We start from the raw sequence: 55,462 nt of genomic DNA, 5'->3' as shown, positions 1-55,462 counted from the left end.
GTTGGCGACCGCGGTGGTGAAACTCTGTACCCAGAGCACCGAGCAGAAACGCACGCTTGCTCGTAAAGAAGGCTCGGATGTAGCAGCATCCGAGCCTCAGAGCAAAAACGGCACTGCCCGCTAACGAACCGGGCTTCCGTTGGCGCTCATTTTAGCATACGAGACGCCACCCCTCAAGCTATTCCAACAATCTTCGGGTTAACGTAAAGAAGGCTCGGATGTAGCAGCATCCGAGCCTCAGAGCAAAAACGGCACTGCCCGATAACCACACCGGGCTTCCGTTGGCGCTATTCTACCAACCTCGCGCCGCGTCCGCAACATCCCTTACGCAAAAGGCGCGGAAAGCCGAAGCCTCCCGCGCCCGTGAAGTGCGAATGCGCGCGATTGCCTAGCGCTGGCTGAGAGCAGCCTGGGCGGCGGCCAGACGGGCCACCGGCACGCGGTAGGGAGAGCAGCTCACGTAGTTCAGACCGATGCGGTTGAACGTGTGGATGGACTCCGGATCGCCGCCGTGCTCGCCGCACACGCCGCAGACGATATCGGGATTGCCCTCGTGACCCAGCTCGACGCCCATCTGCACCAGCTTCGCCACACCCGGATCGATGGTGGCAAAGGGGTTGTAGGGCAGCAGGCGCTCCTCCAGGTACTGCGGCACGAACTCGCCCTCCACGTCGTCGCGGCTGAAGCCGAAGGTGGTCTGGGTGAGATCGTTGGTGCCGAAGGAGAAGAAGTCAGCCTCGGTGGCGATCTCGTTGGCGGTCACGGCCGCGCGCGGCAGCTCGATCATGGTGCCCACGGGGATAGACAGCTCCACGCCCTCGGCGGCGGCCACCTCGGCGATAACGCCCTCGGCCACGCCGCGCAGCTTCGCCAGCTCGGGCAGCACCGACACCAGCGGGATCATGATCTCGGGCTTCGGGTCCAGGCCCTCCTTCTTCAGACGGGCCGCCGCGGTGGCGATGGCGCGCACCTGCATCTCGGGCAGGATGGGATACACGATGCCCAGACGGCAGCCGCGCATGCCCAGCATCGGGTTCTGCTCGGCGAAGCCGTCGATCTTCTCCAGCAGCGCGCGCTTCTCGGCGATGACGTCGACCGAAGCACCGGTGGCCTCCAACTTCGCGATCTCCACGTCCAGCTCGCGCGGGCTCTCCAGGAACTCGTGCAGCGGCGGGTCCAGCAGGCGCACGATCACCGGCAGGCCGTCCATGGCCTTGAACATGCCGTAGAAGTCGCCCACCTGGGCCTCGTACAAGTCGGCCACGGCCTTCTCGCGGATCAGCTCATCGTCGTTTAAGATGAAGGTCTGGATGATCTGCTTGCGATCGCCCAGGAACATGTGCTCGGTACGGCAGAGCCCGATGCCCTCGGCGCCGAAGTCGCGGGACAGCTCGGCGTCCTCGGGGTTGTCGGCGTTAGCGCGCACGCCCAGGGTGCGGAACTCGTCGGCCCACTCCAGGATGGTGTCCAGGTCACCAGTCAGCTCGGGCATCACCAGGTCCACCGCGCCCAGCACCACGATGCCGGTGGTGCCGTCGATGGAGATCATGTCGCCCTCGCGGATGACGATGTCGGTTCCGGCGATGGCGGCCTCCTTCTTGGCGGCGTCGATCTTCAGCGCCTCCACACCGCACACGCACGGCGCGCCCATGCCGCGGGCGATAACGGCCGCGTGGCTGGTCTTGCCACCGTGCGAGGTGAGGATGCCCTCGGCGGCGATCATACCGGCCAGGTCATCGGGGTTGGTCTCCCAGCGCACCAGCACGCACTTGCGGCCGGCCTCGGCGGCGGCCACGGCGTCGGCAGCGGAGAACACGGCCTCGCCCACCGCGGCACCCGGGCTGGCGTTCAGGCCGCGGGCCACCACGTCGTAGGTAGCGTCCTTGTCGAACTGCGGGTGCAGCAGCTGGTCCAGCTGCTCGGGGGCCACGCGGCGCACGGCCTCCTCCTTGGTGATGAGACCCTCCTTCTCCATGGCGATGGCGATGCCCAGCGCGGCGGCGGCAGTGCGCTTGCCGGCGCGGGTCTGCAGCATCCACAGTTTGCCCTGCTCGATGGTGAACTCGATGTCGCACATGTCGCGGAAGTGGTTCTCCAGCACGCCGAAGATCTCCTCCAGCTGGGCGCCGGCCTCTTCCAGGCCCTCCACTTCCTTCAGCTCGGCGATGGGGCTCGTGTTGCGGATACCGGCCACCACGTCCTCGCCCTGGGCGTTCACCAGGTAGTCGCCGTAGAACTCCTTGGCGCCGTTGGCGGGGTTGCGCGTGAAGGCCACGCCGGTGGCGCTCGTGTTGCCCTTGTTGCCGAACACCATGGACTGCACGTTCACCGCGGTGCCCAGGTCGTCGGCGATCTTCTCCTTCTGGCGGTAGAGAACCGCGCGCGGGTTGTTCCAGGAACCGAACACGGCCTCGATGGCCAGCTGCAGCTGCACCATGGGGTCCTGCGGGAAGGCCACCGTGCCGTCCACCACGAGGGAGGGGTAGGCCTCGCCGTCGACGTTATCAGTGAAGATGGCCTTGAACTCGGCGACGAGCTCCTGCAGGTCCTCGGCGGTCAGGTCGGTGTCGGAAGCCACGCCGCGGTCGTTCTTCATGGCCACGATGGCGTTCTCGAACAGGTCGCCGTCAAGCCCCATGACCACGTTGGAGAACATCTGGATGAAGCGGCGGTAGGAGTCCCAGGCGAAGCGCGGGTTCTCGGTCTGCTTGATGAGGCCGTTGATGGACTCGTCGTTCAGACCCAGGTTCAGCACGGTGTCCATCATGCCCGGCATGGAGAAGGGGGCACCGGAGCGAACGGACACGAGCAGCGGATCCTCCGCGTCGCCGAGGCGCTTGCCCATGCGCGCTTCCAGGTCGGCGCGGTACTCGGCGATGGTGTCGAGCGCGCCCTCGGGCCAGGTGTTGTCGGCGTTGGCGTACTCCATGCAGGTCTGGCAGGTGATGGTGAATCCCGGAGGCACCGGCAGGCCGATGTTGGCCATCTCGGCGAGGTTGGCGCCCTTGCCGCCGAGCACCCACTTCATATCGGTGTTGCCCTCGGTCACGTTGTTCCCGTTGGCGTCCTTGCCGAAGGCGTAGACGCGCTTCACTGCTTCTGTCACCTTACTTCTCCTTAAGCTATGCACTGCATTCAGTGCGGTTGCCTTTTCCACCCTGCCAGCCAAGAGCCAGACCAGGCGCGCGCTGCCGGCCACGAAGAGACGGCCGCGCGAATGTCTCTTAGTATAAGGGATTGAGCGAACAATATCAGCGTTCCTTCCACGCCGTCGCCCGCAGTAACGCAAAATCTCTTGAGCGGTGCCTGATGCCCGCTTGCTCCCGGCCGAAAACGGCATCCCGGCGCCGCCCAGGCGCCCGCCTGCCCCGTCCCCAGGCGACGCCGCGACCCCGATCGGCACGGTGGCCCCGCAAGCCCAACCGCCCCATCCCCAGGCGACGCCGCGACCCCGATCGGCACGGTGGTCCCGCGGCCCAACCGCCCCTGGTCGCAAACGGCACCGCGGCCCCGCGGCCCAACCGCCCCTGGTCGCAAACACCAAGATGTATATGCGCACGTCAGCCTTATCGCCGTTTTATGGCCACAAATGCAACGATTTATAAGCGATTCACCGCCTATTCCGCGGTCCCAGCGCATCAATGATGGCTCGATGAACCCCTTCACCAGGCATTTCTCAATTTCACTCACATTCTCATTTTTCCATCGCAGCGCACCCGCTTGAAATCCCATATACATCCTCGTTTTTTAGGCCAACAAGTTCGCTTGGAAGCGCCAGGTGCGTATACATCCTCCGCTTTCCGTCCACCCGACCATCAGGCCACCAGGTCACCCGTCCACCAGGCCTCCCGGCCACCAGGCTTCCCAGCCATCAGGCCTCCCGGCCTCCCGGCCACCAGGTCGCCCGTCCATCAGGCCACCAGGCTTCCCAGCCACCAGGTCGCCCGTCCATGAGGCCACCAGGCCTCTCAGCCTCCCGGCCTCCCGGCCTCCCGGCCTCCCGGCCACCCGTCCCCTGCGCTCCTCGCTGCAGCCTCGGCCTCTTGCGCATTCTTCCGCTTAGCCGCTTTTATCCCGCATTCTGCCCGAAGCGCGTACGCGCTCCCACATGCCCCACAGCAGGCTCTATTCATGAGCAGTTTCCTCAATATTAGTACACCACTTCTCCACAAGAGGGCTGCACATGCGACCTCCTCCCCTGTCAGAGGCCTGCCAATCTGTCCTCGGGGCACCCTAGTTCACCTCCCTCTCACCAGGCCTTTGTGGCAAAAAGACGGTTCGTGCGCGGTTCCCTTACGGCCATCGCACGACTCCCAGACGACACCCCGTGGGTTGAAAATGCGACGCCCTTTCGCCTAGGGTTTCGCCCACCTTTCCGAAACGATAATCGTCGCCACCCAAGACGATGTCCCAACAGGGCTCCCGGAAAGGTGCACTCCGCCGACCGGCGGGCGCGAACCCCGCTTGTGGAAAGGAATTGCCCGTGAGACTGATCTTACAAGGCCCCTCGGCCCTCGCCTGGTGGCTCACTGCTGCAGTACGGCCCTCAGCGCGCGGAGTCACCGATGATCACGTACTTCAGAACGGGGGCATCAACGCCGCCGCTCTCTCCTATCTGCGCGAACGGGCGCCATTTGTTCCCGCTCCGGTCCATCTGCTCACACGCACTTGGAATCGTCCGCAACTTCCCGGCTGCCGCATTCATTCCTCACGCCATAAGTACCCTCGGGGATCATTCATCCGCGTCGATCACGGTATTGTGGTTTCCTCGCCGGAACTGTGCTTGGCGCAACTCGCCTGTCGGCTTTCCACGCCTCAACTCGTACAAGCCGCAAGCGCTCTGTGCGCCGCGTTCGCCCTCGATCCTCACTCCCCCGGCGGCCTTGCTCGGCGAGAGCCCCTGACCGATACTGCGCGCCTGGCAAGTTACCTCGGCCGATGTGCTCCTATCGACGGCAGCCGAATCCTGCGAGGCATATTGCCCCTTGTAGCGCAATGCGCCTATTCGCCTCCAGAGATATTTATGCACATGGCGTTAAATATGCCCAATCGTCTGGGAGGATTCGGTTTAAGAGGCCTATCGGCAAACGACCCCATCGCTCCATCTCGACGAGCGCAGCGCATCTCGGAGCGCCGCATGCTCATTCCCGACCTATGCTGGGCCGAGGCGAAGCTTGCGGTGGAATTCGATTCGAACGCCGAGCACCTCACGCCTCAGCAGGCCGCCCAAGACGCGAAAAAGCGCCTGGCACTTGAGGCTGACGGCTACAGGGTGATCACCGTGACCACCAGTCAGCTCGCGTCGTCGCGGTCAATGGAGGAGATCGCGCGAGAGATAAGCCGCCACCTGCACCGACGATTGCGTATTCGATCCACGAAATTCCGCGCGTGTCATGCAGCGCTGTACCGCATGGGGTGGTCACTCGACCATTATCTTGACCAGCGATGGCTAGCCCAGCAACGGAGCGCAGGGCAAACGGCGCCGCTCGAATGCAGCAACGGGACAAAACCCGAGCGAAACGACGGCATGGCGGATTGCTGGCAAAACGACATCGAAATCCCGCGCCCGAGATTTTGAGCACCCGCGAAGCCGCAACATCCCGCGAGACCACGGGCCAAGCAAGCAACCCGCGACGCTTGCGCAACCTGTGACGCCTTGCGGGACCTGTGACGCCTTGCGCAACCTGCTCCGCTTTCACAGACTGAAGCCACCGCCGGCATCCGTGGCACCATCGCAAGGTGCGGCCCCTCTCGCGCCCACAGTCCCGGCGATGCTGCAGCACTTGCCCCCGTCGATGCGCTCCTGGATGTCGCCCTCGCGCCCGCAGTCCCGGCGATGTTGCAACACCCTAGCAGTGCGCGGCCAACTCGAGCCTGAAGCGCCATCATCAAGCGCGGACTCAGCCATTGCCCTTGCAGCCTGCAACGCCTCCACGCCCTCGGCATCGAACCATCACCTCGACTTCCACGAAAGAAAATTTGCCCACAGAATTTATCGGGCATTGCGAAACGCTGTAGTGGCCAGAAACGACAAGATGTCTAGGAAGTTTTCGCACCATGGGACCATTCTTGTCCAAAAATGACATGATGTATAAGAAAGGCGCAGGAAACACCCTGAGACTAGCCGCCGTACATGTAAGCAGGAGCGGGTTTTTCCAAGTTCTACACCAACAGTAACGGGGTCTTTCGCCGAAGTTGCCTGAAAAAACTTATAAATCATACCTTTATTGACCATTTTGAAGCATTCTGGCCCAAAGACGCATATATATCTTAGTTTTTATGGCCACATTTCTTTGCCAGGCGACAAAACAAGCCTCGGACGGCAAGCCAGAGCCGCTCATAGCGGGGCGGAGCTGGAATTACGCGACGGCACGCAGCCCGACCGAACCGCGAGGCGGGCGCCGCAGCGGCCCGAGTTGCGGCACGCAGCCCGACCGAACCGTGAGGCGGGCGGCGTGGCGGCCCGAGTTGCGGCACGCGGGTAGCAGCCCGAACCGAGTACGGCCGCTAAAGCGCGAAGGCGGCTAGTCAATGATGTCAGCGGCGGTGGGGTGGCTGCGCTCGTAGTAGCGCAAAATCTCCTGGGCGGTCTCCTCCACGGCACGGCCCTCGGTGTGGACGACGATGCATCCGAGCCGGCGCATGAGCGCGCGGGACGCCTCCAGGTCGCGATAGATGTACTCCGGGTCGGCGTAGTTCTTCGACAGCATGGCGAACTGGCCGCCGCCGGTCTTGCCCGCTGCCTTCTTAATGCGCTTCTGGCGGATGCTGATGAGCACCTCCGGGCTGATCATCAGGCCGAACAGGCGCGTGCGATCCACCTCGAACAGCTGCGCGGGCGGCTCGGTGGATGGGTCCAGCGGCACGTTGGCTACCTTGTAGCCCTGCTGGGCAAGGTAAATGGACAGCGGTGTCTTCGACGAGCGCGACACGCCCAGAAGCACAATATCGGCCCGGGTGAGGTCCTCGGGAGCGCGCCCGTCGTCGTGGGCGATGGTGAACTCGATGGCGCCGATGCGGCGGAAGTAGTTGCTGTCCACCACGCGCAGGGCCCCCGGCTCGTTCACCGGCTCCATGCCGCTCATCTCGGCGATGGCGTCCACCGCACTGGTCATGACGTCCACGGCCAAGATGTTGGGGTGCCGCTCGGTGAAAGCGGCCAGCTCGTGACGGATGCCCGCGTCCACGATGGTGTAGAACACGAGGATGCGGTCGTCGCCGAAGGTGCGCTGGTGGTAGGCCACGTGATCGACCAGGTAGTCGTGCACCTCCTGGTAACTCTTGATCTTCGAGAACACCTCGAGGCGCGGATTAGTGACCCCGAACTGGGCCGCAGCGGCCCGGGCCACCACCTGGGCGGTCTCGCCGATAGAATCGGACACAACGTGGATGGTGGGCACGCGAGCCGCGCGCTCGTCAGGCGTGTGGTTGTGCATTCGGCACCCCTTCCACCGGAAAGCCCGGAAAACCAGCGAGGTTCCGGCCGACAGGAAATATCGGGCGGAACCTCGGCATTGACAGATCAGCCCGCTCGACGGCCGGCAAAGATGCGGACGCCGCGCAAGCGGAACAACATTACTTCTTGGCCATCTGGCCGAAGTCGGCCACGTGGGCGAACACGTTGGCGAAGCGGTTCAGCAGCTTCAGACGATTCGCGCGCACCTCGGGGTCGTCGTCCATGACCATGGTGGTCTCGAAGAAGGTGTCCACCGGGGCGCGCAGAGCAGCCAGAGCCACCAGCGCATCGGCGAAGCGGTCCTCGCGCAGGGCGGCCGCCACAGCCTCCTCGGCGCCTTCCACGGCGTCGGACAGCGCGCGCTCCACGTCGCTGAGCTCGGCGGTCTTATAGCCGGTGCCCAGCCCGATCTCGCGCAGGTTGTTGGCGCGGGCGAAGGCGGTGGCCAAGTCGGCGAACACCTCCGGGTCATGCGTGCGAGCGGCCTCCAGCGCGCGGGCGCGCACGGCCAGCACCATGGGCTCCTCGATACCGCAAGCCAGCACCGCATCGATGGTGTCGGCCTTCACACCGGCGTCGCGCAGGGCCACTTTCTCGCGGGTGATGAAGAAGTCGATGATCTCGCGGCGTACGGCGGCGTTATCGAACTCAAGCCCGGCCTCGCGGTAGATGATGAGCGACGCGTCGATGGTCTCCACCAGGCTAATGGGCAGCCCCGTCTCCTCCAGGATGGCCAGCACACCCAACGCGGCGCGGCGCAGGGCGAACGGGTCGGAGGAGCCGGTGGGAGCCTGGCCCACGGCGAACAGGCCGCAGATGGTGTCGATCTTGTCGGACAGCGCCACCACCTGACCGATCACATCCGTGGGGATGGCGTCGCCGGAGAAACGCGGGCGGTAGTGCTCGGCAATGGCACGGGCCACGCGCTCGGGCTCGCCGGCGGCAGTGGCGTAGTAGCTGCCCATGATGCCCTGAACGCTCGTGAACTCCACCACCGCGCCCGTGACCAGGTCGGCCTTGGCCAGGTAGGCAGCACGCGCGATGTCGCGCATCTCGGCGGCCTCAATGCCGGCGGCCGACGTGATGCGGGCCGACAGCTTCACCACGCGGGCGGTCTTGTCGCGCATGGTGCCGAGCGCCTCCTGGAACACCACCTCGTCCAGACGGTCGACGAAGTCGGCCAGGGGAATCTTCAAATCCTCATCGTAGAAGAACTTCGCGTCGTAGAGGCGGGCGGCCACCACGCGCTCGTTGCCGTCGACAATGGTGGCCGTATGTGCCGGGTCGCCGTTGGACACGATGATGAACTGGTTCGTCAGCTTGCCGTCCGCATCGTAGAGCGGGAAGTAGCGCTGGTGCATGAGCATGGCATCGACGATGATCTCCTCAGGAACCTTGAGGAATTCGGCGTCGAAGGTGCCCATCATGGGCGTGGGGTACTCGGAAAGATTGATGACCTCGGTAAGGGTCTTGGCCGGCAGGTCGGCAGTGCAACCCGTGGCGACCTCGATGGCGGCCACGCCCTCGCGGATGACCTGCTCGCGCGCTTTCTGGGTGGGCACCACGTAGGCGCCGCAGATCACGGGCAGAAGCTCGTCAGCCGAGGCAACCTTGTGCGGGCCCGGGGCCAGGAAGCGGTGACCGCGAGTCTCGTTGCCGGCAACCAGCCCCGCGTACTCCACAGGGATCACCGTGTCGCCCAAAAGCGCCACCATCCAGCGCACCGGACGCGAGAACATCTCGCTCGTAGTACCCCAGCGGCAGCTCTTCGGCCAGCTGATGCCGTCGATCACGCCGGCGAGCACCTCCGGCAGCAGCGCCGCCACCGCCTGGGCCGGCACATTGCGCACGGCGTAGACGTACTCGGTGCCGTTCTCGTCGCGGCGCTCGAGCGCGTCCACATCGAGCCCCTTGCCACGGGCAAAGCCGATGGCGGCCTTGGTGGGGTTGCCCTCCTCGTCGAAGGCGATGGAAGCCGCCGGACCGCGGAAAACCTCTTCCAGGGCCTCGGTCTGCGCGCACACATCGGCCACCACGGCCACCAAACGCCGCGGCGTAGTGTAGATGGACACCTCGCCATGGGGAATGCGCACGGCATCCAGGGCCGCAGGCACCAATTCGGCCAGCTGCTCGGTGGCGCGCTTCAGATCGAAGGCGGGAATCTCCTCGGTGCCGATTTCGAAGGCGAGCGTTGCGGTGTTCGTCATATTAGGCCTCCTTCTCGGCTGCAGGCTTCGCGAGCGGGTCGGGCACGTCGGCAAGCAGGGCATCCAGATCGGCCGTGTCCACGTCCATTCCCACGACGTTTTTCATGTACGAGGCGCAACATGCCTTGGCCAGCGTGCGCACGCGCAGGATGTAGGCCATGCGCTCGGTGGCCGAGATGACGCCGCGGGCGTCCAGCAAGTTGAAGGCATGACAGCACTTCAGCACCGAGTCGTAGGCCGGCAGCGGCAGGTTCGCCTTCAGAGTGCGCAGGCACTCCACCTCGCGGTCGGCGAACTCCTGGAACAAAAAGTCGGTGTCGGCCACCTCGAAGTTGAACTTGGAGTACTCGCGCTCGTTTTCCAGATACACGTCGCCGTAGGTGAACGTCACGCCGTCGTCGCCGCGGGCCCACACGATGTCGTACATGTTGTCCACGCCCTGAACGAACATGGTCAAGCGCTCCAAGCCGTAGGCGATCTCCACGGGCACGGGGTTACACTCGAAGCCGCCCACCTGCTGGAAGTAAGTGAACTGGGTCACCTCCATGCCGTCGATCCAGATCTCCCAACCCAGGCCCCAGGCGCCGAGCGTGGGGCTCTCCCAGTCGTCTTCCACAAAGCGCACGTCGTGAGCCGCCACATCGATGCCGATGGCCTCAAGGCTGCCCAGGTACAGGTCCTGGATGTTGTCGGGCGAGGGCTTGATGAGCACCTGGAACTGGTAGTAGAACTGCCCGCGGTTGGGGTTCTCGCCGTAGCGGCCGTCGGTGGGACGGCGGCAGCCCTGCACATAGCAGGTGCGCCACGTGTCGGGACCCAGCGAGCGCAGCGTGGTGGCCGGAGCGTTGGTGCCGGCGCCCACCTCGTTGTCGTAGGGCTGCAGCACCACGCAGCCCACGCTTGCCCAGTAGCGCTGCAGATTCATGATGACGTCTTGGAAGGTGGGGGGCAGCTTCTCCCCCGCCGCCGGGGACGCGTTTTCCAGGGTCATGGCTCTCCTTCGGTGATCGAACTCGTTCAGACGGGCCGGCCCTTACAGGGGCCCGAGATTATTCAGCGGCCAGTAGATGAAGATCGCCCTTCCGGTGACGGACGAGGCGCGCACCGCCCCGAAAAAGCGCGAATCCTGCGAGTTGGTGCGGTTGTCGCCCATCACCCACAGGCGCCCCTCGGGCACCGTGTAGGGGTAGCTGATGTCGATGCCGGCCATGGGCGTGAGCGCGTAGGACGGCTCGCCGCGCGTGTAGGGCTCGTCCTGCAGCACGTCGTCCACGTACACGCGGCCGTCGCGCAAATCGACGGTCTGGCCGCCCACGGCGATAACGCGCTTGATGAGGATGCGCCCGGCCGACAGCGGGTCGGGGTCTTCGAACGTGACGATGTCGCCTGGCTGGGGAGTACCCCCGTAATAGGTGATCTTCTCGGAAAACACCATGTCACCGGGCATGATAGTCTCTTCCATAGAGCCCGAGGGAATCTCATAGGCCTGGAACACGAAAGTGCGCAGGCCCCACGACAGCGCCACCACTACGAAGACAAGGCCGAGAACGCTGAGCAGCGTGCGCAAGAAACCCGTGGAGTGAGAAGCGTAGTCACGCTCGTGCATGAATGGACCGAACCCTTTCCCGCCTGCGAAAATTACTGTGAAAAGCTATGATACCCCTTCGCCTGCGCTTCGCTCAGCAGGTTCGCAAGACAACAGAAATTTCTGGTCAGCGGCCGTCAGACAGCCCGCGGCGCGGAAGGCATCCAGCAGGTCGGGGCGCCATGCAGCGGTGCGCGCCAGGCTCTGCTCGCGCCGCCATCGGTCCACGGCAGCGTGATTGCCCGACAGCAGCACCGGCGGCACCTCCATCCCCCGGAACTGCGCAGGCCGCGTGTACTGGGGATACTCTAGAAGCCCGCTGGTGAACGACTCGTCGATGGGACCATCGGCCGCACCCAGCACCCCGGGCAGCTTGCGCACCACGGCATCGATGATCACCATGCTGGCCAGCTCGCCGGAGGTGAGCACGTAGTCGCCGAGCGAGATAACATGGTCGGCCAGGGCGTACACACGCTCGTCGATGCCCTCGTAGTGGCCGCAGATGAACAGCAGGTGGTCCTCGGCGGCCAGCTCGCTGGCGTAGGCGTCGTCGAAGGTGCGGCCCTGAGGGGCGAGAAAGACGATTTGGGGGCGGTGTTGTTGCCCCTCCCGGGGCGAAGCCGCCGGACATCCTGATTCGCTCAGACAGTCCTCGCTTTGCGGAACAGCCCACTGGGCTGTTCCAGTCGCTGCGGAAATCGCTCGGTCAGGGCGCCCGACGTCTTCGCCACGCTCTTCTGCGACCGAGGCAAGTTTCGCTTCCACAACATCGGGTCCCAGAATGTCCTCCACGGCCTCGAAGATGGGCTCGCACTTCATGACCAGACCAGCGCCCCCGCCGTAGGGATCGTCGTCGGTGGTGCGATGGCGGTCATGGGTCCAATCGCGCAGATCATGAGCGCGAAATTCCAGAATGCCCTTCTGTTGGGCGCGCTTCATCATCGACTCGCCCATAACCGAGTCATACATATGGGGAAACGTCGAAAGGGTTTCGATGAGCATGGGTTCTCCTCGGTGCGGGAATGCGGAACGGGCAGGCCGCACCGCTACAAGTCCAGCAGCCCATCAGGGCACGTGAGCCGGATGAGGCGCGCGTCCTCGTCCACTGCCTCCACGAACTCGTCCACGAGCGGCACCAAGGCCTCGCTGCCGTCGGGACGGCGCACCACCAACAGGGGCTGCATGGCGCGATCGTCCACCGCGGCCACATCTCCCACCAAGCCGGCGCGCGCGTCTTCCACACGCCAGCCCTCCCAGTCGGGCAGACCCTCGGCCTCCTCCAGCGCTGTCAGGTCAACATCGGCCGCGCGCACCAGGCAGCGACAGCCGGCCAGCACCTCGGCCGTGGACAAGTCGGCCACCTCATCGAACAGCACCAGGGCCTCGTTGTCGGCAACTTCCTGCACCTCGGCCACGGTCACGCGGCGCGGAGCATCCAGCTGCGGGGGCACCAGGGCCACTTCCAAACCCGAATACAGCACAAAGGGAAGGCCCGACGCACCTCGTGCGACGAGCCTTCCGTTCAAATTCTTCGGTTTCGCCAGATAGGCGATATCCACCCAGCCGCGCATTTAATCGATGAGCTCCACATCGACCAGCTTGCCCGAGCGGGAAGCCGCAGCGCGGGCGAGAGTGCGGATGGCCTTGATGACTCGGCCCTGACGACCGATCACCTTGCCGGCGTCGTCGGCGGCCACGCGGATTTCCACCACGACAGCGCCGTCCTCGGCCTCGACGGCCGTCACCTCCAGCGCATCGGGCTCATCCACCAAAGGGCGGACGATGGAATCAACCAGGCCGGCCAGATCCTCCGTCAGATCGGCCATGGCTTAGGCGTTCTCGCGAGCCGTCTTGTACAGACGCTCCACCGTCTCGGTGGGCTCGGCGCCGTCGGCCAGCCACTTGTCCATCTTCTCCATGTCGAACTGGATGAGGTGCGGATGGCAGCAGGGGTTGTAGCGGCCCACTTCCTCAATGAAACGACCGTCGCGCGGAGCGCGAGAGTCGGCAACGACGATACGGTAGTACGGGCGCTTCTTGGCGCCGTGGCGGGCGAGGCGAATCTTGACTGCCATGAAATGGAACTCCTTCTAAACTGATACTTCTCTATACGCAAGCACTGCTCGCACAGTGCGGCGAAAACAGCAGTTGCTTATATTACGGCTTCACGGCGCGTTTGACAAGCATGCGTCCACGAACTATCCACGGACGGCTCCTCGCGTTGCGGGGGATGACGGCGTCGACGGTCCGGCAACGTAAGCGGCAATGCGCAGAAAGCCACCGCGATTCTGGTCACAAATTCGAGTTTTGTGCAGATTTCTCTTCGACCAGCCAGAGAAGATGTTCGAGTCATCATCAACACCTACAAGATATAGTGTTTATCCTCTTCACGAGGCGCTATCGCATATCGTTTTCCGCGCTTCAGACAACCGAGGATGCACAAAAGTCGAATTTGTGACCAAAAATTCGAGAAGTTCGTGTCATTGAGGGCGCAACTCCACAATACGGGTGGCAATGCGCTCGGCCAGAGCGGCGGAATGAGTGGTGAAGACGAGGCCCAGGTCACGGGTCTCGGCTTCGACGAGGAGAGCCTGCCAGATCTGGGCCTGGGTGAGGGCATCGAGCATGGTGGAGATCTCGTCGGCGATGAGGTAGCGGGGGTTCGCGGCCAGGGCGCGCACGATGCAGAAGCGCTGGAGCTCGCCGCCGGAAAGCTCGTGGGGAAAGCGGGAAAGCCAGCGGTCCTGGATGCCGAAGGCCGCGCCTAGACGGGCGAGCTCCTCTTCGTCGGCCGACGCCTCGGCAAGCATGGCGCTCATGCGCTGACGCGGGTCGGTGGCGCGCTCGGGGTGCTGGCCGATGAGCTGCACGGGACACGCGCCGCGCCTGGGAAGCGGCGCGCCGTCGATGCGCACCTCGCCCGCCCGGGGCCGCGCGTAACCGGCGAGGATGCGGGCCAGCGTGGTCTTGCCGGCACCCGAGGGGGCCGCCACTTGCACGCGCTCGCCGGGCTCCACGGCAAGGCTCAGATTCTGGAAAATGATGCGGCCGTCGAAGGCGGCCGTGAGGTTGTGGGCCTCTAGCATAACGACCCCCCTTCCACACACAGGCCGGCGGCGCCTTCCGCTGACCGCTCGGACGCGTTGCCCGCTTCCGCAGGCAGGCCGGCCGCCCCCTCCCCTTCCGTCACCGCGAAACCGTGCTCGGGCAGCGCATGCCACAGCTGATGGCTGAAGGGGTGCGCGAGGGTGTCCGGAGAGGCGAAAGAAGCCACGGCGGTCTCCTCCACCACGGTGCCGTCGCGGAACACCGCCACGCGATCGGCCACAGTGAGGGCCAGCTCAATGTCGTGGGTGATGAGCAGCACACCGCCCCCTGTATTGGCAAAGGCGCGGAAATCGGCCATCGCCGCCCGGGCCAGCGGGAGGTCGAGCCCTGGCGTGGGCTCGTCGGCCACGATGAGCCTCGGGCTTTCCATGAGCGCACAGCACAAGAGCACACGGCGCGCCATGCCGCCGGAGAGCTCGTGGGGATACAGCCGGGCGACATCTTCGGAAAGGCCGTAACGGGCGAACAACTCCCGGCGCCGGGCGCGCCGCCGGGCGGCGTCGGCACGCCGCACGGCCCCACGGCCCCGGGGTGCGCCCTCCACCTGGCGACCCACCCGCATAAGCGGGTCCAGGCTCGCCACCGACTGGGGCACCAGCGCAATGCCGCTCCCCCGCTCGGCCGCCAGCGAGGCGGCGTCCATGGGCGCACCGTCGAACCAGATGCGACCGCGCACGAGGGCGTTGGGCTCGAACAGGCCCAGCACCGCATCGGCCAGCAGCGTCTTGCCCGAGCCCGACGCGCCCACCACGGCCACGATCTCACCCTCGTGCACGGAAAGGCTCAAGCCGTGAATGACCTCCACCTCGCGTTGGGGGGCGCCCACGTAGCGCCGCAGACGACCATACGGACGCGGATGCGGACGCAGACGGGCGCCGTGCCCCGAGCGCACGCCAGACAAGCCCGGCACACCTCCCTCGCCTTCCGCAGACACCGCCTCCGCCTCTTCCGCGTACTCGTTGTACATGCGAAACGACACCGACAGGTCCTCCACCGTCAGCAGATGGTGGCCGTGGGCATGGCGCGAGTCGGCGGCATGGGAGTGATGGTGATGCACCGGCGATGCGCCGTGGTCAAGCGATTCGTGGGCACCGGCCGCCCTTGCCGCCGGAACAGCTGCGGCAACTTGGGCTGCGGCGGCCGGCGGCGCGGAAATCTCGCACGTCTCGGCAGCTTTGCGACGATTCTCCTCCACGACTCCCTCCTATTCCTGGGCACGAGCAGGGTCCACCAGCTTGCGCAGGCTCTCCCCCACCACATCGAACAACATGACGCAGGCCACCAGCGCCACCCCCGGAAACACCGCAAGCCACCACAGGCCCGCCGAGAGATACCCCATGGACTCCGACAAGATGACGCCAACAGCGGGCATCTCGGGCGGCAAGCCGAAGCCGAGAAAGGTGATAGCAGCCTCATGAAGAATCGCATGGGGGAACAGCAGCACGAGCCCTACCACAAACTGGGGCAGCACGTAGGGAAGCATGTGCCGCACGGCAATGGACGCGCGGCTTTGGCCCAAGCGCGCGGCCGCGGTCACGTAGTCGGCGCTCTTGCACTGCAAAATTTCCGCGCGCAGCACGCGGGCAAGACTCGGCCAGTGCGTGAGAGCCACGCCGATGGTCACGCCCCAGAACCCCTTTCCCAAAGCGTAAGAGATAAGGATGAGCAGCACGATGTGGGGAATGCCCATCATAAGGTCGGTAAGCCAGCTAACGGCGTGATCGGCCCAACGCGGACCTAGCGCGGCCGCAGCAGCAAGGCCCAGCGCGATGAGCGCCGAAGCGACCGCGGCGCCCAGACCTACCAGCACACTGGTGGAAAGACCGGCCAGCGTGCGGCAGAACATGTCGCGACCCATCCAGTCGGTGCCGAAGGGATGGGCCAGCGAGGGCGCGAGGTTCTTGGCCGCGAAGTCAACGGTCTGAGCGGCGGGCTGCAGTAGAAGCCCCGCGGCAACCGCGACGGCCAGCAACAGCACAGCGACCGTAGCCAGGGCAGCCGAACGCTTGCGGTTGGGAAGCCGCCTGATGCGCGGCGCGGAGATCACCGGCGCCTCGGAAGTGTCGATGACGGCGTTCGGGACAATCTGCGTCATAGCCGCCTCCCCTCGTCGTCGGGGGCGGGCGGGCTGAAGCCCGCCCCTCCGGTGGAAGCGGGTTGGCCGGAGGGCGTCCCTCCGGTGGGGGCGGAGGGTGTCGCCGCATCGGGGGCGGGCGGGCTGAAGCCCGACCCTCCGGCATGACCGGATTGGGTGGGGCGCATGCGCGGGTCCACCAGGCCGTAGATGAGATTCGCGGCCAAGTTCCCCGCAAACACGAACGCCGCCGACACGAGCGCGATGCCGGCGAGCAGCGCTACATCGCCGCCGAGGCCGGCCGTGACGGCCGCCTGGCCCAGGCCGGGATAGCTGAATACCTCTTCCACGAGCACCGAACCGCCGAAGATCTCTGCTATTTGGGCGAACTGCAGGGTAATGGCCGGCAGCGCCAGATTGCGCAGGCCGTGGCGCAGCATGGCGCCCGTGCGACTGGCACCCCGCGCCCGCGCAAAGCGCACGTAGTCGCTGGCCAGCACGTCGGCGGCCTTGGCACGGGTGTGCAGGGCCACGTTGGCCACGCCCACCACCGACAGCGTGATGGCCGGCAGCGCCATATGGTGCAGCGCGTCGGCGAAGGTCACATCGGCGGCGGCCACGCCCACCGGCACCGAGAAGCCCATGGGAAACCATCCGAGCCCCACCGAGAACACCATGAGCAGCAGCAGGCCCACCCAGAAGGTGGGCGAGGCCGCCAGCACGAAGCAGTAGCCGCGCACGACACGGTCGAGCAGGCGCCCCTCGGCCAAAGCCGCGGCCACCCCCAAGCCGAAACCGAGCACGCCCGAGACCACCCAAGCCACCCCCATAAGAGCAAGCGAGTTGCCCGCGCGGGCCGCGATGACGTCGGTCACGGGCGCGTTATAGCGCAGCGAGGTGCCCATATCGCCCTGGATAAGACCGGCAAGCCACGCGAGGAAGCGCTCGTGCATCGGCGTGTCCGCTCCCCAGTAGGCAGCCAGCGCCGCCCGCTTCTCCTCGCTCATGGAAAGCAGTGCCGCCTGACCAACATTAGCCTGAAGCGGATCCACCGGCGACAGGCTCACCAGCGCGAACGTCACCACCGCCACCGCCACCATAAGCAGCACGAACCGCCCGAATTGTGATGCAACATATTTAATCATTATATATTCCAGAACTTACCTGTTCGCCCAAGGAAGTCAGCGAGGTTCCGACAGGCGCCTGGAATTGTCCCATTGAGGCGAGCTTCGGGTGGTGCTCACCAAGCGAGTTCCGCGGCAAACGGAAATGCCCCGTGGGCATTTCCGCCGAGCGAGGACTGTCTGAGCGACTGAGCATTACCCGAAGCTCGCGGTCGGTGCGCGCCGTCATTCCCTAGCTCCACGACCAGCGATCGATATTATTCACAAGCGACCACCCATGCCCGTGCGGATGCGGCTTCTGCTCAGCCACGGCAAGCCCCTCGCGCTGAAAGTACAGGTGATCCACGTTGGCGAGCCACACCCACGTGGCCGCGCCCTCGGGCGCCACGCCCGTGCCCGTGGCCGCGTCCCACTGGGCCGCCTGGTAGAAGGGATAGGACTCCTCCACCGTGCGGGTCGCCTGGGCCGCCTCTAGATTAGCGTCCACCTCGGCATTCATGTACTGGGCATAGTTGCCCCAGCCTTCGGAGTAGGTGAGCTCGAACAATTCCACCGGCGAGTTGGAGCCCCAGCCCCACAGCACCGGATCGGCATACTGGCGCGTATAGATGTCATCCCAGCTGGCCCCCTTGGGCGTGACGGCAATGCCCAGCGCGGCACACTGGTCGGCGAAGTCGTAGGCCAAGGCCTGACGGGTGGAATCGCCCGCAGCGTAATACAGGTCGAAGGCACAGGACACGCCGGCACGGGAGCGCATGCCGTCGCCGCCACGGGCCCAGCCGGCCTCATCCAGCAGGCGCTCGGCAGCTGCGACGTCGGTTTCCACGCGCATGGCCTCGCTCGACCAGGGCATCCCGTCACCCACCGAATAGGCTGCATGCCCGAAACCGGCCAGCACGCGCTCGATCATGGCCTCGCGGTCAACACCGCAGTTCAGCGCCTGGCGCACGGCTATGTCGCAGGTCACGTCGTTACCGCCGACGTACACCATATCGCCATCCACCACCACATCGGTACCGGCGGGGTTGCACGGCAGCGAGATGCCGCGGGAATCCACCGAGGCGCAGTTCAGCAGGGTGTATCCCGCCGGCACCGCGCCGGCCAGGGACGCCGAGGTGTAGGCCACGTCGGCCACCCCCGAGCTCGCCGCGGCCAGCGACGCGTCTTCCTCCATAAACAGGACCACCACGCGGTCCATGAGCGGCTTCTCGCCGTAGTAGTCGGGATTGGCGCGCAAAATAACCTGCTGGCCGCGATCCCACTGCTCCAGCATATAGCGCCCGCTGCCGATGGGGTGCTCGCCATAGTCGGCCCCGTAGGCATGGGCCGGCACGATGCCCACCACAGCCAGCGTGTACAGAAGCGCGTTGTTGGGGCGTTTCATGGCAATCTCGCAGGTGACGGCATCAAGGGCGCGGGCTTCCTGCACCATGGACAGGTCGGCCTCGGCGCCCTCGCCGTTGGCGATGCCGTTGATGGTGAAGGCCACGTCCTCGGCCGTCAGCGCCACGCCGTCGGTGAACCTCGCATCGTCGCGGATGGAAAACGTCCAGGTAAGACCATCCTCGGAGCAGGAATAGTCGGTGGCCAAATCGTTCACGAAGGCCAGGTTGTTATCGGTAGCGATGAGAGTGGACTGGATGAGCGGCTCGTGCACGTGCTCGCCGGCACCCCAGCCCACCAGCGGGTTGAAGCCGGCCGCCGGCTCGGAGGAGGGCGTCATGGTGATGACCACCTGGCTTACGCCGTCGGGTCCCGCGCCCGCCGCGGCACCTGCGGCAGCGCCTGACGCGTTCGCTCCCCCAGTGCCTCCGCACCCTGCTAGGGCACCGGCGCCCATGACGCCCGCGGCACACCCGCACGCTTTCAAAAACGACCTTCTCGACAACGCCATAGCGAACTCCTCATGGTGTTACATCTCTTCAAGACGTAACAATACCACAGGAAGCCGCCTGGTGTTACGAAATTCAGTTTCGTAATCCCGAATGGACTCTTGCGAAAAATGAAAGGAAGCGAAGCGGCCTACTGGCCCATCATGTCCTGAATTTTCTTCAGGTCTTTCATGGACATGCCGCCCATACCGGGCAGTCCCAACCCGCGACGGCGCTTGCCCTTCCCCTTCTTCCCCTTCTTGCCGCGACCGGATGCCATGTCCATGCCGGCCGTAGCCTGCTTGAACATCTTCTTGGTCTCGTTGAACTTCTTCATCATCTGATTCACTTCGGTTACCGTAACGCCGGCGCCCTTGGCGATGCGCGCGCGACGGCTGCCGTTCAGAAGCTCCGGCTTGGCGCGCTCGGCCTTGGTCATGGAGTTGATGATCACCTCCATGGCATCGAGCGCCCCCTCGTCCACCTGGCCCGATCCCAACGCCTTGTCGCCGCCGGGCAGGGCGCTCACGAGCTTGCTCACGCCGCCCATTTTGCGCACCTGGCGGTTCATGGTCACGAAGTCGTCCAGCGTCAGGGTGCCGCGCATCAGGCGCTCGGCCTCCATCTCCTCTTCCTCGGCCTCGTGCATGGCCACGGCCTGCTCGATGAACGACACCATGTCCCCCATGCCCAAGATGCGCTTGGCCATGCGATCGGGATGGAACTGCTCCAGGGAATCGGGCTTCTCGCCCGAGGAGATGAACTTGATGGGCTTGCCGGTGACCTCGCGGATGGAAAGCGCGCCGCCACCGCGGGCGTCGCCGTCCATCTTCGACATGATCACACCGTCGAAGTCCACAGCAGCGGAGAAAGCCTCCACCACGTTCACCACGTCCTGGCCGGTCATGGCGTCCACCACCATCAGGATCTGGTCGGGCTTCACGGCCTGTTTGATGGCCTGGGCCTCGGCCATCATGTCCTCGTCCACGTGCAAACGTCCGGCGGTGTCGATGATGACCACGTCGCGCAGGTTGTCGATGGCGTCCTGGATGCCCTCGCGCGCGATGGCCACCGGGTCGCGCCCGTCGCCGCGATACACGCGCACACCGATCTCGTCGCCCAGCGTCTGCAGCTGGTCGGCGGCGGCGGGACGGTACACGTCGCCGGCGATGAGCAGCGGCGAATGGTTTTCCTGCTTCAGGCGGTAGGCGAGCTTCGCCGCGGCCGTGGTCTTGCCGGAGCCCTGCAGGCCCACGAGCATGATGACGTTGGGGATGCGGCTGCCCAGCACGAGCCGCGAGTCGGTGCGGCCCAGAAGCTCGGTGAGCTCGTCCAGCACGATCTTCACCACGTTCTGGGCCGGAGTGAGCGAGTCGAGCACCTCGGCGGTCAGACAGCGCTCCTTGGTGCGGGCGACGAAGTTCTTCACCACTTTGAAGTTGACGTCGGCCTCCAGAAGCGCCAGGCGAATCTCGCGCATGGCGGCATTGATGTCGTCCTCGGTCAGGCGGCCCTTGCTGCGCAGGCCGGAGAAGATGCCCTGAAGGCGTTCGGAGAGATTCTCGAGCATGGGGGTTCCTTATCTAGTCAAACAGGCGCTTCCAGAAGCTTTTCTTTTCGGGCTCGCCGGCCGGCTCGGGCTCTGCGGCCTCGAGACCGGCGGGCGTGTCCTCCTCGGTCTCAACCACGATGGTATCGTGGGTGCGATGACCCAGCGCCGCGTCCAGCAGATCGGCATCGGCGGGCTCCGCGGCAACCTCGCGAGCCGCATCGGCAAAGGCCTCCTCCACGTCGCCCTGCGCATCCAGCACGGGCTCGCCCGCAGCCGGAACGACGGCTTCCGCGAGCTCGGGCTCGGCTCCAGCCTCTTCCGCAACCTCGGCCTCGACCGCCGCCGGCGCGCCCTCCAGCACATCGCGGCGACGCTCGCCGGCGGTCACGGCGGCCTCCTTGGCGTTCTCGCCGCGCAAGCCGTCCTCGTCGGCGTCGAAACGCTCGTCGAAGGCGCCCACCAGGGCGGCGGCGAACTCATGGGCGTTAAAGTCACGCAGATCGTCGATACCCTCGCCCACCCCGATCTTCACGATGGGCAGCTGAAGCTCGTGGCTCACGGCCGCGGCGATGCCGCCCTTGGCCGTGCCGTCGAGCTTCGTCACGATGAGCGCGTCCAGATCGAGCGCGCGGTTGAACTCGCGGGCCTGCTGCAGGCCGTTCTGGCCCGTGGTGGCGTCGATGACGAGCACCGTGTGCACCGGCAGCTTCGAGCGCTTGCGCACCACGTTCACCACCTTCTGAAGCTCGCGCATGAGGTCGGCAGAGGTGTGCAGGCGCCCGGCCGTGTCGATGAGCACCAGATCGGCGCCCTCAGCCTCGGCCCGCTCCAGGGTGTCGTAGCACACGCTCGCCGGATCGGCGCCGCGCTCGCGAGTGACCATCTCCACGCCCGAGCGGCGCGCCCACACCTCCAACTGTTCGATGGCAGCAGCGCGGAAGGTATCGGCCGAGCCCAAAATGACGTTGCGACCCGCGTCGGTGGCGGCCTTGGCGAGCTTGCCCACGGTGGTGGTCTTGCCCGTGCCGTTGATGCCCACGAACAGCACCACCGCCGGCTGGCCGCCCAAGATGTCCTCGCCGCCCGCGGTGAAGGTGGCGGCAATCTCGTCGTTCAGCAAGTCGAGCACCGCATAGGCGTCGGGCAGCGCGCGGCGCGTAGCCTGATCGCGCAGCCGCTCCACGATATCGGCCGCGGCGGCACCGCCCACGTCCGACAAGATGAGCGTCTCCTCCAGGCCCTCCCAGAATTCCTCGTCCAAATCGGGCCCGCGGTCCAACAGGACGTTCATCGACTCCTTGAATTTGTCGCGCGACCGGGACAACCCGTCGCTGATGCGATCGAACAAGCCCATGGGGCCTCCTTCGTACGTTCTCGTGCGCCTCGCGCCTCGCGCCTCTGACCACCGCGCAAGCCCGCCAGAGCGGTCGCGCGCAATCGTGTTCACTTGGTTTCCCATAGTGTACGCCATTCGCGGGCCTCAACGGCCCGACAGCCCGAATCTGGCAACTTTTCCGCGATTTCCAACATGCACGCAACAGGTCATCAATGGCGCGGCATCAACGACGCAGCGCCGCCGTGGACGCCCGCGGCCCTTCCCTAAGATGGCCTCAGGTTAGTTCACTACCCCCGAAGGGAGATACACCATGAGTTTCATCGACAAAATGAAGGACGCCGGCGAGGACATCAAGGACGCGTTCGCCGAGGGCGCCCACGATCTGGCCGAGAAGGCCGACGATTTGAAGGATGCGGCCGCCGAGAAGGCCGGCGACATCAAGGATGCCGTCGTCGACAAGGCGGGCGACATCAAGGACGCCGTGGCCGACAAGGCGGGCGACCTGAAAGACGCGGCCGCCGAGAAGGCCGAAGAGGCCAAGAAGGCCGCCGGCGATGCTGCCGAGAAGGCCAAGGATGCCGCCGCCGACGCCGCTGACAAGGCGAAGGAAGCCACGAAGTAAGACCCACGCGCCCGCATGACGGGTCCAACCCACGAGCAAGGCCTCGGAGCTTGGCGATTGTCAGGCTCCGAGGCCTTTTCTTCTGGTAGCATGTCAGGGTTACCGTCTGATCTGGGATGGGCACGCGCCATCCCGTTGCCCAAGGAGACCCTATGGAACGCGAGCGATTCGGCAGCCGCCTCGGCTTCATTCTCATCTCGGCCGGCTGCGCCATCGGCCTGGGAAACGTATGGCGCTTCCCCTACATCACCGGCGAGTACGGCGGCGCGGCGTTCCTCATCCTGTATTTGGTTTTCCTGCTGGTGCTGGGGCTGCCCATCCTGGTCATGGAGTTCGCCGTGGGCCGCGGCTCGCAGCGCTCCATCGCCCGGGCCTTCAATGTGCTGGAGCCTGCGGGCACCCACTGGCACAAGTACAAGTGGGTCGGCGGCGCGGGCTGCTATCTGCTCATGATGTTCTACACCACCGTGGCCGGCTGGATGCTCGCCTACGTGCCGAAGATGGCCTCGGGGCAGCTGGCCGGAGCCGACGCCGCTACCACCCAAGCCGTCTTCGACGCCATGCTGGCAAACCCCGTGGAGGTGGTGTTCTGGATGGTGCTCACCTGCGCCATCGCCATCCTCATCTGCTCCATGGGCGTGCAGAAGGGCGTCGAGCGCGTCACGAAGGTGATGATGCTGGCGCTTCTGGCCATCCTGGGCGTGCTCGTAGTGCGCGCGCTCACCCTGCCGGGCGCCGGCGAGGGCGTCGCGTTCTATCTGCTGCCCGATTTCTCGAAGATCTTCGCCACGCCCGACACCTTCTTCGAGGCGGCCTACGCGGCCATGGGCCAGGCGTTCTTCACCCTGTCCATCGGCATGGGGTCGATGACCATCTTCGGCAGCTACATCGACAAGCACCGCTCGCTCATGGGCGAGGCGGCCACCATCGGCGCGTTGGACACCGGCGTGGCCCTGGCCACGGGCCTCATCATCTTCCCCGCCTGCTTCGCCTTCGGCGTGGCCCCCGACGCGGGCCCGGGCCTCGTGTTCATCACGCTGCCGAGCGTGTTCGAGCAGATGTGGCTTGGGGCTGTGTGGGGCACGCTGTTCTTCGTGTTCATGAGCTTCGCGGCGCTCTCCACGGTCATCGCCGTGTTCGAGGGCATCCTGCGCTTCTCCATGGATCAGTGGGGTTGGTCGCGCAAGCGGGCCACCATCGTGAACCTCATCGCCATCCCGCTGCTGTCGCTTCCCTGCGCCTTGGGCTTCAACGTGCTGGCCGACGTGGTCATGCCCGGCGTGGGCGACATCCAGACCGTGGAGGACTTCCTGGTGTCCAGCAACATCATGCCCTTGGGATCGCTCGTGTTCGTGCTGTTCTGCGTGAGCCGCCATGGCTGGGGTTGGAAGAACTTCCTCGCCGAGGCCAACGAGGGCGCGGGTCTGAAGTTCCCCACGTGGCTGCACGGGTGGATGCGCTTCGGCGTGCCGGTGCTGGTGGTTATCATCCTCATCATGGGCTGGGTGCCCATCGTGAGCACTTGGATGGCGTAGCGAGGGCGCTCCCCGACCTGCGGGGCCGGGGGCTTTCCGCAGCCGACTTCGCGCCTGTTTCGCGGCATGCGCGGGGAAACAGAGGGGATGACGCACGCATGCCGGTACTATCCCCGCATTGTTGATGCTGAAGTGGAATCTGTTTCCAAGATGCCGCGCATGCCGCGAGGCGCTTCTGACGTCTGCGGAAAGCCCCCGGCCCCGCAGGTCGCCACCGTCTGAACGAACGTTAGCGGATACGGGCGGTATGGGTGTAGACGTTGAACTTGCCGTTTTTCGCGAACCCGATGAGCGTGACACCGTGCTCGCACGCCAGCTGGATGGAAAGGTTCGTAGGGGCGCCCGGCGATATGACCACGGGAAAGCCGATGCGAATGGCCCGCGCGATGATCTCCCGCGGCACGCGACCCGAGAACAGCAGTATCTTGTCCGATGCGTCGGCCTCGTTCTCCACGCACCAGCCGGCCAGCTTATCCAAGGCGTTGTGCCGCCCGATGTCCTCGAACCACGCCACCAGCTCGCCGTCGCGATCCACCATCACGGCGCTGTGCACGCCGCCGGTGCGATGGAACAGCTCCGAGCCGCCTTCCAGGTACTCGATGCGCTCCGAAACCTCCTGGGCCGTCAGCATCGGCTCGATCGGCCGGTCGCGCGACGCCTCGGGGCACAGCACGCGATCGACCACCGAGCCGGCGGCACCGGCATCAGCCGCCGTTTCCGCAACCACCGTGCCCGCTTCCTCATCGACCTCCAGCTTCAATATCTGGCCGAAACGGTCAATGCGGCCCGAGGTGTACAGGCTGCCTATCACCAGCTCGCGCACGTCCCACGGCGAGCAGGTCATGTCGCGATAGGGAGCCCCGTTCAGCGTCGCGGCGTACACCACTTCCTCGATCACGGAGTCGAGCCTGATGGAGCTTGAATCCCTATCGAAGCGGCAAATGAGCCCATGAGTAAACGAAGCCTGCCCGCGACTGTCCTGCTGCGTCGCCAGATCTTCCGTACGCACCTGGTTCTGCATGGCCTTCTCCTTCCAAGGGGCATCCTCGTTTCCCTTTTACACTGCCCGGTCGATACGCGCGATACGGTCATCCCGATCGATAAGCGCCCGTGGCCACCCATTGTAACAGGTTGCGCGAAGGGCCCTCGCACTCGCACTCGCCCTCGCCCCACCACATCGAATGCCTCAAGCAAAAAAGCGGCGCCCCGGGAGGGAGGGCGCCGCTTCAGAAAGGGCCGATCAGGTCTTAGGCATTCACTCTCTTCGGAAGATACCAAACCGAAGGATTGGTTCCCTCCTCGGGAAGCAGCTGGAAGCCCTCGGCCGCCTCGGCCTGAGCTCGCAGCTCATCCAAATCACCGAACACGCGGGCGCCTCCAGGGCAAGCCGCCACGCAGGCCTGCACAGCACCGTCGCCCGCGTCAACGCGCTCGACGCAGAAGGTGCACTTGTCCATGGTGCCCGCCGGCATGGACGGATACATCACCTCTTCGTACTCGTTCAGCGTTTCGCCGAAATAACCGTTCTCGTCCTCGCTGTAGTACCGAGCGCCGTAAGGGCACGCCCCCATGCACGACTTGCAGCCAATGCACTCGTCTTTGTCGATAACCACAATGCCGTCGTCGCGCTTCGATGAAGCGCCCGTCGGGCATACCTCGACGCAGGGGGCCACTTCGCAGTGCATGCACAGCATGGGATACGCCGTCATGCGCACATCGGGATAAGAGCCTTCGCATTCGCGCTCCACGTGGGAGCGGCGCACGCCGGGGCGCGTGCCGTGGGCCTCCTTGCAGGCCACGCTGCAGGCATGGCAGCCGATGCACTTCTTCAAGTCAATGAGCATTCCGTAGGTCATGGCTCATCCCCTCCTAGGAAATCTTCTCGATCTTAACGCGAACAGTTTGGTCGAGTGCCGAGCAAATGTAGTCGAAGCGCTTGGGATCGTGTCCCGGAACGAGATGGGTGACCGGGGTTCCCTTGCCCTTGCTGTTCGGAATGAATTCCGAGTGGGACCCCCACGATCCGCAGATGACGGCCATGCACTCGGGGTGCACCTTCTCGGAAGTCATCACGAAGCCCTCCACGAAGGAGTCGTGCTGGCTTGAGATCCGCACCTTATCGCCATCGGCGAGCCCCTTCTCCTGAGCCGTGGCGGCGTTCATCTCCACCGCGTAGGCGTAGGGATTCGCATCGTTGATCTCGTTGACGTAGGCATTAGCCAAACCCCAAGAGTCAACATTGATGGCGTCGGTGTAGTAGACGGGGAACAGCGTGTACTCGGGATCGGTTATCTCCCATTCCGTGCACGGCTTCCAATCCGGGAACGGCTGGTAGTCGTCAGTCTCCCAGTAAATGCCGAGTTCCTCGACGGTCTTCTCCACCTTTTCTTTCGCCTCGAACATGAAGTCCCAGTACAGCGGCACTTTGCCCGGAGCGTCGTTGGCCCACAGGTACACCTCGTCCACATCGCGCGGATGCGTGTAAACTCCGTGCTCCTTCAGCCACTCGAAGTCATGCTCCTCGTCGATGAGGCTCTTGGCGACCGAGTTCGCGAAACCCTCGAAATCGAAAGGCTGGTCCATGGGGATGGAGTACTCGTCCTTGACGCGGTACACCGAGTTCATAAGGCCGATGTAGTTGGCCGACATTCCCCGGCGCTCGGCCAAATCGCCCATCATCTCGAAGATGGACTTCTGGCCGTCCTTCGGCTCGACGACCGGCTGCATGATGGTGTAGGCCCACGGCACGTCCAAACCGCAAATCACACGATGGTTGAAGAACATATGCGGAAGAGGGTCAATGCGCTCGAGATAGTTCGCCTCGGGCAGGAACACGTCGAAGAAGTAGGACGATTCGTTGAGGAACAGATCGATGCCCACGATGAAGTCGAGCTTCTTCAGTATCTCTATCTGCTCGTCGTGATTGCCCCACCACTTGATGGGGTTGCAGCCGTAAACCAGCGCGGCCTTGATGGGCTGAGTGTTGTACAGGCTCGGATCGTACTGGGCCACATTGAAGAAGTGCGCATCCTCGCCAAGCGGCTGCAGCGCGAGCATGCTCATGTCAGCGGGCCGGTACTCCTCGACCGGCTTGCGCACGCGCTCATAGTAGGAGCCGGGATACGCCAGGAGCAGCGAGACGTCGTTGATGAAGCCGTCTTCCTCCCAGATGGACGGACGCCACTGCACGACATTGGCCGGATCGTCGGTGATGCCGTTGCAGGCGGGGTCGAATCCGATGAGGCCGCCCACGGAGTTCGCCGCACCCACGATGACGTTCAACATCATGACGGCCCAGCAGGCATGGTAGGCGTGCTTGTGGCGCGTCAAGCCAGAGAACAGGTCGACGCAGACGGGACGATAGGGCATGGTCACCCCGCCCACCTCGATGGTCTCGCCGATGCAGGCCGCCTCGCCGAATTCCTTGGCGATCTGGCGGATGGTGTCGGCGGGAATCGTGGTGATATCCTCCTGATACTCGGGAGTATATCGGGATATATGAGCCTTGAGCAGGGTAAATGCCGTGGTGCAGGCAACTCCGTCAACCGTGAAGGTGCCCTCCAGCACCGGCTCAGCGCACTCGTCATAGGGCTTGGCTACGTTATCGGCGCCATCCATGTAAAGCGCCTTGTTGGTATCGGGGTGGCGCAAGATGCGCTGGGTCTCGTCGCTGACGAGCGCAGGACCGTTCGTGCGGTTTGTCAGGTACTCGGCGTCGAAAATCCCCAGTTCGTTCACGAGAACATTCGCGATGGCGAGCGCAGCGGCCGCGTCGGTGCTGGGACGAATGGGCACCCACAAATCGGCAGCCTCGGCACCGGCTGACATATGCGGGTCGAAGTTGACCAGGCGCATACCCTCGGCCCGACGACGGGAGAACAGCTCGGCGGTCATGTTATAGCCATGACGCGTGGCCGTACCGGCGTTGGTTCCGAACTGGATGAGGTAATTGCAGTAATCGTAGTCGGGCTTCGCGTTGCCCGCACCAGTGTAGATGTAGCTGAGCTGGTGAACGCCCGTACCGCAGATGTCGGCCACGGCGTTGGCCGGCTCGTAGGCGCCGTAGAGCGCCCCGAGAGCCATGCCCTTTACCAGACTGCCCGTCTGACTCGCCACCATCGACAGGCTCCCCAGCGCACCGGGATACTCTGCGACCGCCTTCGAGAAAGCCTCGTCAACCAACTCATAGGCCTCGTCCCAGCTGATCTCCACCCAGCCCGGGTCGATGTCGATGCCCTTTTCGGGATTCGTGCGCTTCATGGGCTTGGTGATGCGGTTCGGATCGTACTGCTGCATGATGCCCGCAGCGCCCTTGCCGCAGATGTGACCGTTGCCGATGGGGCTGTCGGGATTGCCCGTCAGCTCCACGACCACGCCATCGATCACATGGGCCTTGATAGAGCAGTTGTTGAAGCACATGTTGCAGGAAGTGGGAATCCACTCCCCTTCGTTCGGGTCGTAGGCCATCTTCTCCGGCGAGGTGTTCGCCAGCGACTGCTCCCCTTCTCCGCCCGCCTGGCTGGCGCATCCCGCCAGGCCCAGCCCGGCGGCAGCTGCAGCTGCGCCCGCTCCTGCCACGAACCCTCGACGGCTGACCTTCAGTCCGCTCTCGCTCATGGGTTACCCCCTTCTCTGCAGTTGTGCCCCCGCCCCTTGCAGGGGCCTCCTCGGCATCCCAAAATGCCTACTGTCAGAGTACACTACTCTACTATGACAATCAAGCACTGCGATTATCCTATCTGCCGAATAACGGAAAGGGTCGTCGATAGGAAACGATTTTGCGATCAGGGGAAATGCCGACTCAACCTTTAAACGGCACGACTATTGCCCGCAGATTTTGAGAAATTCGAAGCGATCGAAGCTGCAGTACAGGTACGACAACGCCTCGGAAAACCACCTTGGAATGTCGCATTGCAATCGCTTGCCCCGTCGCGCCGCCCTCCCCTATTTCAGAAAGCTGTCGATGTTGTTGAATGCCTCGCCGAAGGCCGAGGGCGCGATCACCAGACCGCCCTTCTCCTTCACCGACTCGTAGATGAGGTTCATGGTGCGCAGCTGCAGCGCCTTGTCGTTGCGCTCGTAGACAGCCGCCGCTTCGACGAACATCTCGGAAATGTCCTTCTCCACCTCGGCCAGCAGCAGGCGGGAATTGCGTTCGCGCTCGGCCTGGGCCTCCTTCGACAGGGCATCCTGCAAATCCGACGGCACGGCGATGTCGCGAATCTCCACCGACACCACGGTAATGCCCCACGTGCGCGTCTTCTCCTCCAGGATGTCCTTCACCTCGTTGTCCAGCTGCTCGCGGCGCGTGGCCACTTCGGCCAGATTGATACGGCCGACGGCATCGCGCAGGGCGGTTTGGGCCGCCCACCATACCGCCGAGGAGTAATCCTCCACTTCAACGCAGGCATCTTTGGGATCCCACACCATCCAGAACAGCACCGCGTCAATGCCGAGCGGCACCAGGTCGGCCGTCAGCGCCTCTTCGGCCGAGAACGGCGTGGTGATCATCCGCTGGTCCACGCGGGCGGCTACCGACTCGACAATGGGAATCACCATGTAGACGCCGGGGCCGCCGATACGGCTGAACCGCCCCAGGCGCAGAATGACAACGCGCTCCCATTGGGGCGCGATGCGTATCGCGCTGGCCACCACGAGCCCTACGGCCACACCGCCGATAAGTGCCACCGGCTCCGACACCGCCCACAGGCCCAAGGCGAACAGGCCGCCCACCACCAGGAACAATGCCACGGCAAAAACATACACGCTGTTGCGCGAGGTCTTCTTCGCCGTCGGCGCCGCCATCGATCCGGCCAGGGCCGTGGCACGGGCGGGCCCCTGGGTCGCCTCCCGCGTCTGCTTCGCCTTGCTTCTCACCCTCATCCCCCTTGCGTTTTTGCACCTACACGGTACCGCCGAGCAAAATCAACTGCTCAGACACCAGATCGTGGATATCCTCAGCTGACATGCCCTTGGTTAAGGCCTGTTGCACGAAGTCGATGGCGAGCGCCTCCACGTCGCCGTCCACCGCCGAGAGCTTCACACCCTTCAGATCGGATACATAGGTGCCGCGCCCGCGCTGGGTGTAAATGTAGCCGTCGCGCTCAAGATCCTGGTACACCTTGTTCACCGTGTTGTAGTTCACGCCCAGCTGAACCGACAGCTCGCGCACCGAGGGCAGCCGCTCGCCGCGCTCGAACTTGCCAGCGGAAATCAGATACACCAGGCGCTTGCGAATCTGAATCCAAATGGGAACGACGCTCTTCTCGTTTATGCGAAACGCGCTGATCGGCTCGGTCTCGACCGCCGGCGCGACCGTCTCTTCTCTCACTACCATAAGGGGGCCATCCTTCTCTTAGCAATGGTGTCATAGTATCACAGAGAACGCGGACATCAAAGCAGTGTCCCGCACGTCGGCAACGCGCCGAAAACAGCCCTAGTTCCAGAATCCCAAAGCGCTCATGAAAGCCAAGTTGAACCGCTCCGTGGCCATCAGCAGCGCCATACGCAGACACAAGCCACCGACCAGTGTGCAGGCAGCTCCCAAGGCCACGGCAACGGGTGCCGGCAAGCGACGGCACACCACGTCCACCGAGAAGGGCACCACCAAGCCCACGAACACCACGCCGACCCAGAACAGGCAGAACAGCTTGCCGCCCGCAAGCAGCTGCACCGCTGCAGACGACGGCGCGCCGGATGCGTACGAGCTCACCAGAAACACCCCCAGTGCCACCGCCTCCACAGCAATGAGCACGGCGTCGAGAGCCAGCAGCGAATCTACGGCCGCCGGCATGTCGGGCGCCTCCTGGCGAAAAAACGCCGCCACCATGAGCGCGGCCAAGCCGCAGGCCAGGGCCGACGCCACGAACAGCACGGGAATCCAGAAGGTGTGCAGGAACGGAAGCGAGGGGTACATCGACAGAAACACGCCGGCATACACCACCACGAACAGCGCCAATCCCGTGGCCACCAAGCTGCAGGCGAGCTCGCCCACGCGCAGCACCACCCGGCCTGAGCCGCGCTCATGATCGAGGCCGTCCTCGTCGTCGCCCGCGAGGGCCCCCAGCACCAGAGCCGCCCCCGCACTCGCGCAGAAGGCCGCGATGCTCCAGGCGCCCATGGAAAGCAGACTGGGGGTGGACACGAGGAACAAGCGGAAGGCCCGTTCGGGCACGCCCAAGTCCAGCACGAGGAACAGGGCGCTTACCGCCACCAGCAGCGGTCCCAGCACAAGGCCCGCGTCAGTCACCACGCTGACGCGGGCAAACCAGCCCCGCGCGCAGGTCGGGCGGAAGCGCAGCACGATATCCACTGCCGAGCCGATCAAGAAGGCCCCGGCGCCGGCACCGGCGAAGAACAGGTAGAGAGCGATATAGGCGCTTACCACGACGGGCTCCCCGCGAGGGAGAACTCCAAGGTGGAAGAAGCGGGATCGGCCGTTTTCAGCGTTACCGCCACCCGCTGCCCCAAGCGGTAGACCCGTCCCGTCTCCTCGCCGCGCAGGGTGTAGCGCACCGGATCGAAGGCGAAATACTCATCTCCCAAGGCGCCCACGGGAAGCAGCCCCTCGGCTGTGCAGTCCAAGCGCACGTACAGGCCGAACGAGGCCACCCCCGACACCACGGCCGAGAACCGCTGGCCCACGTAATCCTGCAAGTACTCGATCATCTTCAGCTGCTGGGAGGCGCGGGCAGCGTCATCGGCCACCCGTTCCATATCCGAGGCGTGCTCAGCGATCCAAGGCAGCGCCGCCACCTCCTGGTCGAACTTCTCGGGGCGCCGCGTGAGGGCCGCCCGCAGCATGCGATGCACCACCAGGTCGGGATAGCGGCGGATAGGACTCGTGAAATGGCAATAGGCCTCGCTCGCCAGCCCGTAGTGTCCCAGGTTCTCGGGCCGGTACACCGCCCGCTTCATGGCCCGCAGCAGCAGCGACGACACCATCTCCCCCTCGCTGCGCCCCTCCGTGGCCGCCAAGATCTCCTGAATCACCGTGGCATCGCCCGCCACCAGGCGCGCCTCCATGCCCGCCGCGAACCAGGGGTACTCGCGGAACAGGGGCACGAGCGACCCCAGGGCGTCGGATGCCGGCGCCTCGTGCACACGATACAGGCATGGGAAGCGACGCGCCTCCAGGAAGGCGGCCACGGTCTCGTTCGCCAAGATCATGGCCTGCTCCACCAGGCGCGTGGCCGGCGTGGCGCGGCGCACCGCGATGTCCACGGGGCGCCCCTGCGCGTCCAGCACCACCTTCGCCTCGGTGGTGGCGAAATCGATGGCCCCGGCGCGTGTACGGGCCTCCTCGCGCAGCTTCCCCAGCCGCGCGCATTCCACCAAGCGCCACGCCAGCTGGCCGCCGGCGGCGATGGCCTCCTTGTAGTCGATAAGAATGTCGTCCACCTGCTGGTAGGTCAACCGCGCCTTCGAACGGATAAGCGCCGGATACAGCTGAGAGCGCACCAGCTCGCCGGCATCGTTCAGATACAAGTCGGCCGTCATCGTACGTCGGTCGCAGTCGGGCATCAGCGAGCACAGATCGTCGCTTAAGGCCGCGGGCAGCATGGGGATCACCCGATCGGCCAGATACACGCTGGTGGCCCGGCGCCGTGCGTCCAAATCCACCGACGAGTTCCATGGCACGTAGTGGGACACATCGGCGATATGCACGCCCAAGCGCCACAGATTCTCGTCCTCGCAGAAGTCCAGCGAGAGCGCGTCGTCGAAATCGCGCGCGTCGGCCGGGTCGATGGTGAACGTGAAGCGCTCGCGCAGATCGCGATAGCCGGCCGCCAGCGCGCCCTCCGCATCCAGCTGGGCGGCCGCGGCGTCGGCCAGCGCGCCTTCCGAGAACACCGTCTCCAGCTTGTAGCGGCCCACGATCACATCGATGCCAGCAGCGGGCGCGTCGGCCACCTCGGCCAGCACCTCCTCCACCGCACCGCAGGCAGCGCTCTTGCGCGTGGGATACTGGGTCAGCCGCACCCGCACCAGGGCCCCGTCGGGCACTTCGGGCGCTTCGGCGCGCATGGTGAACACATCGTAGGGAATGCGGGGGTCGGCGGGCACCACCACCCCGAAGGGCTCGGCCACCTCGTAGCGGCCCACCACGGTATCGTGCGCGCGATCGATCACGCGCACCACCCGGGCCGCCGCCGCACCCTCGCCCTCGGCATGCGGGCGCCCCTTCGAGGCCCCCTTGCGCTGCAGGGGCACCACTTCCACCAAGTCGCCGTCGAAGGCCCCGGCCGTGGCCGTCGCGGGGATGAAGTACTCCCCCTCGGCCGTCTGCACGAAGCCGAAGCCGCCGGGGCGCGCCACCAGCACGCCGCGCGGGTTCGCCTTCGGCTTGCGCCGCACGTTTCGCTTGTTGCCCTTGCCCATAATCGCTCCCCTTCTTCCACCCTCGCGCGTGGCGGCATCAAGCCGCCGGCGCCAGCGCCCGCACCGTGTCGATGGCCAGATTCAGCTGCGGGTCGCTCGTGGGGTCGTCGCCGGCCGCCACGCCCACCTGGGGCACCACGCCCACGCCGTCGATGGGCTGGCCCAGCGGCGACAGGTAGTAGGCCGCCGTGTAGCGCACCGCCCCTCCGAAATCCAGCTCGCGCACCACCTGCACCGAGCCCTTCCCCAGCGTGGTCTCGCCCACCACCTCGGCGCGCTGGTTGTCCTGCAACGCCGCCGTCAGCACCTCGGCAGCGGCGGCCGTGTACTTGTTCACCAGCACCACCATGGGCGCCTCGGTAATGGCCTTCTGACCCGAGGCGTTCTTCGTGGTGGGACTGCCCTCGTTAGTCTGGATCTCCACCACCACGCCGCTCTCGATGAACAGGCTGGCGATGTCGACGGCCTGGGTCAGGTAACCGCCAGGGTTATCGCGCAAGTCCAGCACGAAGGCCACCGCCCCCTGGGCCGTCAGCGATTCCACCGCCTGGCGCACCAGCTCGGCGGCGTTGTTGGAAATCTGACGCACCTTGATCACGCCCACGGTGCCGGCAAGCTGGGTGGACAGGTTCGCCTCCTCGTACACCTTGCACACGAGCGAGGTGGTAAACTGCTCGCCAGTCTGGGCGTCCACGCTGAAGGGGCGCATCCAGGTAACCGACACCGTCGCGCCCTCGTCCTTCGCCAGGGCGTTCACCACCTCGGTCATCGACCATGCGGTGGTGTCCTCGCCGTCGATGGCGTCCACGAAATCGCCCTGCTGCACGCCTTTGGCCTCGGCCTCCGACCCCTCGAACACATCGGCCACGTAGGCACGCCCGTTGTAGTCGGCGAACACCACGCCGATGCCCGCGTAGCTGCGGTCGGAGGTTTCCTTGATGTAATTGTTATACAGGTCGGGATTGTAGTAGGTGGCATAGGGGTCGCCCGTGGCCTTCATCACGTCGTCCAGCGTGGAATAGGTGGCCTTGGTGATGTCCACGTGGTCCATGCTGTAGGTGGTCAGGATGCGCTCCACATCGGCCACGCGGGCCGCCACCGAGTCGTCGGTGCTGTTCTGGGCCGCGTTCTGGGAAAGCGCCTGCTCCTCGGCATCGGTCAGGGGAATGCCCCAGCTGGCTACCAGCTCGGTCTGGCTGCGCAGCACGAACCCGCCGCAGAACGCCACCGCCACCAGGATGATCACCGCGAACACGCGGAACAGCAGGTGGTTGGTCGCCTGCTCGGCGCGGCGGCCGGCCCGGGTATGGGGGTTGGGGGCGATATGCCTCCCGTTGTTGTCTTGCGCCACATTCCCTCCTTGATACGCTAAAGCGCGATCCCCGGGGCGCTGGGCCGCGGAGATCGCGCTCGGTGGTTTCCCGTTATGGTTGCCGGGCCGCTACACCTTCAGGTAGCGCCGCATGGCGAAGGCCGATCCCAAAAGGCCGATGATGAGGCCGGCGCCCACCAGCACGATATAGATCATCATATAGGTGGTGCCGCTCACGTCAAGGGACAGGAAGGAAAGCGCGTGCTGCAGCTTCGGCATGGCGTACACCCGCAAAAGCTGAAGCACGCCCACGGCCAGAAGCGAGCCGATCAGCGCGTGCAGGGCGCCCTCCATCAGGAAGGGGCCGCGGATGAAGCCGTTCGAGGCGCCCACCAGGCGCATGATGGCGATCTCCTTGCGGCGCGCCATAATGGCCAGGCGGATGGTGTTGTTGATGAACACCAGCGCGATGAACACCAGCAGCAGCACCAGGGCCACGCCCAGGTAGCGCACGTACTTCGTCACCGAGAACAGGCGGTCGACGGTCTTCTGGCCGTACTTCAGCGAGTCGGCCGGGTTGTCCGGCTCGTCGCAGATGGAACGGAACGTCTCGTCGGCCTCGATGGCGCCGGCGATCTGCTCCACCTTCTGCGGATCGGCCAGGTTCACGTCGATGGAAGCCGGCAGCGGGTTCGTGCCGTCCAGCTGCTCGATGATCTCGGGATTGGTGGTCATGGAGTTCTTGAAGTTCTCCAGCGCCTGGTCCTTGGTGGTGAAGCCGACACTTTCCACGCCGTCCATGCCCTTGACGGTGTTCATCACGGCGTCGATGGACTCCTGGGGCGCGTCGTCGGCGATGTAGGCGGTAATGGACACCTCGTCCTCGATGGAGGACACCAGGCGCTCCACGATGGTGCCGCCCACCAAAAACACACCGATGATCAGCAGCGACAGGAAGATGGTGATGATGGAGCCCAGGGTGGTGGACAAGTTCCGCGCGAAACCCTGGAGCGATTCCTTGAAGAAATAGAACAGACTAGACATCGAAGCCGTACACCCCCCGGTCTTGGTCGCGGGTGAGGTGCCCCCGGTCGAGCGCGATCACGCGGCGGCGCATGTTGTCCACCATCTCGCGGTCGTGGGTGGCCACCAGCACCGTGGTGCCCGTGCGGTTAATGCGCTCGAGCAGATCCATGATGCCGCGGGAGGTCTGGGGGTCCAGGTTTCCCGTGGGCTCGTCGCAGATGAGCAGGGGCGGGCGGTTCACGATGGCGCGGGCGATGGACACGCGCTGCTGCTGACCGCCGGAAAGCTCGTCGGGATAGCTGTTCAGCTTATCGGACAGGCCCACCAGGCGCAGTACCTCGGGTACCTGGGTCTTGATGACGTGGCGGCTCTTCCCGATTACCTCCAGGGCGAAGGCCACGTTCTCGAACACGGTCTTGTTCGGCAGCAGCTTGAAGTCCTGGAACACGCAGCCGATGTTGCGGCGCAGATAGGGCACGCGCCAGTTGCGCATGGTGGTCAGGTCCTCGTCGGCCACGTAGATCTTGCCCTGGCTGGGCTTGATCTCGCGGGTGAGCAGGCGGATGAAGGTGGACTTGCCACTTCCGGAATGGCCCACCAGGAAGATGAACTCCCCGGCGAAGATCTGCAGGGTGACATCCGACAGAGCCGGCTTGTTCGGCTGGGCCGGATAGGTTTTGGTCACGTGGTCGAAGGTGATGACCGGGGCGCCCATGGGGGCCGCGGCCTCGTCTACTTCCAGGACCGGCAGGGATTGCGACAGCTGCGAGGTCATCGCCGCTTTGCGCGAATGCGTCGGCTGAGAGGCGGCCGCGCGAGCGCGCGGGTTGCCTCCGGAGACGCCGGCGTGACGACCGCCGCGACCAGGGGCAGCCTGGTTCCTTTCATTCGTCACAGCTTGCTCCGTTCAGATTGACATGTACTGAGACCGATTAATTTTATCAGAGGGCCTTGCGTGCCACGGCTTTTTTCACAGCTTCAACAATGGAAGCGGCGTCGATGGAGAAGTAGGCCAGCAGCTCTTCGAACTCGCCGGACTTGCCGAAACGGTCGCGCACGCCCACGAATTCCAGGGGCACCGGAGCGGTGGCGGCAGCCAGCTCGGCCACAGCGGAGCCCAGGCCGCCGGTCACGGCATGCTCCTCAGCCACCACGGCGCAACCGGTCTTCGCCAGCGACGCGCCGATGGTGTCCGCGTCCAGCGGCTTCACCGAGAACGCGTCGATGACCTCTACAGACACACCCTCGGCCGCCAGCTGCTCGGCGGCAACCAGCGCCTCGCGAATCTCCACGCCGTTGGCCACGATGGTGGCGTCAGTTCCCTCGCGCAGCACGTAGGCAGCCCCGATTTCCAGCTGCACATCGTCGTCGTAGACGCAGGGCACCGCCGCACGGCCCATGCGCACGTACACCGGACCGGGCGCGGCGGCGGCCAGCTTGATAGCCGCGCGGGCGGCGGCGTAATCGGCCGGCACCAGCACGCGCATGCCGGGCAGTCCCCGCATCAGCGCCACATCCTCCAGCATCTGGTGGCTGCCGCCGTCGGGGCCCACCGAGATGCCGGCATGGGTGGGGGTGATCTTCACGTTCAGGTTGGAATAGCACACGGTGTTGCGAATCTGGTCGTAGGCGCGGCCGGTGCCGAACACGGCGAAGGAGCCGGTGAAGGCCACGTTGCCGGCAAGCGACAGGCCCGCGGCCACGTCCACCATGTTCTGCTCGGCGATGCCGCAGTTGAACAGGCGCTCGGCATATCCCGCGTCGGCCAGCTTCTTCATCGTCGTAGAGCCGGTCAGATCGGCGTCCACCGCCACCACCGGCACGCCCTCATCGGCCAGCTCGGCCAAGGTGGCGCCCAGGGCGGCGCGGGTGGCCTTCTTCTGGGCAGCGACGTCAGCGCTTGCGAGTTTCACCATGACGGGCCTCCTATTCCACCGCGGCGGACAGCTCCGCCAGAGCACGTTCCAATTCCTCGGGCTTGGGCGCCTTGCCGTGCCAGCCGGCCTGGTTCTCCATGAAGGAGACGCCCTTGCCCTTCACCGTCTTGGCGATGACGGCCACCGGCGCGCCCTCGGGCTGCGCTGCGGCCTTCAAACCGCCCAGCAGCTTCACGAGCGCGTCCACGTCGTGGCCGTCCACGCGCACCACGTCCCAGCCGAAGGCGGCGAACTTCTCGCCCAAGTCGCCCGGGTCGCACACGTCGTGGATGCAGCCGTCGATCTGCAGCTCGTTGTTGTCCACAATGGCCACCAAACGTCCCAGCTTCTGATGGGCGGCGAACATGGCGGCCTCCCACACCTGGCCCTCCTCGCACTCGCCGTCGCCGAGCACGGTGAACACCACGCCGTCCTCACCGGAAAGGCGCAGGCCGGCAGCAAGACCCGACGCCACGGAAAGCCCCTGGCCGAGCGAGCCGGTGGACACCTCCACACCGGGCAGCAAGTTGGAATCGGGATGGCCCTGCAAACGGGTGCCCAGCTTGCGCAGGGTGTTCAGCTCGTCCACGGGAAAGTATCCCGCATGGGCCAGGGTGGCGTACAGCGCCGGTGCCGCATGGCCCTTGGCCAAGATGAAGCGGTCGCGGCCGACCTTCTTCGGCTCGGCGGCATCGTAGTCCATCACGCCGCCGAAATACAGCGCGGTGAGGATATCGGTGCACGAGAGCGACCCGCCCGGGTGCCCGCTGCCCGCCTCCGTGATCATGGTCAGAATATCCCTGCGGATGTCGGTGGCCTTCGCCACCAGCTGCGCCGTATCCATGAGGCAACCTTTCCCGTTGAAGTGCAAATATGTGTATTGTAGCGTATCAAACTTAACCGCGGCTCGCTCCGTGCAACCTGATCACATATTTTATCGCCGATGGCCGGGAGCTTCTGTTGCTAAAATGTCATATCTCCTCTATTCTTGCGCAGAGAAGATATGATTTTCGAGCCATGCAGAGGAGTGAGATAGTGGACGTTTCCGCTAAGCGATTCTTCAACTCCTCCTATATATGTCCTAGTAGCCCCTTCACCATTATCGGCTGTCCGCGTCAAGATGCCGTCGACAACCCCTTCTACCCCATCGCCTGCATCATCCAAAATCTTATTCAGCGAGGAACGCCCACCCCCCCCCGACGCGCATTTTAGAGACACTCGGAAGCCCTCGCGTCAAGGGCGACTTCCGATTGTTCACCTCTCTCGCACGCCCGCAGTGGGATGAGTCCATCAAAGGCGCTGTTGACCGGGCGCACAATCCGGCTCTTCGTTTCTTCACAGAGGTTCTGCCCCGGCTCCTTCCTCCCGAGCGTCGTTACATCGCATCGTTCATCCTTCCGGAAGCACCGCTTGAAGCAATCATTACCCCTTGTGATCCCTCCTTCGCCAATCAGCAGGTCGACTTTTATTGCCCCCGCGCCAAACTTGTCATAGAGATAGACGGCGCCCAGCACAGGGAGCCCGACCAGCAACGCCTCGATCAGCGGCGCGACGCCTACCTTCGCCAGCAGGGCATCGAAACCGTTCGCATCCCCACCCCTGAGGTCGATTGCCCAGCGGACATCATTGTCAGCGCAATTGCACAGCTTGCAGATCGTTTGGAGGACGATGTGCTGACTTACGATTGGGAGAAAATCGGGCACGAGATCGAGTGGCAGCGGGCCGCATCCTACGAATTGCTCCTGCGCACCCAGATGGCGCTCTTGCAGCTTATGCGAACAGGCGTTCTTGATTTACGAGATCCCGAATGGCGTATTGCGGCATCGAGCGACGCCCTCTCCGACACCATGCCGTCCATCACCGCGGCGGCCTTTGAGGATATCTGCGATATGGTGGACAATCTCTGCCTCCTTCTCAACCGAGATTTCCAGCGCCCCCTTCTGACCATCACCCGGGAGAGGCCGGCGGTCGAGCTTGACATCGGCATTCTAGGCTGCTGGTCGGAAGCGGAGTGCGCCCCGAATGTCGTCTATGCGCGAAGTGATTACTTCGAGAACCGCAACTACTTCACCGTCGCCTGCGCACCAGCCCTCGCCTACGACACCCTCGGAGAGTCCCGCCGCGAACCCGTGAGCCGCGCTCTTCGTTTTTTCCTCAAACGGCTCTTTGGGTTCGACAGCTTCAGGTCGGGGCAAGAGGGTATTATCAGGAAGGCCCTCGCCCGAAACCCGACCCTGGGAATCTTGCCCACCGGATCAGGCAAGTCGATCTGCTACCAAATGGCCTGCCTGCTGCAACCCTGCATCAGCCTCGTCGTTTGCCCCATTGTCTCGCTCATCCAAGACCAGGAGAGAAATCTCGCCAACTTCGGCATCACACGCGCGACGCGTATCGACGGCCAGATGAACAGCGATGATAAACACGCTGTCACCCACGGATTCGGATCGGGGAGGCACCAGATCATCTGGGTATCGCCCGAGCGCTTCCAGATCGCCGAGTTCCGCAACCAGCTGTCCAGCATCGCCTCGGCCATGAACTACGGCTACGCCGTCATCGACGAGGTCCATTGCCTGTCCGAATGGGGACACGATTTCAGGGTCTCTTACCTCAAGCTGCCGGAAACCATTAAGAAGTTCTGTCCTCACGCCCTTTTGCTAGGCCTCACCGCCACCGCCTCGTTCAACGTGCTTGCTGACCTCAAGGCAGAGCTGGGAGTGAGGAACAGCGACATCCAGACAGCCGAAACGCTCGATCGCAGCGAGCTCACCTACCACATCAAAAGGGTCGAAGGGGGAAACCGCCTTGGTGCCATCGACTCCGTCCTCGACGAGTTGAACGAACACCACCGTCAGGCAAGCGGCCTCGACTCCATCTTCGAGCCCAACGGCGATGATTCGGTCTGCGGCATTATTTTCGCCAACACGAAGAAGAATGCGCGTTTCCCTGGCACGGGCTGCAAGGAGATCCTCGAGCATCTGATCGCGAACAACATCTCGGCCGACGCTTACCATGCCGATCGAGGCGATGAACGCGGGGGCATCCAAAGAGACTACCTCGACAACAAGTTCACGGTCATGGTCGCAACGAAGGCCTTCGGCATGGGCGTCGACAAGCCCAATGTTCGCTACACCATCCACAGCGGTCTGCCTTGGTCAATCGAGGCCTTCTACCAAGAGGCGGGTCGTGCCGGCCGCAGCAACGATCCGTCGCGCAACCAGTCCGATTGCTACATCCTTTACGTGCCGGATCCCGACGCGAAGCGTACTGAGCGGCTCTTCGCGGCAAACACGACCGTCGAGGAAATCAAGGCGATGCAAAACACCTTGCGCGGGGATCTCAGCACGCTTTTCCATCTCTGGTCACTCAACCACGATGGCATCGAAGAGGAGAAGGGGCACGTCTTCTCGATCTACAAGGCATTGGTGCACGGAGAGGACACCAGCGGGATCGCCCCCATCGACTTCAACAGCCTCGGGCCCCACTCGCGAGGCAAAGTAGAGCGGGCTCTCTATCGACTTGCCATCATGGACATCGTCGAGGACTGGACCGTCGAACACCGCCATCGCGTATTCAACGTCCGCATGAACCACTGGGAAGGCGATCTCGAGACGCGCGCGAAGAAAGCCGTAGAGGACTACATCGGACGCCATAGCAGCGCGCCCGTGTCCTTTGACGACCCGCACCCCTCCTTCGCCCCCTATGCGGCAGATTACCAGCGGGCCCTTCCTGGAAAAAGATTCTTCGGCCTCATCGACGCGCTGCTCAAATGGACGAACGACCATATCGTGTTCAACCGGCGGCGCGCCATCGGCAACATGCTGGCACTCTGCGAGTCCAATCGCTCCGAGGAGGAGATGCGGAACTATATCAACCGCTATTTCAAGCTCAACACCGACATAGGCAACCAGCTCGACCTCATCGTGGGTTCTCAGCGGAGCTTCCAGCCCTGGGTCGATATCTTCTACACCCTCCAGCCTACCGACGATCCGACGGAGCGTGTAGCCGTCTTGAAAACGCACGATCAAATAGCCGACCTCGTTCCGCTCTGCGATCGCTATCGCGAGAGCAACCACGGAGACATCGGGCTCGAATGGACGGCGATGATGAGCCACCTCCTTTCCGGCGAATGCACCGCCTGGGAGATACGCGACCAGCTTTCCTTTGTGTTCGAGAAGCTCTCCGACTACCCGCACCTCGACACCGGCAACCTGCTCGCGTGCACACTCGAACTGGCCGCTCGCGCGCCTGAGCGATCTCGGGATGTGCTGGGAGAGGCCATCACGGCCATCATGCCCCAGCAAGCCCATCGCGCCTACCAACTTCTCGGCGACAGCGCGACCCTCGCCTACCTGTTGGAAGAATCTCTTGACAGACTGGAAAGAACATGGGGAAGGAGCCATCATGACCGATAGTAAGGCCCGCATAGATCGGCTCAACGAGATCATCGATAGCCTTGATGAAGAAGCCGATCATCTCCAGAATGCAATCGAAGCAGCGACCACCCAGCTGGAAGAAGCCATCCAACTGAGCAAGGAGGCGTCAAAGGCAGCGGCCGTCGTCAGCGCGAGCGCTTTGGGAAAAATCGACACCATGACGGAGAAATCGGAAGCCTTCCTCGATGAGCAGGGCGCAAGAGCCGCCGAGTTCCACGAGACTCTCGGGGATTTCATTGCGGCAGAATCTGAGCGCAACGTCGCCCTTCTTGAAGCCCAGGAAGAGTTCCATCGCACCACGCTCAAGAACGGCGAGATCTTCCGAGATAAGGTGCAGACCGATTTGCTGCAAAGCAAAAACGACCTGGCATCGCGCGTCCAATCGCTCAGCGAGGACTTCTCCCACGAAGCCGGCGTGCTCGCCAAGCGCATTGCCGCGCTCGAAGATTCGCTCTCTGCCCCCATCGCGGACAACGGGCGCCGACTCAAGCTCATCTTTATCGGCACCGTTACCATTGCCGTTCTCGAAGCCATCATCCTCATTGCCACAATGGTGTGCTAGCCGGGAAGGAACTTCCATGCAGATAGAACCTCGCTATTTCGACTACCTACCCGAGCACGGCGACGCCCTTGAGCAGCGCATCGGATTCAACGGCCTGATGAAGAAGATAGCGATATGGCGCAAGCAGGGCATCGACGATCCCGACTCCGTCGCCGTAGGATGCCGCAAGGCCGTGGAAAACATCGTCGACAGCCTTATCGACGATGCAGGGGTAAAGCGCGCAAGCCTCGTCGATAAAATTGAATACGCCCACGACGAGGGTCTCATCGACAACACGCTGTTCTACAAATTCAATGAGGTGCGCACCAAGGGAAACCGAGGCGCTCACGGGTCAGCCACCATCAAGGTCATCGACGCGAACATGGTGCTCGAGCTCCTCGACGACATCCTCCGCGCCCTCGTGGTCGATCTCGGGATCGCCCCTCATAACGAGAGGACGGCGCGCGTCGTCAACGACGAGCTGTTCCTCATCCGATCCGATGAGGAACTGGCGTCGATGAGGAAAACAGCGCGAACGGCGGCCCTCCTCAGCGGAGATTCCTCCATCGAGAAGGAAATCCGCCAGACCGCCACGATCATTCAGAAACAGCAGAAAGAGCAGAGTGGGCGCCTGGCCGCTTTCGCCCATCTCGTTCAACAAGTCGAGGAACTTGAAGCGGAGTACGGCATCGCAGACGAGGGCAGCGAGGAGGCTGTCGCACAAGAGCAGCTCTTCGCCCGAACCGATGCCATGCTCGACGACCTTCGCCAAACCGCGTGCGAGGCACAGACGCGGGCGGCAGCGGCCGAGCACCGCATTCGCGAAATACTCAGCGAGCACGATTTCGTAGAGAAGCTCCTCAAGGGCAGAGGACGTGCAACCGATAGCCAATTCGATGTCATGGCCTTCCCCCGCAACGCCAAAACAACCACCAACATCCTCCAGGTGTCAGGAGGGGCTGGAACAGGCAAGACCCTCTGCCTCATAGCCAAGCTCATTTCCGATATTCGAGAAGACGGGCAGACCTCGCTTTTTGGAAAGCGAGAGCGAAGGGGGCTCTTCGTCTGCTTCAACCGAGGACTCGCCCAGCACGTGCGCAATCTGATGGCACAGTTCCCGGATGAGGGCCGCGCCATCGAGGTTACCCACTACGACAAGTACATCAACCAGCTTGTGCGCGTCAATCCTGATGAGGGCTACGAGCACCTCGCGCCCTTTGCCCACGACGTCCGCTACCCGCGGGAAGGGTTGCCGGGCAACTACCGCTACTGGAACATCATCTACGATCAGACCGCCCGCCCTCTGGTGCAGGAAGCCATGGCCACGGTGTCTGCAAAGCACCCCGAGGCGCGAGGGGCCTACTATCTCGACGGAAGTTCAGCGGAAAACGTCGAATGGGTGAACGACGAGATACTCTGGCTTGAGGCCCGCTACGAAAACCCCCGGACCGCCGGCCGCAATTACCCAACTTCTCCCCGCACAGGGCGAGGCACGAAGAGACGACCAAACGAAACCGTCCGCCACATCATTCTGGAGGTATGGGAAGCCTACCGCCTCCTTTTAGAGAAAAAGCAACTCTACACGATCGAACAGGCAACCAAGCGGCTGCAGACATCGCAATCGCTTCCCTCTTATGACGCCATCGCCATTGACGAGGTACAGGATTTCTCCATCCGATCGATCAAGTTGCTTCTGCAACTGCGAGCCGACGAAAAAAGCCGCGTTTATATATCCGGCGATGAAAATCAGAAGATCTACCAGCGCGACTTCACCTGGAAGGAGCTCGATTCGAACTCCCGCGGCTACACGATCAAGCTCACCGAGAACAAGCGAAACAGCGAGGCCATCGAGGCGTTTGCACGTCGATTGCTCGGAGACGGGAGCGTGTACGACACCGACTATGAAAAAGTGTTCGTGCTCAATGCCTCCGATGAGAAGGTTTTGCGCATTGCCCAACATCTGCGCAACGTCGCCCCAGCGGAAAACGTCGCCATCATCGGCAACAGCTCGTACTGGACGGAGCGAACGCGGACGGAAGGTCTCGCGCCCATCGACCCCCGTCGCGGGAACATCCTCGATCCCGGCCTCTACATCCTCGGCGTGAAGGGCGGCAAGGGCCTCGAATTCGACAACGTGATCATCGATTACCAGCACGCGACGGAGGAAGACGAGGATGCCGAGGCCCGCCTCCTCTATGTGAACTGCACCCGCGCCCGCAAGCGCCTCTACATCCGCTACGACGGAAGACCCCCGGAGTTGCTGAGCAAGCTCTATCCCGAATTTGTGAAATGATCAGGACTTTTCCGAGCAATACCCAATCCGATAAGGAGGCTCACCATGAAGCTACTTTCCACCCTTTTCGATAAACTGAAAAACAACTCTGACGACAATCTCGACAACGTATCGCCTAGTACCTTTTCCGAAGAGAAATCCTCGATCGACACCGGCAAACCCAGCACTTGCGAGAACAAGATCCCGCAATCAAAGTCAGCAACAACCCTCGATGCCAACGAGGGAGTCAACGCTTCCCTCGCTTCAGGGAAATCCCTCCTTGGAACGCTTCTCAGCAATGGCTCGATCCGCATACCGAGTGCGACGAGCTCCTTGGCGCCGGGGCCTTTCTCAACGCCCATGATCTGATGGACTGGAAACTATATCGAACGATCTTCCAGAACGGCATGTGCAACGCGGCGAGATCGATCCCTCCCCTCGTTCTGAGAAAAATGGCCGCCATACGGGACGAGAGGGGGCTGACGCTTCTGCACTATGCGATCGGAGGACCGACTCTCAGCGACGGGGATTCCAGCGATCTCTCAGAGGATACCGACCGCCTTTCCCTTGCTGAGATGCTCCTGATGGTGGGGGCCAACCCTCTCGCAGAAACCAATTCAGGTCAAAGTGCCATCGCTCTCGCGCAAGCTCAGAACCGCCCTGATCTCTTCGCCCTGGTGGATTGCTATGCCACCTGCAGAGAGACGGGGAACAGCGCCGCCTATCGTTGGCTTTATCGATCTCTCGATCCCGAAGCGACCGCACTTTTTTCCGCTGTAAGCCAAAACGATGCAGAGACAACATTGATGCTGCTACGCCAAGGGAATGATCCGAACGAGCGCAGCTTCACCGACTCCCTCACAATTCCCTATCATATTTCCTCCCACGATGCCGCCATCATCCCAGCCGTAAGACCTGGCATGACAAACTTATATCATGCGTGCCTTCGTGGATATGAGGATATCGCTCACCTGCTCTTGGAGGCCGGGGCAGACCCAAATGCCCGTGTGCACAACGGACTCTTCCCCCTCTACACCGCAGCCGAAAGCGGCTATTATCGCATTGTCGAGGACCTTATCGCCCACGGAGCCGACATAAACCAGGTCACACCCAAGAACTGCACGGCTCTTCTGAATGCCGCAGAAGAAGGTCATCTCAGCACGGTAAGGTGCCTTCTAGCCCACGGGGCCGACCCCTCCATTGCAAACAAAGCGGGCGGCACCCCCTCATCCAACGCTGAACGGTACGGTCATTACTCCGTCGCCGCCTTTCTCGAAAACGCTTCGCGTCCTGGCGATCTTGAGACCCTCCTAGCAAGATCATCAGTCCTGCGCGATTTCGCACTCATGGATGACAATATTCGCCAGGAAGCCGGCCTGCCCCCCTCCCTGGCAAAGGCAATCATGCTCGGTGATTCCCAACTTGTCGCCAAGGCAATCGCAGCTGGCGCCAACGTCAATGAGCGTGACACCTACAACAACACCATCGTGACGCCGATTGTCGAAGCAGCGCGCCAAAGAAGCCAGGAAATTCTCGATATTCTCCTTAAAGCGGGAGCGGATCCCAACTTCGCCCAAGCCAATGGCGAAACGGCTCTGGGACTCGCAGCGCAGAACAGCGACTACTCCATTGCGGCCACTTTACTTGATGCCGGAGCTGATCCGAACGCAATCACCCCCGTAGGACCGCCGATGGTCGTAGCCGCCAATATAGCGATCATGGATCTCCTCATGTCCCATGGCGCCAACCCCAACAAACCCGATGCCGACGAAGACCTTCCTATTGTTGGCTCAATCGTTTGCCGCGATTATGAAGCCTCCTACTTTCTTCGTTTAGCCGGTTCAGATCTCCAGCACAAAAACCTCCAAGGGAAAACTCCTCTCGATATTGCCCGTTCGCTTCATGACGAACAAATGGCATCCGCACTCCTTGCCCCGCGCTATGAAGCACCATCTCTTGAAATAAACATCGATCCCATAAGGAATGAGCTCGCAAACCGCATGAATAAACTCATCAACGATGAGTATTCCGCCTCTTTCCTTCCAAGTCGCAGCGTCCTTTGCGATGCCGCAGATATATCGGAAAAACAGAAAACCGACCTCGGCAAAATGCGAGATTTGGCGACAATCGCTACAAAAGAGAAGCGCAAAGGGAATCTACAAAGGGCCAATGAGCTGTATATGGCTGCATGCTCCCTTGATTCCATTTTCGACACCGATGTCCTTTGGGGCTGGATCAAAGTGCTCCTCTTGGCTAAAAACTTCAAGGACGCTAACTATGTTATGAGATACTTCTCTACTATTTGCGCAAGAGACAATGCCCGTCGGGAACAATTGGAAGACACTCCTCTCGATGGATTACCCATCAGCGCAAGAACATTCGATTTCGACGGGTACACCGCATTCTATGAATTCACCAACACGTTCCCCCTCGACCAAAACGAGGTGGAGCAAAAAATCCGCGCGTTCGGGGGCAGCCATGCCTGGGAAAACTACCGACTCACTACCGATGAATACGACAAGTTCCTCAGATATTTCGGCATTGATGACACCTATCGAAACTTGGGTGTCGACGCCTAACGCGCCGGGGCTCATCTCATGCCTATAATGCCGAGATGAGCCCCATGTCTAACAAGCCATCTGATTTCGGCATTAGACCCCCAAATGACACCGTCAAAAGATCAAGCGAATAGCCTAGTGGCGGCGGTAGATGCGGCTTCGATGGGCGACTTCCACCACCAGCACAACGAGCTCGCCATCGCGGATGTCGCATATGATGCGATAGTCGCCCACGCGATAGCGCCAAAGGCCCGACAAGGGACCTGTCAGACCTTTTCCCTGAGATCGCGGATCATCAAGACGCGCCACCTCGTCCATAGCGTCGAAAATGCGCCCGGCAACCCCTTTGTCAAGTTTCTTCAAGCTCTTGACCGCGCGCGGCAGATACTCAACGCTATAAGCCACAGGCACTCCTCGCCTCATCGGCCGATAAGGCCTTCAGGCGACCGGCGCGGTATTCCTCCAAATCGTGGAGAACCCCGTAGATCTCCTCAAGCTCGTCGATGGAATCCTCTAACGCCCTATTGATGTAGAAGGAGCGAGGGCGACCAGTTGCCCGTGCCAAAGCGGCATAACGATCTTGAATCTCTTGGGGAGGGCGGACGGTCATGGTTGCAGACATGGCAGCCTCCTAGCACTCACAGTGATCCTTGTGTTCACTGTGTTCAGTATACCACGCAGAAAAGCCGGCAGTTCACCGCAGGTCGAAACGCTACTGGTTCGATACTCTCCACGTATGATACCCGATGACAAAGGGTTCCAGGGCGCCGCCGAGCACGGCGTCCACATTTCCCGTCTCAACGCCGCTGCGCAAGTCCTTCACCAGCTGGTAGGGGAACAGCACGTAGTTGCGAATCTGGCTGCCGAAGGAGTTGTCCCGTCGCTCGCCGCGCAGCTCGTCCAGCTCTTCGGCGCGCTTGCGCTCCTCCAGCTCGTACAGCTTGGCGCGCAGCACGCGGAAGGCGGCCTCCTTGTTCTGCAGCTGGCTCTTCTCGTTCTGGCAGGTGACCACGATGCCCGTGGGCTCGTGGGTGAGCCGCACGGCCGAGTCGGTGGTGTTCACGCACTGGCCGCCCGGGCCGCTGGAACGGTACACGTCCACACGCACGTCGGCGGGGTTCAGATCCACCTCGATGTCGTCGGTAAGCACGGGCAGCACCTCCACGGAAGCGAAGGTGGTCTGGCGGCGCTTCTTCGCGTCGGTGGGGCTGATGCGCACCAAACGGTGAATGCCGATCTCGCTGCGCAGCATGCCGTAGGCGTAGCGGCCCTCTATCTGGATCGTTGCCTTGTCGAGCCCGATGCCCTCGCCGGGCACCAAATCGAGCACCGTCACCTTCCAGCCCTTGTCCTCGGCGTAGTGCACGTACATCTGGTAGAGCATCTCGGTCCAGTCCTGGGCCTCAAGGCCGCCCTGGCCCGGGTTCACCGTGAGGATGGCGTCGCCCGCGTCGAACTCGCCGGCGAACCAGGACTCTATCTCCAGCGCATCCAGCAGAGCCGTCAGTTCCCCGGCCGCTTCCTCAGCCTCGGCCGCGAAGGCCGCGTCGTCGCCGGCCAGCTCCAGCGCCGTCTGCGCGTCGTCCAAAAGACCGCAGGCCCGCTCGTAGTCCTCGATGGTGGCGCGCAGGTTCGCCGCCTTCTTGCTCACGGCCTGGGCGGCATCCGCGTCGTTCCAGAAATCGGGCGCGGCCGCCTGCTCGTCCAAACTCGCAAGCTCGGTGCGCTTCTCGTCGATACGCAGGAAGGAGAAGGCGTCCTCCACCCGGGAAGCCGCCTTCTCGATATCCTTTTGAATGTCTCTTATTTCCATAATCTCCATTTTGCTCTACCACAGGTTCGCCCAAGGGAGTCAGCGAGGTTCCGACCGGTGCCTGGAATTGCCCCGCCTTCGGGCCAAGCGTACTTCGATACGCGCCGCGCCCGAAACACTGAACAATCCGGCGAATTGTTCAGCACCGCTTATGTGCCCGAGAGGGCGCGTCCTGAACAGCTTGCTGATCAGGACTGCAGGTACCTGTCGGAACCGCAGCGTCGGCGTAATCCGTTTGCCCCGTCAGGGCAAACGGAATTACAAATTCTGGCCGTGGCACTTCTTGAACTTCTTGCCCGAGCCGCAGGGGCACGGGTCGTTGCGACCCACATTGGCGTAAGGGTCTTCCTTGTCCTTCACGAAGGTCTGAGGCTTGCTCGGCGCGGGCCGGGGAGGCTGGCCGGGCATGTTGGCCGCGGCATGGCGCCCGCGGATGGCCGAGCTTTCCAGGGCCTGTTCCGGCGAAGAATAGCTCATCTTGCGGTTGAGCGGGTCTTCCTGCTCGCCCAAAGGCGATGCGGGGGCCGCCCCCGGAGCCGCTGCACCCGGCGCGGGCTTCGCCGCGATCTCCAGGCGCAGCAGGGTGCGCAGGTAGTCGTCGTACATCGAGCTCGTCAGGCTCTCGAAGGCGTTGTAGGCCTCGTTCTTGTACTCCACCAGCGGGTCGCGCTGACCGAAGGCGCGCAGGCCGATGCCGGTCTTCAAGTAGTCCATCTCCTGCAGGTGCGCCATCCAGCGGGTGTCGATGATGCGCAGCATCACCTGGGCCGACAGGTTCTCCATCAGCTCGGCGCCCAGCTGCTCGCTCTTCTGCTCGTAGATCCACTCCAAAAACTCGTAGAGCGCCTCGGCCACAGCCTCGGGATCGTCGTCGTGCTCCACCTTCTCCACCGCGAAATCGCCGCAGCCCGACATGTTGGCGGCCCACAGGTCGATGGCCTTCAGGTCCCAGTCGTCCGACGCGGTACGATCGGGGCAGCACTCCCCCACGATGGCGTCCACGGCATCGCGGATGATGCCGGGGATGCGGTCGGTCATCGACTTGCCGTCCAGAATGGCGTTGCGCTCCTCGTAGATGGCCTTGCGCTGCAGGTTCATCACATCGTCGTATTCCAGCACGTTCTTACGGGCGGCAAAGTGCATGCTCTCCACCTGGCGCTGGGCGCTCTCGATGGATTTGGACACCATGCCGGCCTGGATGGGCATGTCGTCTTCCTGGTTGGTCTTCTCCATCATGTGTGCGATAGAGTCCATCTTCGAGCCGCCGAACAGGCGCATCAGGTCGTCTTCCAGCGACAGGTAGAACTGGGTCACGCCCGGATCGCCCTGACGGCCGGAACGACCGCGCAGCTGGTTGTCGATACGGCGCGACTCGTGGCGCTCGGTGCCGATGACGCACAGGCCTCCGGCGGCCTTCACGCGCTCCTGCTCCTCGTCGCAGATAGCGCGCGCCGCCTCCAGGGTGGCCGCCCGCTGCTGCTCGGAGGGAATGCGGCCCTGGGCCTCCTCGTCGCCGGGACGCGCATCGGGATCGAAGCCGTGCTCGCGCAGCATATCCTCGGCGAGCACCTCCGGATCGCCCCCCAGGCGGATGTCGGTACCACGACCGGCCATGTTGGTGGCGATGGTCACGGCGCCCAGGCGACCGGCCTGGGCCACGATGTGGGCCTCGCGCTCGTGATGCTTCGCGTTCAGGGTCTCATGGGGAATGCCGCGCTTGGAAAGCAGGCGCGACAGCTTCTCGGAGTTCTCGATGGACACGGTGCCGATGAGGCAGGGCTGGCCAGCGGCGTGACGTGCGGCGATGTCGTCGGCCACGGCGTTGAACTTGCCATCCACGGTGCGGTACACCAGGTCGTTCTCGTCCTTGCGCACCACGGGGCGGTTCGGGGGAATGGCCATGACGGGCAGCTTGTAGATCTGGCGGAACTCGGCGTCCTCGGTCATGGCGGTACCGGTCATGCCCGACAGCTTGTCGTAAAGGCGGAAGTAGTTCTGCAGCGTGATGGTGGCCAGCGTCTGGTTCTCCTCGCGCACCAGCACCTTCTCCTTGGCCTCCAGCGCCTGGTGCAGGCCCTCGGAGTAGCGGCGCCCCTCCATGATACGGCCGGTGAACTCGTCGACGATCTTCACCTCGCCGTCCATCACCACGTAGTCAACGTCGCGATGGAACAGGAACTGGGCCTTCAGGGCCTGCTGCAAGTGGTTGGCCAGCTGTCCGGACGGATCGGCGTAGATGTTCTCGATGCCCAGCATAGCCTCGATTTTTTCCAGGCCGCTCTCGGTGGCGTTGATGGTGCGCTTCGCCTCGTCCATGTCGAAGTCGACGCCCTGCTTCAGGCCCGGCATCACGCGGGCGAACTTCTTGTAGGTGTCGGCCGCCTGAGTGCCCGCGCCCGAGATGATGAGCGGCGTGCGGGCCTCGTCGATGAGGATGGAGTCCACCTCGTCGACGATGGCGAAGTGGTGGCCGCGCTGCACCCGGGCGCTGCCGCGGGTGACCATGTTGTCGCGCAGGTAATCGAAGCCGAACTCCGAGTTGGTGCCGTAGGTGACGTCGGCCTCGTAGGCGGGCTTCTTGGCCGCCGGCGGCATGCCGTTCTGGATAAGGCCCGTCTTCATGCCCAGGAAGCGATAGATCTGGCCCATCCACTCGCAGTCGCGGCGGGCCAGGTAGTCGTTCACCGTCACGATATGCACGTTGTGGCCCGGAATGGCGTTCAGGTAGCCGGCCAAGGTGGACACGAGCGTCTTGCCTTCACCGGTTTTCATCTCGGCAATCTGCCCCTCGTTCAAGGCCATGCCGCCGATCAGCTGCACGTCGAAGTGTCGCAACCCGATGGTGCGCACCGACGCCTCGCGCACGGCGGCGAAGGCCTCGGGCAGCAGGTCGTCCAGGCTCTCGCCGGCCTGGTAGCGCTCGCGGAACTCGGCGGTCTTGCCGGCCAGTTCCTCGTCGGAAAGCGCCTGGAACGAAGGCTCCAGCGCGTTGATCTTGTCCACTTGGGCCTGGTAGCGCTTCAGCTGCTTGCCCTCGCCCAGGGTGAGCAGTTTAGAGAGAAATCCCATTGGCGGTATCTTCTTTCCCTACGGTATCGTATGCGGTTTCCGAAGGGCGGCCGACCCAGTGGTTTCGCAGGCATTGCAGCCTGCGCGACAACGGGACGCGCACCTTCGCGTTAATCCGTTTTACTCTACCATACAGGGCAGATCACCCAGGGAATTCCACAGGGTTTGCAGGGATGGGCGTGCGCGCGCTACGCCTCGGACGGCAGCACGAACAGCGTAAAGGTGGCCTCGGTCAGAAGCTTGCCCGCGCGCGTCTCCACCCGGCCGTGGGTGACGATGGTGCTGCGCCCCGCATGGGCGGCCTCGCAGCGCACCGTCAGCGGCCCCACCGGCGCGCGCTTGATGAAGTTCACCGCGCTCGTGAGCGCCACGTTGTTCAGATCCAGCGTCGTGGCCACCATGCCGGCCGCCACCTCCAGAAGCGTGGCCAGAAAACCGCCGTGCACCGAGCCGTGGTAGTTCGCCGCCGTGGCGGGCACATCGATGTCGAACGCGATGCGGCCGGGCGCGGCCTCGGTGATGCGCAGCGAGGCCATCTCCGCCTGGGCCGTCACGTTCTTCATGGCGCGACGCGCCAGCTCCTCGTCCAGTTCAACGGCCATAGCGGCCTCCTTTCCTTCTTGGCACCCACCTTAGCCGCCCCGCGCGGCCGTTCAAACCCCCAGTGTCGAACTTTTGGCTAAATCCGCATCATAAATTGCGTTTGTTAGCATCCTTGCTCGCGGCACGCGCGGCAGAGACGCCTCCAGTCGCTTTCTTCATCCAATTCCGAGCCCTTTCTCGGCCCTTAAAGGACGCCGCAGTGATGCGGTCGGGCAAAAATTGCTAACAAACGCACTTTCATGGGCGAATCTAGCAACGCATCCGACAATCATTCTTCTCTGCAGCCGCTTCGCCCATTCCCAACTCTCAGCTTCCCGAGCCGCCGCGCCGCCGCAACCGCGACGCCCTATCGCCGCGCGGAGCAGAAAGCGGGCGACCAGAAGACCGTCGACGATGAAACACCGCTATTTCATGGCGCAGCATGCCGTGACGCGTCAACTGGTCGGACGTCATCGGCTTCCGAGGGCCGCTCGGCCCGCGCAAAGCGCGAGCGGAAATCTCCTCGAACTCGAGAATGCTTTCGAACTGACGGTGCGTGACAGACCACAGTTTGATGCCGTTCGCCGCCAAGGCATCGCGCTTTCGCGCATCGCGCACCATCTGGTCGACGGAGCCGACGTGAAGCGCGCTATCGTATTCGAAGGCCACCTTCGCGTCAGGCCACAGAATATCGCATGAAAGTTCAGCACAACGTGCGATACGGGCAGCTCCGGGCGAGAGCTTCACAAGCTCGTTCAGCCGCGCCCCGGTATACCCCAAACCCCCGCGTCGCTTGGACAGAGACAGAACGACCGCCAGTTCAGTCTCCATGACAGAGGCGGATTTCGCCATAATGAATCGAGCGGCCGCGCGGGCGGCTTTCACCCCCTTTACAGAGCTCACCCGATCGCAAAATGCTCGAAGCCGCGCGGGGTTCGTTAAGGGCCTGCGCACAACGCGGCCGCCCCGCAGCACGGACGGGTAGCACCCGCACAGCTCATAGCCCAGCGCAACAAGCGCGCCGAAGGGCATCTGGGAACCCATCTGAACGAACGCGAGTTCAGGCGAGCACAACAAAAGCCGCGAGGATATCTTCAAAAGCGCGCCTCGGGGCATCTTCCCCGCGCAATGGTGCAGCCGCAGCGCCCGTGAGCTGGCCATGCCGGGCCGCCTGAGGGCCGCCACGTGAACGCGGACATCCCCCATCTCCCACGGGACCTCGGCAGCATTCCAGAAATTGCCGTCGTAGACAAGGACGCACCGCAGCCGTCTCATAAGATCGGACTCTCCCGGCAATGCGCCGAAGCCAGCACCCTTGTCGCCGCAAGCCTCTGAAACCGACAACAGCCGACGGGCTTCCGTCTCCGTTGCGGCGCACGACCCCAGCGCCGTTGACGATGCAAAGACGGATGCCGGCAAATCGGCTGCCTTGCTGGCACTGCGCCGGTGGAACTCGCGCACCGAGAGCGGATGCGAATGAGACCATAGGCGCCACAGATCCAAAGCCGTTTCATGGCTCGGGCACACGAAAACCGCCATACGCGCCCGCGACACTCCATCTTGCCGGGAAACCGGCCCTTTGCGCTCCCCCAACTCCCGAGAGCCACCTTGACATGTTTCCATGCTCACCCATCCATTCCCACTCGATACCGACCGTACGGCGCTTCCCTTTAGTGATCCAGGAGCGAGAACCCGAACTCTCCCCCTGATTTGTCGCTCAAATTGCGTTTGTTAGCATCCAAAGCCGCCCCTATCGGGCAAAAGGAGAAGCACGTGCAACCGGGAAAGGCCTTGACCTGGCACTTTTCCCCAGCTGAAGCATTCCCATCGTTTTGGGTGATGCGCTTCCCCTCCAGCAATTGCTAACAAACGCAATTTGAACGGCAGACACGACGGATCATCCGTCAAAGAGCCTCCCGCCAGCCATCCCGATCGCTCGCTCGGCTGACCATCCACCGACTTCCCCACGACCACAACCCCCGCCAATCGCAACAGAATACCAGCCTGAAACCCTTGAACGCCTCCGCTTGCCCCATCGGAAACCGAGCCCCCGCCACAACGAAGGCAACGCCCCCGCAGAAGGAGGATG

42 protein-coding genes are annotated in these 55,462 nt (G+C 63.6%); 8 read left to right on the top strand and 34 right to left on the bottom strand.

What is annotated here, in order from left to right; translation table 11 throughout:
* Window positions 1-388: 388 nt before the first annotated feature.
* Window positions 389-3,106 carry a pyruvate, phosphate dikinase gene (ppdK, locus tag VIN30_RS09650; protein ID WP_338211175.1) on the bottom strand — a complete coding sequence of 906 codons (2,718 nt, stop codon included), beginning with the start codon at window positions 3,104-3,106 and terminating at the stop codon, window positions 389-391.
* Between the two features lie 2,031 nt (window positions 3,107-5,137).
* On the opposite strand from ppdK, the gene VIN30_RS09645 reads away from it, so the two are divergent.
* Window positions 5,138-5,578 (top strand): hypothetical protein, encoded by a 441-nt coding sequence (locus VIN30_RS09645; protein WP_338211173.1) that lies wholly within the window; start codon window positions 5,138-5,140, stop codon window positions 5,576-5,578.
* A 946-nt stretch (window positions 5,579-6,524) separates the two neighbouring features.
* Here the strand turns inward: VIN30_RS09645 and VIN30_RS09640 are convergent.
* The 15 genes from VIN30_RS09640 to ftsY form a co-directional block, all read right to left on the bottom strand.
* A complete protein-coding gene (locus tag VIN30_RS09640; protein WP_338211170.1) occupies window positions 6,525-7,436 on the bottom strand; it encodes a pyruvate, water dikinase regulatory protein in 912 nt (303 codons plus the stop codon).
* A gap of 139 nt (window positions 7,437-7,575) precedes the next feature.
* Window positions 7,576-9,663: a glycine--tRNA ligase subunit beta gene (gene glyS, locus VIN30_RS09635; RefSeq protein WP_338211168.1), complete on the bottom strand. Its 2,088-nt coding sequence runs from the start codon at window positions 9,661-9,663 to the stop codon at window positions 7,576-7,578.
* A 1-nt stretch (window position 9,664) separates the two neighbouring features.
* Window positions 9,665-10,654: a glycine--tRNA ligase subunit alpha gene (locus VIN30_RS09630; protein ID WP_326424176.1), complete on the bottom strand. Its 990-nt coding sequence runs from the start codon at window positions 10,652-10,654 to the stop codon at window positions 9,665-9,667.
* A 42-nt stretch (window positions 10,655-10,696) separates the two neighbouring features.
* Window positions 10,697-11,269 (bottom strand): signal peptidase I, encoded by a 573-nt coding sequence (lepB, locus tag VIN30_RS09625; RefSeq protein WP_326424175.1) that lies wholly within the window; start codon window positions 11,267-11,269, stop codon window positions 10,697-10,699.
* Window positions 11,270-11,314: 45 nt separating this feature from the next.
* Window positions 11,315-12,250: a tRNA (guanosine(37)-N1)-methyltransferase TrmD gene (trmD, locus tag VIN30_RS09620; protein ID WP_338211166.1), complete on the bottom strand. Its 936-nt coding sequence runs from the start codon at window positions 12,248-12,250 to the stop codon at window positions 11,315-11,317.
* Window positions 12,251-12,294: 44 nt separating this feature from the next.
* Window positions 12,295-12,807 carry a ribosome maturation factor RimM gene (locus VIN30_RS09615; RefSeq protein WP_338211163.1) on the bottom strand — a complete coding sequence of 171 codons (513 nt, stop codon included), beginning with the start codon at window positions 12,805-12,807 and terminating at the stop codon, window positions 12,295-12,297.
* 12 nt (window positions 12,808-12,819) lie between these two features.
* On the bottom strand, window positions 12,820-13,074 hold the full coding sequence (locus VIN30_RS09610) for a KH domain-containing protein (RefSeq protein ID WP_338211161.1): 255 nt from the start codon (window positions 13,072-13,074) through the stop codon (window positions 12,820-12,822).
* A gap of 3 nt (window positions 13,075-13,077) precedes the next feature.
* The gene (gene rpsP / locus VIN30_RS09605; RefSeq protein ID WP_326424171.1) at window positions 13,078-13,323 is read right to left on the bottom strand and encodes a 30S ribosomal protein S16; all 246 of its coding nucleotides are present in this window, start codon (window positions 13,321-13,323) and stop codon (window positions 13,078-13,080) included.
* 405 nt (window positions 13,324-13,728) lie between these two features.
* Window positions 13,729-14,334: an ABC transporter ATP-binding protein gene (locus VIN30_RS09600; RefSeq protein WP_326424170.1), complete on the bottom strand. Its 606-nt coding sequence runs from the start codon at window positions 14,332-14,334 to the stop codon at window positions 13,729-13,731.
* Complete coding sequence (locus tag VIN30_RS09595; RefSeq protein ID WP_338211158.1) at window positions 14,328-15,551, bottom strand: ATP-binding cassette domain-containing protein; 1,224 nt, start codon at window positions 15,549-15,551, stop codon at window positions 14,328-14,330. Before VIN30_RS09595 ends, VIN30_RS09600 begins: the two co-directional genes overlap by 7 nt.
* Before the next feature lie 9 nt (window positions 15,552-15,560).
* Window positions 15,561-16,451, bottom strand: coding sequence for an ABC transporter permease (locus tag VIN30_RS09590; protein ID WP_338211156.1), 891 nt, complete (start codon window positions 16,449-16,451; stop codon window positions 15,561-15,563).
* The gene (locus tag VIN30_RS09585) at window positions 16,448-17,575 is read right to left on the bottom strand and encodes an ABC transporter permease (protein WP_338211154.1); all 1,128 of its coding nucleotides are present in this window, start codon (window positions 17,573-17,575) and stop codon (window positions 16,448-16,450) included. The genes VIN30_RS09590 and VIN30_RS09585 overlap by 4 nt, the downstream gene beginning before the upstream one ends.
* A gap of 211 nt (window positions 17,576-17,786) precedes the next feature.
* Window positions 17,787-19,448, bottom strand: a complete 1,662-nt coding sequence (locus VIN30_RS09580; RefSeq protein ID WP_338211152.1) for an ABC transporter substrate-binding protein — start codon at window positions 19,446-19,448, stop codon at window positions 17,787-17,789.
* Window positions 19,449-19,576: 128 nt separating this feature from the next.
* Window positions 19,577-20,995: a signal recognition particle protein gene (gene ffh / locus VIN30_RS09575; protein WP_326424166.1), complete on the bottom strand. Its 1,419-nt coding sequence runs from the start codon at window positions 20,993-20,995 to the stop codon at window positions 19,577-19,579.
* Between the two features lie 13 nt (window positions 20,996-21,008).
* Window positions 21,009-22,331, bottom strand: coding sequence for a signal recognition particle-docking protein FtsY (gene ftsY, locus VIN30_RS09570; protein WP_338211150.1), 1,323 nt, complete (start codon window positions 22,329-22,331; stop codon window positions 21,009-21,011).
* 292 nt (window positions 22,332-22,623) lie between these two features.
* On the opposite strand from ftsY, the gene VIN30_RS09565 reads away from it, so the two are divergent.
* Window positions 22,624-22,935 (top strand): hypothetical protein, encoded by a 312-nt coding sequence (locus VIN30_RS09565; protein WP_326424164.1) that lies wholly within the window; start codon window positions 22,624-22,626, stop codon window positions 22,933-22,935.
* A gap of 152 nt (window positions 22,936-23,087) precedes the next feature.
* On the top strand, window positions 23,088-24,470 hold the full coding sequence (locus tag VIN30_RS09560) for a sodium-dependent transporter (protein WP_338211147.1): 1,383 nt from the start codon (window positions 23,088-23,090) through the stop codon (window positions 24,468-24,470).
* A gap of 229 nt (window positions 24,471-24,699) precedes the next feature.
* On the opposite strand, the gene fdhD is transcribed toward VIN30_RS09560, so the two are convergent.
* The 12 genes from fdhD to VIN30_RS09500 all read right to left on the bottom strand — a co-directional run bounded on the left by fdhD (window position 24,700) and on the right by VIN30_RS09500 (window position 38,949).
* Entirely contained in the window at window positions 24,700-25,491 is a 792-nt protein-coding gene (gene fdhD, locus VIN30_RS09555) for a formate dehydrogenase accessory sulfurtransferase FdhD (protein ID WP_326424162.1), read from the bottom strand.
* 226 nt (window positions 25,492-25,717) lie between these two features.
* Window positions 25,718-26,326 carry a 4Fe-4S dicluster domain-containing protein gene (locus VIN30_RS09550; RefSeq protein WP_338211146.1) on the bottom strand — a complete coding sequence of 203 codons (609 nt, stop codon included), beginning with the start codon at window positions 26,324-26,326 and terminating at the stop codon, window positions 25,718-25,720.
* Window positions 26,327-26,339: 13 nt separating this feature from the next.
* Complete coding sequence (locus VIN30_RS09545; RefSeq protein ID WP_326424160.1) at window positions 26,340-29,087, bottom strand: molybdopterin-dependent oxidoreductase; 2,748 nt, start codon at window positions 29,085-29,087, stop codon at window positions 26,340-26,342.
* A gap of 327 nt (window positions 29,088-29,414) precedes the next feature.
* Window positions 29,415-30,347, bottom strand: coding sequence for a slipin family protein (locus VIN30_RS09540; protein ID WP_420915327.1), 933 nt, complete (start codon window positions 30,345-30,347; stop codon window positions 29,415-29,417).
* A gap of 25 nt (window positions 30,348-30,372) precedes the next feature.
* Entirely contained in the window at window positions 30,373-30,807 is a 435-nt protein-coding gene (locus tag VIN30_RS09535; RefSeq protein ID WP_326424158.1) for a GntR family transcriptional regulator, read from the bottom strand.
* Between the two features lie 99 nt (window positions 30,808-30,906).
* Window positions 30,907-31,857 (bottom strand): NrfD/PsrC family molybdoenzyme membrane anchor subunit, encoded by a 951-nt coding sequence (nrfD, locus tag VIN30_RS09530; protein ID WP_338211140.1) that lies wholly within the window; start codon window positions 31,855-31,857, stop codon window positions 30,907-30,909.
* On the bottom strand, window positions 31,851-33,851 hold the full coding sequence (rnr, locus tag VIN30_RS09525) for a ribonuclease R (protein ID WP_338211139.1): 2,001 nt from the start codon (window positions 33,849-33,851) through the stop codon (window positions 31,851-31,853). Before rnr ends, nrfD begins: the two co-directional genes overlap by 7 nt.
* A 37-nt stretch (window positions 33,852-33,888) precedes the next feature.
* Window positions 33,889-35,202 (bottom strand): S41 family peptidase, encoded by a 1,314-nt coding sequence (locus VIN30_RS09520; protein WP_338211136.1) that lies wholly within the window; start codon window positions 35,200-35,202, stop codon window positions 33,889-33,891.
* Between the two features lie 90 nt (window positions 35,203-35,292).
* The gene (gene ftsX / locus VIN30_RS09515; protein ID WP_338211134.1) at window positions 35,293-36,207 is read right to left on the bottom strand and encodes a permease-like cell division protein FtsX; all 915 of its coding nucleotides are present in this window, start codon (window positions 36,205-36,207) and stop codon (window positions 35,293-35,295) included.
* Window positions 36,200-37,084, bottom strand: a complete 885-nt coding sequence (gene ftsE / locus VIN30_RS09510) for a cell division ATP-binding protein FtsE (RefSeq protein ID WP_455423832.1) — start codon at window positions 37,082-37,084, stop codon at window positions 36,200-36,202. Before ftsE ends, ftsX begins: the two co-directional genes overlap by 8 nt.
* A 46-nt stretch (window positions 37,085-37,130) precedes the next feature.
* Window positions 37,131-38,105, bottom strand: a complete 975-nt coding sequence (locus tag VIN30_RS09505) for a transketolase family protein (protein WP_338211132.1) — start codon at window positions 38,103-38,105, stop codon at window positions 37,131-37,133.
* 10 nt (window positions 38,106-38,115) lie between these two features.
* Window positions 38,116-38,949 (bottom strand): transketolase, encoded by an 834-nt coding sequence (locus VIN30_RS09500; RefSeq protein WP_338211130.1) that lies wholly within the window; start codon window positions 38,947-38,949, stop codon window positions 38,116-38,118.
* Between the two features lie 406 nt (window positions 38,950-39,355).
* On the opposite strand from VIN30_RS09500, the gene VIN30_RS09495 reads away from it, so the two are divergent.
* Genes VIN30_RS09495 through VIN30_RS09475 form a run of 5 tightly spaced genes read left to right on the top strand, consistent with a single transcriptional unit; the run spans window position 39,356 to window position 47,930 of the window.
* A complete protein-coding gene (locus VIN30_RS09495; protein ID WP_338211128.1) occupies window positions 39,356-42,517 on the top strand; it encodes a RecQ family ATP-dependent DNA helicase in 3,162 nt (1,053 codons plus the stop codon).
* Window positions 42,507-43,100, top strand: a complete 594-nt coding sequence (locus tag VIN30_RS09490; RefSeq protein WP_338211126.1) for a hypothetical protein — start codon at window positions 42,507-42,509, stop codon at window positions 43,098-43,100. The genes VIN30_RS09495 and VIN30_RS09490 overlap by 11 nt, the downstream gene beginning before the upstream one ends.
* Before the next feature lie 16 nt (window positions 43,101-43,116).
* Window positions 43,117-45,372, top strand: a complete 2,256-nt coding sequence (locus VIN30_RS09485; protein WP_338211124.1) for a DUF4145 domain-containing protein — start codon at window positions 43,117-43,119, stop codon at window positions 45,370-45,372.
* A gap of 45 nt (window positions 45,373-45,417) precedes the next feature.
* Window positions 45,418-45,720: a hypothetical protein gene (locus VIN30_RS09480; protein ID WP_338211122.1), complete on the top strand. Its 303-nt coding sequence runs from the start codon at window positions 45,418-45,420 to the stop codon at window positions 45,718-45,720.
* A complete protein-coding gene (locus tag VIN30_RS09475) occupies window positions 45,720-47,930 on the top strand; it encodes an ankyrin repeat domain-containing protein (RefSeq protein WP_338211120.1) in 2,211 nt (736 codons plus the stop codon). Before VIN30_RS09480 ends, VIN30_RS09475 begins: the two co-directional genes overlap by 1 nt.
* A gap of 114 nt (window positions 47,931-48,044) precedes the next feature.
* On the opposite strand, the gene VIN30_RS09470 is transcribed toward VIN30_RS09475, so the two are convergent.
* From VIN30_RS09470 to VIN30_RS09445, 6 genes are all read right to left on the bottom strand, one after another.
* On the bottom strand, window positions 48,045-48,314 hold the full coding sequence (locus VIN30_RS09470) for a type II toxin-antitoxin system RelE family toxin (RefSeq protein WP_326424145.1): 270 nt from the start codon (window positions 48,312-48,314) through the stop codon (window positions 48,045-48,047).
* Window positions 48,304-48,531 carry a type II toxin-antitoxin system RelB family antitoxin gene (relB, locus tag VIN30_RS09465; protein ID WP_326424144.1) on the bottom strand — a complete coding sequence of 76 codons (228 nt, stop codon included), beginning with the start codon at window positions 48,529-48,531 and terminating at the stop codon, window positions 48,304-48,306. The genes VIN30_RS09470 and relB overlap by 11 nt, the downstream gene beginning before the upstream one ends.
* Before the next feature lie 90 nt (window positions 48,532-48,621).
* Window positions 48,622-49,722, bottom strand: a complete 1,101-nt coding sequence (gene prfB / locus VIN30_RS09460; RefSeq protein ID WP_338211117.1) for a peptide chain release factor 2 — start codon at window positions 49,720-49,722, stop codon at window positions 48,622-48,624.
* Window positions 49,723-49,980: 258 nt separating this feature from the next.
* On the bottom strand, window positions 49,981-52,791 hold the full coding sequence (gene secA, locus VIN30_RS09455) for a preprotein translocase subunit SecA (protein WP_338211115.1): 2,811 nt from the start codon (window positions 52,789-52,791) through the stop codon (window positions 49,981-49,983).
* A 188-nt stretch (window positions 52,792-52,979) separates the two neighbouring features.
* On the bottom strand, window positions 52,980-53,393 hold the full coding sequence (locus VIN30_RS09450) for a PaaI family thioesterase (RefSeq protein WP_326424141.1): 414 nt from the start codon (window positions 53,391-53,393) through the stop codon (window positions 52,980-52,982).
* A 307-nt stretch (window positions 53,394-53,700) separates the two neighbouring features.
* Complete coding sequence (locus VIN30_RS09445; protein ID WP_338211113.1) at window positions 53,701-54,912, bottom strand: hypothetical protein; 1,212 nt, start codon at window positions 54,910-54,912, stop codon at window positions 53,701-53,703.
* Between the last annotated feature and the right edge of the window lie 550 nt (window positions 54,913-55,462).

The organism is Adlercreutzia wanghongyangiae (genome assembly GCF_035989245.1).
In the GTDB taxonomy this organism is placed as follows: Bacteria; Actinomycetota; Coriobacteriia; order Coriobacteriales; family Eggerthellaceae; genus Adlercreutzia; species Adlercreutzia wanghongyangiae.
This window is presented reverse-complemented; position numbering and strand designations above follow the sequence as displayed.

Excerpts from the sequence above, each read along its gene's own strand:
- VIN30_RS09645 (WP_338211173.1), top strand. The coding sequence starts at position 5,138 with ATGCTCATTCCCGACCTATGCTGGGCCGAGGCGAAGCTTGCGGTGGAA.
- VIN30_RS09640 (WP_338211170.1), bottom strand. The coding sequence starts at position 7,436 with ATGCACAACCACACGCCTGACGAGCGCGCGGCTCGCGTGCCCACCATC.
- glyS (WP_338211168.1), bottom strand. The coding sequence starts at position 9,663 with ATGACGAACACCGCAACGCTCGCCTTCGAAATCGGCACCGAGGAGATT.
- VIN30_RS09630 (WP_326424176.1), bottom strand. The coding sequence starts at position 10,654 with ATGACCCTGGAAAACGCGTCCCCGGCGGCGGGGGAGAAGCTGCCCCCC.
- lepB (WP_326424175.1), bottom strand. The coding sequence starts at position 11,269 with ATGCACGAGCGTGACTACGCTTCTCACTCCACGGGTTTCTTGCGCACG.
- trmD (WP_338211166.1), bottom strand. The coding sequence starts at position 12,250 with ATGCTCATCGAAACCCTTTCGACGTTTCCCCATATGTATGACTCGGTT.
- VIN30_RS09610 (WP_338211161.1), bottom strand. The coding sequence starts at position 13,074 with ATGGCCGATCTGACGGAGGATCTGGCCGGCCTGGTTGATTCCATCGTC.
- rpsP (WP_326424171.1), bottom strand. The coding sequence starts at position 13,323 with ATGGCAGTCAAGATTCGCCTCGCCCGCCACGGCGCCAAGAAGCGCCCG.
- VIN30_RS09600 (WP_326424170.1), bottom strand. The coding sequence starts at position 14,334 with ATGCTAGAGGCCCACAACCTCACGGCCGCCTTCGACGGCCGCATCATT.
- VIN30_RS09590 (WP_338211156.1), bottom strand. The coding sequence starts at position 16,451 with ATGACGCAGATTGTCCCGAACGCCGTCATCGACACTTCCGAGGCGCCG.
- VIN30_RS09585 (WP_338211154.1), bottom strand. The coding sequence starts at position 17,575 with ATGATTAAATATGTTGCATCACAATTCGGGCGGTTCGTGCTGCTTATG.
- VIN30_RS09580 (WP_338211152.1), bottom strand. The coding sequence starts at position 19,448 with ATGGCGTTGTCGAGAAGGTCGTTTTTGAAAGCGTGCGGGTGTGCCGCG.
- ffh (WP_326424166.1), bottom strand. The coding sequence starts at position 20,995 with ATGCTCGAGAATCTCTCCGAACGCCTTCAGGGCATCTTCTCCGGCCTG.
- ftsY (WP_338211150.1), bottom strand. The coding sequence starts at position 22,331 with ATGGGCTTGTTCGATCGCATCAGCGACGGGTTGTCCCGGTCGCGCGAC.
- VIN30_RS09565 (WP_326424164.1), top strand. The coding sequence starts at position 22,624 with ATGAGTTTCATCGACAAAATGAAGGACGCCGGCGAGGACATCAAGGAC.
- VIN30_RS09560 (WP_338211147.1), top strand. The coding sequence starts at position 23,088 with ATGGAACGCGAGCGATTCGGCAGCCGCCTCGGCTTCATTCTCATCTCG.
- fdhD (WP_326424162.1), bottom strand. The coding sequence starts at position 25,491 with ATGCAGAACCAGGTGCGTACGGAAGATCTGGCGACGCAGCAGGACAGT.
- VIN30_RS09550 (WP_338211146.1), bottom strand. The coding sequence starts at position 26,326 with ATGACCTACGGAATGCTCATTGACTTGAAGAAGTGCATCGGCTGCCAT.
- VIN30_RS09545 (WP_326424160.1), bottom strand. The coding sequence starts at position 29,087 with ATGAGCGAGAGCGGACTGAAGGTCAGCCGTCGAGGGTTCGTGGCAGGA.
- VIN30_RS09535 (WP_326424158.1), bottom strand. The coding sequence starts at position 30,807 with ATGGTAGTGAGAGAAGAGACGGTCGCGCCGGCGGTCGAGACCGAGCCG.
- rnr (WP_338211139.1), bottom strand. The coding sequence starts at position 33,851 with ATGGGCAAGGGCAACAAGCGAAACGTGCGGCGCAAGCCGAAGGCGAAC.
- ftsX (WP_338211134.1), bottom strand. The coding sequence starts at position 36,207 with ATGTCTAGTCTGTTCTATTTCTTCAAGGAATCGCTCCAGGGTTTCGCG.
- VIN30_RS09505 (WP_338211132.1), bottom strand. The coding sequence starts at position 38,105 with ATGGTGAAACTCGCAAGCGCTGACGTCGCTGCCCAGAAGAAGGCCACC.
- VIN30_RS09500 (WP_338211130.1), bottom strand. The coding sequence starts at position 38,949 with ATGGATACGGCGCAGCTGGTGGCGAAGGCCACCGACATCCGCAGGGAT.
- VIN30_RS09490 (WP_338211126.1), top strand. The coding sequence starts at position 42,507 with ATGACCGATAGTAAGGCCCGCATAGATCGGCTCAACGAGATCATCGAT.
- VIN30_RS09485 (WP_338211124.1), top strand. The coding sequence starts at position 43,117 with ATGCAGATAGAACCTCGCTATTTCGACTACCTACCCGAGCACGGCGAC.
- VIN30_RS09480 (WP_338211122.1), top strand. The coding sequence starts at position 45,418 with ATGAAGCTACTTTCCACCCTTTTCGATAAACTGAAAAACAACTCTGAC.
- VIN30_RS09475 (WP_338211120.1), top strand. The coding sequence starts at position 45,720 with ATGGACTGGAAACTATATCGAACGATCTTCCAGAACGGCATGTGCAAC.
- relB (WP_326424144.1), bottom strand. The coding sequence starts at position 48,531 with ATGTCTGCAACCATGACCGTCCGCCCTCCCCAAGAGATTCAAGATCGT.
- prfB (WP_338211117.1), bottom strand. The coding sequence starts at position 49,722 with ATGGAAATAAGAGACATTCAAAAGGATATCGAGAAGGCGGCTTCCCGG.
- secA (WP_338211115.1), bottom strand. The coding sequence starts at position 52,791 with ATGGGATTTCTCTCTAAACTGCTCACCCTGGGCGAGGGCAAGCAGCTG.
- VIN30_RS09450 (WP_326424141.1), bottom strand. The coding sequence starts at position 53,393 with ATGGCCGTTGAACTGGACGAGGAGCTGGCGCGTCGCGCCATGAAGAAC.
- VIN30_RS09445 (WP_338211113.1), bottom strand. The coding sequence starts at position 54,912 with ATGGCGGTTTTCGTGTGCCCGAGCCATGAAACGGCTTTGGATCTGTGG.